Origin of the sequence: Marasmitruncus massiliensis (assembly GCF_900186535.1) — a bacterium.
In the GTDB taxonomy this organism is placed as follows: Bacteria; Bacillota; Clostridia; order Oscillospirales; family Ruminococcaceae; genus Anaerotruncus; species Anaerotruncus massiliensis_A.
In genome coordinates, this window is the sequence record NZ_FYDE01000005.1 from 57,672 (window position 1) to 115,342 (window position 57,671).

The following is a 57,671-nucleotide window of genomic DNA, read 5'->3' on the forward strand; positions in this document are numbered from 1 at the left end:
ATTAACGCGATTGGTCTTGTCCACGATTTCCTGTAGGGTCTGTGCGGTTTGCTCTGCAATACCCCTCCCATTCTTAACCGATTTCATTGATTTTTCAATCAGGGAGGCCGTCATCAGTGCGGCTTCCGTGCTTTTGGAAGCCAGATTTCCCACCTCCTCGGCAACCACGGCAAACCCTTTTCCGGCAGCGCCTGCCCGGGCAGCCTCCACAGCGGCATTCAGGGCAAGGATATTCGTCTGTGAGGAAATATCGTTGATGGCTTTGATAATTCTGATGATTTCGTTGGAGGAGGCATCGATTTCCTGCATGGAACGGAGCAATTCTCCCATCTGCGCATTTCCGCTTTCTACAAATTGAATGGTCTCACCCGACAGTTTTTCCATTTCAACTGCGTCAGCCGCATTTCTGCCCACATGTTCTGAAATGTTTTTCACCGTATTGGTAAGCTGTTCGATTGTTCCGGCCTGTTCGGCGGAGTTTTCCGCAAGGTTCTGCGCCCCCATTGCTACCTCCTCCGAGCCGGTATGTACCTGAAGTGCGGCGCGTGTAACAGAGGCAAAGGTTTCGCGGAGAGATTTTAAAATCATATCCAGTGCCTGCCGGATTGGAATGAAGTCCCCCTCATAGGTAATCGAACTGCTGACCGTCAGATCACTTTGGGACACCCGTTCCAGAACCGTTGATATATCGGCAATCAAATCCCGCAGCCAGACAATCGTATTGCTGAGCGCCAAAGTGAGGCGCGCAACTTCGTCTTTCCCTTTGACCGTGCTCACTTCGGCGGTAAGATTGCCAGCCGCGAGAAGCTCTAAACGCTGTGTGACAGATAAAATGGGCTCGGTCATTTTTTTGGCAAAAAGCATGCTGACGACAGACGCTGCGATCAGGATCAGAATACCTGTCCCCAGACAGATTTCAAGCGTTTGGTAGAGATTTTGCATCACCTGGCTGACCGGCGTGGTTACAGCCAAAGACCATTCTTCCGCGCCGTCAATGGGAGCATAGGCCACTAGGCGTCTCACACCTTTGTAGACACTGTAGCCCGTACCGGTCTCACCCGCGACCATATGCGTAAAGATATTTGCGATAGGCTCGTAACTTTTATCTTTTTTGACAAGCTCAAAATAGTCAACAGGGTTGATAATTGAATTTTTGTCAGGATGGATGACCGTTTTGGCATTTTTGTTCACCGCAAAAGCATAGCCGTTTTCACCCACCTTAATGCTGTTGAAAACTTTGCTGAATTCATCGTAAGAGATATTCCCCAACAGAACTTTCCCCCCAGACCCCAGAGGCGTACCGACCGTTAGCGTAAGGCTCTCATCTTCCTCATCGTAGACGGGACTTCCGATATAGGTGTCGCCGGCCTGCGCCCGCGAAAACACGTCCTCCCCCGATACGTCTTCGTGAAGCTGGGTAATCCCCTGTTCATTCGCAATGTCCAAAGATTCAAACCCGTATTTTTGCGCTGCCGTATCCAGCAGACGGCGTTCATCGGTTGAACCTGCGGCGCTTAAGTCTTTTGCCGCAAGCATTAAATTGCCGCGGATGGCGTTCAGGCTGCTGTCGACGGCAAGTTTATAAGCGCTTGACATGTTGCGTGCATTTTCTTCTGACTGTGCCGTGGAACTGCGGTAATAGAGAAACGATGAGAGACCGGTCAGCAGCACAATGGTCAGCAGAATTAAGGCGGCAATAAATACCTGTAATTTTGTCTTTAGAGATTTCACAATGATAACCCTTTCCTGATTTTGTTGGAGTATTCTTCCATTTTTTATTATACTATTTTAGTATACATATTTTTCGTAAAAAGTAAATATCAATATTTTAAAATTTGTGTCAGTTTTATTTTTTGCAGTCGGACCCGGCTCATCTTGCATTCAGGTTAACACACAATAGCAGAAATCTTCATCCCAGCTTCATAGACACCGAAAGATATATAGGGTATGATAGCAACATGAAATCAAGTTTCGGAAGGTGTGCAGCGGTATGTCATATACAATTCTCGTCGTTGAAGATGATAAAAATATCAACGAAGTCGTTACAGAGTATATGAAAGATGCAGGCTATGTGGTCATTTCTTCAGAAGATGGGGAAGCGGCGCAAAAAGCGATTCAAGCTAACCCAAACATCGATTTATTTGTCCTGGACATCATGCTCCCTGGAATCAGTGGATTAGAACTGCTCCACTGCATCAGAGAAACGGAAGAGCACAGAAACAAACCGGTTATTATTCTGACTGCGATCGGCGATGAGGCAACGCAGCTGTTCAGTTTCGACGAAATGGCTGACGACTATGTCACAAAGCCCTTTTCCCCCAGGATACTGGTGAAGCGGGTACAGTCGCTCATCCGCCGCAGTGTTCATGAGAGCCCCACGCTGCAATATGGGGACCTGCTCATGAATTTTGATAGTTATGAAGTATTTGATTTTGGTAAAAGGGTGAAATTGACACTCCGTGAATTCGAGCTTTTGAGTGTCCTGATGACGAACGCCGGAAAGGTGCTGAGCCGCCAACAGCTTCTGAATCATGCATGGGGGTACAACTATTTTGGCGACGAGCGGATCGTCGATGTACATGTCAAGAATCTGAGAAAAAAACTCAAAAGCAATGTGATAACCACCGTCAAAGGCGTTGGGTATAAATTGGAAGGGGGAATATAAGATGTTTCTCAAGAGGGGGATTGTGAGAAAAACATTCCTGTTTTCCGTTCTGTTAACGGTACTTGTGACGCTTGTGGCTTTCGCGATCCTTTATTGCACCATGCCGGGATATTACTATAAAGCAAAAAAGGAGAACCTGCGGGAAAGCCTGAACGCGCTTACGGCGCAGCTTTCATCCGCTCAGACACAAGAATCCTGCGCGGCCCTGATCTCAAAATTTTCTGATGAAAATAATGTCAATGTGCTCTCTTTTGATAAAGACGACGCATTGCTGCCCGCGCTCTCCACTCCGTTTACTTTCCTGCCGAAACTGAAACAAACGTCCGTGATATCTTCGTCAGAGGAAGCGGATGGCGGGATGAGTTATTCCATACTGATCCAGGACGATGAGCCGCTTAAAGCACCCGGCCGCGTTATGTATAAAACGTTCTTCACCAACACAAGCAATGCAATGGTTTTGCAGAGGAATGTCGGTACGGATTCGATTGATCATGTAGTGGTGAGCGGTACCTTGCAACCGATTGATGAAGCAAAGGAAGTTATTCTTTCTTTAATTCCTTATGTTCTGATCGTCGCCATATTGATTGGAATTATTTTATCAGGTATTTACGCGCAGCAGATTTCCAAGCCAATCCTGAGAATATCGGACGCGGCCTTAAAAATGCAGAAGATGGAGCCGGAGGCTGTTTCAAATATCCGCACAAAGGATGAATTGGGGCAGCTTTCAACCAATTTGGACGCGTTATATGCGAGTTTGCGCAAAAATATCGCGCATCTACAGGATGAAATGGAGAAAGTGAACCATCTGGAACGTTCCAAAACTGAAATGATGCAAGGCGCAAGCCATGAATTAAAAACCCCCATCGCGGCGCTGAACGGGATGATTGAGGGGATGATCGACAATGTAGGCTCCTATAAAAACAAGGAAAAATATTTGGGGGAATGTAAAAAGCAGGTTGATAAATTGTCCCTGCTGGTCAGTGAAATCTTAGGGGCGTCCAGGGCCGATGTTGCCGACGACAATCTGGTATATGAGGAGCTGTCCGTAAATGCACTGCTGGAACATCTGCTGGAGGAAAACGGCCACCAAATCAATCAGAAACACTTAAATCTGCTGAAAAAATTACCTCCCACGTCCATTAAAACCGACCCGGATATCTTCCGCCGCGCTCTTGGCAATCTGATCTCAAATGCCGTCCGGTATACCCCGGCCAACGGCAAAATCTCAATATCGGTTCATACGGATGGATGCGGCCGGTATCTTTCCATTGAAAATGAATGTGACCTCATACCGCAGGAAGAACTGGAAAAACTGTTCGAACCCTTTTATACCTGCAGTTACAGCCGCAGCAAAACGGAAAGCGGGACGGGGCTGGGGCTTTATATCGTGCGCCGCAGCCTGGAGCGGCTGAATATTCCCTATGAAGCCGGGACTACGGAAACCGGCTTAAAGATCACATTGCAGCTGTAGGTTTCTCATCAAAAGATGCTGAACGCCCCCCAGGGCGTTCAGCATCTTTTTTTGTGCGCTATTCTACATGCACATTACATATGGACTTCATAACAGCTTCATACTGGAACGGTAAACTGGCCTCAAAACAACGAAGACGGAGGCACGAAAATGAAACGATTATCTGCGATGATATTATCCCTCATTCTTACCATCTCCCTGACGGCGTGCGGCGGCACAGGCGAAGCGGGAATCCCATCAGGCGCCGAAGACAACAGCACGGATGAAACATCCGGCCAGTTATCCCTCAGTGGAGAAATCGGAGGCGAAATCACCATATCTGCTTATGACACCATGCAATACAAAGCATTTTTGGAGGATGCGGCAAAGCTTTTTGAGGAGAACTATCCCGGAACCAGGGTGAACGTGGAGACCTTCTCCGCCATGCCGGAAATCAAGACCTCCGGCCAGGGCGATAAAAAGATGGTCGTCGCTCAAATGCAGGACGATCCCCAGGGCCGTCAGGATTATATCAACAAGGTCAACACCGCCCTGATGAGCGGCGAAGGCGCGGACATCCTTGCCATGGACGTTCTGCCCATTCATAAGTATGCGGACAGCGGGCAGCTTGAAAATCTGGTGGCCTATATGGAAGCAGATCCGCAGTTCAGCCGCGCCGATTACCGGGAGAATATCCTGGACGCAATTGAATACAAAAACGGAACCTGGTTTTTGCCCATGGACTATACCTTCGATTACTACGCCTACGACAGCACCCTGCTCACCGGGGAGGCGGCTTCCGGCTTCGGAACGGGCAGCGCCTTCACCTCCGGAGAGCTTGTCGCCCTGGCGGAGCCCGCCTTCGACGGAAGCTCCAGGCTGTTTAATACCCCCCACTACCAAAAAGGGAGCGGCGGGGGAATGTGGGGCAATTTGCTTGCGGAAAATTACACATCCTTTGTTGATATCCAGAACAGGACTGCCAATTTTGACGACGGCAGCTTCGCTGCCCTGCTGGAAACCGTGAAGCAGTACAGCGAACAGGGCTATATTTCAAAAGGCTCGACAGGACAGAAGGATGCCGGGGAAATGATACGTCAGCCTAAAGAAGCCTCCGCCGACCGGTTTTTCTTCAAACCCAAAAACGCCTTCAACCTGATTTCACTCTTTACCCGTAATTTGGGCATGAGAATGAACGTCATGGCGGAGGGCGACACCATGGCGATCGGGGATGACGATGAGATTGCGGGGATCGCCGCCGCCGCGGACGGTTCCGTCCCCTTCACCTATGAGCAGGCATATGGCGTCAACGCCAATTCGCAGAACAAGGAGACCGCGTGGGCCTTCCTGAAATTCCTGCTCAGCGAGGAAATGCAGCTGAGCACCAGCCTGAGGCCTGCGGCTCTGCCGATTTTAAACTCCGCCAGGGATAAAATGATGGAAACCAGGCTGACCAGCATGATGGAGCAGCAGGGGCAATCCCTCAACGAAGCCCAGCTCGAGGCGATTGCGGGGTACAACGAGGCCGTGGAACAGCTTTCTGATCTGATTAACGCCTATATTCTCGAGGATACAGTAATCAACGACATGATCTCCGCTGAAGTGCAGTTCTTCTTTGACGGTTCCAAGACAGCCGAAGAGGTGGCCAACGCTCTTCAGAACAAGGTGAGTCTGTATCTCAACGAATAGGATGAGCAACATGGAGAAGCTACCGCCCCGAAAAAAGAATCCCCGTCCCCGCTTGAGAACCCACATGCGCGGCGCGAAAAGGCCGCCGCGCATCCCCCCCGGGGTACTGTTTCTTGCTCCCGGGCTGATTGGATTCCTCGTTTTTTACATCTGGCCGTTCTTCATTTCGCTCGGGTACGCATTTCTCAATAAGCCGGTGAACGGCTCCTTTGTCGGGCTGAAAAACTTTTTCGACCTCTTTCATAACGCGGCCTATCGGAAAGGTCTCGGAAACACACTGCGGTTTATCGGCATCTCGGTTCCTGTCAATATGGCGCTGTCCCTGGGCACCGCCATGCTGATCCATAAAACAAAGCGGCATAAAGAGCTGTTTTCCCTGATGCTGCTTGTCCCTCTGGTGATTCCGTCCGGCTCCATGGTTTCCTTCTGGAAAGCCCTGTTCGCCTATGACGGGGCACTGAACGGCTTTTTGAACACTCTGGGGATTGCCAAAATCAACTGGCTGAACTCTCAGCTTGCGTTTTTTGTCATGGTGGTCATCTTCGTCTGGAAAAATCTTGGCTACAACATGGTTCTGTACCTGTCGGGTCTGAACAATATTCCGAAAGATACCTATGAAGCGGCCTGGGTGGACGGAGCGAAGCCATGGCAGGCGTTCCGGCACATTACCCTGCCGGGCCTCGCCCCCACCTCGGTTCTGGTCCTGATCATGTCCATTATCAACACTTTCAAAATATTCAAGGAAATCTATCTGATCACAGGCGGGTATCCCCACGACAGCATTTATACGCTCCAGCACTTTATGAACAATATGTTTGCGTCCCTCAACTATCCGCGGCTCACAACCGCCACAACGGTTCTTGTGGTGATCGTCGCGCTGTTTACGCAAACGATGCTGCGGCTGGAAAGGAGGGCGGCTTCATGAGCAGGCATAAGGGGATTGCTACTGCGCTCCTGCTGTTCCTTCTTGGGTCGCTGTTTTTATTTCCGCTCATCGTCACCTTCACCAACTCTTTTATGACGGAAGCGGAGATTGCGCTGAACTATACTTCAACCCTGACCGCTTTTGATCTGGTGGACGGTATTGTGGAAAAATTCCAGCAGATCAGACTGATTCCGGAACAGGCCGGGTTCTGGCAGTACGCCGAAGTCCTGATCAAACAGCCGTCTTTCCTCGTCCTGCTGACAAATTCATTGAAAATCACCCTGCCGGTGACAGTGGGCGGCCTCGCGGTATCCCTGCTCACCGCATACGGCTTCACCATTTGGGACTGGAACTATAAGGAAGCTGTATTCGCTGTCTACATTGTGGTCATGCTCATGCCGCTTCAGGCCGTACTGGTACCCAACTACATCGTCGCCGATGCCCTTGGGATAAAGGACAGCTATCTGGCCATCATTCTGCCCGGCATTTTTTCGCCCTTTGGAGTATTCCTGATGCGGCAAAGCATGAAAGGAATCCCCGCGGCTTATCTGGAGGCTGCCCGGATAGACGGGGCGGGCAGCTGGTATATCTTCTGGTACATCATGGTTCCCCAGCTGAAGTCTTCTGTGGCGGCGCTGCTGATGCTGACCTTCATAGAGTACTGGAATCTGGTGGAGCAGGCAGTCATTTTCATCGGCGATTATACCAGGGAACCCCTCTCGGTTTATCTTTCCCGGATTGCAGAAGGACGGATGGGGCTGGTCTTTGCGGCATCCTGTGTATATATGTTTTTACCCTTCTGGTTTTTATTGATCGGGCAGAAGGATCTGGAAAAGGGAATCGAGCTTTCGGGAGTGAAATAAGATGAAACAACAGAACCAGGCCGGCATATCGGCTTCACGATACCGTATCGTCCAAAGGCGTGTTCCGGCTCCGTCAGGCCGGCCGGCAGCAACACAGGCTCTGTCTCCGGCAGTAAAAAGAGATTATAAAAAAATCGTTGGTGCCGTCTTTTTAGCAGTTCTCTTTCTTCTGATTTTTTTCTCCAAAACCATTTACAGCTACAATCTGCCTGCCGTAACAGCTGTAAATCCGGAGAACGGCAGGCTGAGCAAGCTGGAGATGAGTACCGGCATCGCAAACTTTGCGGAAGTCGAAACTATCTATGCGGCCGCAGGCGGCAAGGTGGAAGAGGTCTGCGTCAAAGAGGGGGACAAAGTCAGCAAGGGTCAGGCGCTCTACCGGCTCAGCTTCGACCGGGAGGAAGCGGACCGCAAGCTGCGGGAAATTCAAAACAGCCGCAGCAGGCTATACAACGATATACAGGGGATCAACTTAAAACTGGAGAAATTAAAACGGTACATGAACGATCTTTCCGGCGAAACCTATGAGGACGAAGCTTCAAGCTATGAACTGGATGCTTTGGCGATTGATATCCGTGAAGCCCGGGCGGAATTGGAGGCTGTGCGGGAACGTTACGATGAGGATGAGGCCACGGAGCTTGAAGTGGACAAAGCCCGGTACAACCTGCAAAGCCTGTATCTGAAACGTGACGAACTGGAGCGAAAAGCGAAAGAAACGATAGCGGAACAGGAAAAGGACCGGGAAACCAGACAAAAGGATTACGAATCGGATATCGCCGCTCTGGAGCTGGACCTGAAGGCGAAACAGATCGACCTGAACAACCTGGTTTTACAGGAGGAGCCTTATCAAAAAGCCCTGGCGGATTTTGAAACCTATGCCACGATTGCCGCTCCGGAGGACGGCACAGTCGTCTCTCTGCCCGTACAAAAGGGGGAAGCCATTCATGAGGAACAGCTTCTTGCTTCTGTCGGCGCGGGCGGCGCATTTGAAATTGAATGCGATCTGTCTCTGGATAACAACTTCGTCATTGCAGGCGACTCCGTTGAACTGTCTAATGCCTCCCATGCGCTGGAGGGGACTGTCGTCAAGGTGACCCCGGCCGCTCAGGGGAAAACGGTCACGATTGCGGTCAATTCTGATGGGATCACGGCAGGCGAGACATTCGATATTACCTTTCAAAAGGACAGTGACACCACCTATGTGCTGGTGCCGAACGGGGCGCTCAATCAGGATAACGACGGTTATTTCTTAAATCAGATCAAACGGCGGGACGGCATTTTAGGGGAGGAATACTATCTTGAACGGCTGGATGTTTACATCGGGGATTCAGACTCCGAAAACACCGCTATTCTCCAGGGAATTACCTTCTTTGAGCCCATTGCGTTGATCAGCGACCAGCCGATTGCGCCGGGTGACGTCATATCCGTATCGAATGTGGGTGATTTCTTTGAGAAGTAAGAGAAATATAATGGTTCTGATTGTAATTTCTTTTTTACTGGCTGCCCTGTTTGCCCTGTCTGAACTTTCAAAACGTGAGCAATACCGGGGCCTTCTGCTGGTGACACCGTCAGGTCCGGCAGAGCCGGGACTCACGCCCGAAAAGCTGGATCTTTTTTCAGAGGAAGAATTCCTGCTCACATATGAGCTTCGGCAGCCCGCTGAGGCGCAGGCTGTCCAGTCCAAACATCCGGTCACCATCGTGGGCACCAACAGCCGTTACGCGGATGTGCTGGGATACATCCCATTAGACGGCGGTTTCTTTACCCAAACCGCTCAAAACGAAAAAAGCAGGCATGCCGTATTAAACGAAGCCGCGGCCTGCCAGCTGTTTGGCAGCATTCGCATTTCCGGGAATACGATCAGGCTGAACGATCAAACCTGGCTGATCACAGGAGTGATCCGCGACCAGGAGCCAGAAAATGCCAACATCTATGTTCCGGCCAGTGTCTTGGGCGGGCAGGCGGATACGCTGATGGTCCTGATGGACGACGGCATTTTTACACAAGCATATGTGAAAAGTGCCTTAAAAAGCATCGGGATTCATGAGGGCGGTTACGACTTTATCAATCTCTCCAAATCGGCCTCTGCGTTTGGCGAGCGGTTTTCCGTGGCCTGGGAATTCACTCTGCTTTCAGTGATGCTCACAGTTGTCCTTGGTCTTTTCGGATGGCTGCGGCTAAACCTGTCCTGTTACCGCTTACGGATGCGGGAGCTCTATTTGCGCGAATTGTTCCTCGCCTATCGTGCGGATTTTCTGAAAACCGCAGGCGGATGCCTGCTGCTGGCGGCAGGCATTTGGGGCATGCTCATGCTTTCATTGCAGATTCTGGAAACCTGCCTTGGCTGGCAGGAACTTGCACCCATCACAGGAACACTGCTTGCGGAAGAGTTCGGACAAAAGCTCAAGTGGCTGCAATATTACCAGTGGGTTGACCTGGCTCTATTTTGGACATGCATAGGTTTGGTTGTTCTTTGCCTGATCGGCGTCCTGTTTTCGCGGAAACGGGAAAGACTGAAGGCAACAACTGTGCAAAGTGATCTATCCGTTTAATTTCCAGCCGAAATCATTGTGGTAAATCATCTGATGGGTCATACCGCCGTCGATGCAGATGTTTTCTCCGGTAATGAAACCGGCTTTTTCGGAACAGAGATACAGCACCATATTGGCAATATCAAGCGGAGTTCCGACGCGGCCGGCCGGCTGCTGCTCTGCATCAGGGCCACTATATTGCGTATACTGCGTATCAATCCAGCCGGGTGAGATTGAATTGACGCGCACCTTTCCGGTCAGGCTGACTGCCAGCGCATGGGTCAGGGCGGCAATGCCGCCCTTTGCGGCGGTATAGCTTTCCGTGAACGGCTGGCTCATGCGGTCGCGGCTGGAGGAAATGTTCACAATGCTGGCTCCTGCGGCAAAATGCTCCAGAAATAACCTGGTCAGCATATACGGCGCCGTCACCCCGACGCGCAGCGCATAATTGAATTCGTCATAGGTGCATGTGTCGATTCCTTTGAACAGCGGCATGGCATTGTTGATGAGATAATCCACACGGCCATACTCTGCAATCACCTGATCCGCGAAGTTCCTCAGCGTCTGTTCGTCGCCTAAATTCCCCTGAAAGTAAGCATTCTCCTTGAGGTCGATTACGCAGACATGTGCGCCGTTTTTCTCAAATTCTTCACAGATGCATCTCCCGATCCCGCCTGCGCCGCCGGTCACGACGGCAACCTTATTTTGAAACATCGCAATCCCCTTTCAACAATGATCCGGTTTTATACCCCATCTATTTGACTACGATCAACTCATAGTTTCGAGTACCCAAACCGATTTTCTCCGCGTGCTCCAAACAGGTGCGCCATTCGGACTCAGGCGCAGAGTTGACAAAGTGGTCATGATGGTCAACAAAACCGGCTTTTTTCATATTGTCAAACAGTTGGCTGCCCGGAAGCGGCTGAGCGTTCAGACAGGCGTCTGCACAGGCTTGATCGAGCGCCAGCGGATCAAAGGATGCAAACATACCCAAATCAGGCAGAATAGGCGCATCGTTTTCTCCGTGACAGTCACAGTTGGGGGACACGTCCACCACCAGGGAAATGTGGAAGCTGGGGCGGCCGTCCACTACCGCCTTGGTATATTCCGCCATGCGGCAGTTCAGCAGCTCGTTTACGGCGTTGTTGTCGAACGCGATCGCGTCAAAATTACACGCGCCCAGACAGCGTCCGCAGCCAACGCAGTTTTCCTGATTGACCGTCATCTTTTTGCGGGCGGTATCAAACATCAGGCCGTCGTTGGCACACTCCTTTTGGCATCTGCGGCAGCCCCGGCACCGGTCCCGGTCGATATGCGGCTTCCCGTTGCTGTGCTGTTCCTTCTTTCCGGCGCGGGAACCGCAGCCCATGCCGATGTTTTTGATGGTACCGCCAAAACCGGTCATTTCATGCCCTTTGAAATGGGTCAGGCTGATAAACACATCCGCATCCATGATGGCCCGGCCGATCTTGGCCTCCTTCACATATTCGCCCCCCTCTACGGGTACCGCGACATCGTCGGTGCCCTTCAGCCCGTCACCGATCAGGATAGGACAGCCCACTGTCAGCGGTGTAAAGCCGTTTTCCCATGCACATGCCAAATGTTCCAGAGCATTTTTCCGGCTGCCGGGATACATTGTGTTGCAGTCGGTCAAAAAAGGCTTGCCGCCCAGTCCCTTCACCACGTCAGCCACTGCCCTGGCATAATTGGGCCGGAGATAGCTGATATTTCCCAGCTCGCCAAAATGTAATTTAATGGCGACGAACTTGCCATCCATGTCGATCTGCCCAATTCCGGCTGCTTTTATCAGCTTTTTAAGTTTCGTTGGCAGCCCGTCTCCAAAAGCCACTGTACGGAAATCTGTAAAATAGACCTTTGCTTCTTCCATTTTTTGTTTGCTCCTTTTAAATTACTCCCTACCCAGATAGGGCGCGGTTCGGTGTGCCTGACTGAGCCGCACATTCGCAGGACTCGCCACACCTTCAATAGAATTATACACGTTGGTGTAAACTTCAAGTCAAGAGTAAAATAAAAAGCTTGTCCATTCATTTTTTATGTTTAGATTTAATACATTTTTTCACAGAAAAGCTTGACTTAGAGTGAACTCCAAATGCTATACTACACATATTCGGGAGGGGCAAAAAATGACAATTACAGAAGTAAGTAAACAATATGGCCTTTCGCAGGATACGCTCCGTTATTATGAACGAATCGGATTGATCCCCAGTGTGCATCGCAATTCAAGTGGAATCAGGGACTATGCTGAGGAAGATTGTAACTGGATCGACTTTATCAAATGCCTGAGGAGTGCAGGCCTTCCAATCGAAGCGTTAATTGAGTATGTTACGCTTTTCCAGCAGGGCGATACGACTGTTGAGGCCAGAAAGAGGCTCCTGATCGAGCAGCGAAAGCAGCTGATGGCAAAAATAGAAGATATGCAAAAAACGATGGATCGCCTGAATTACAAAATAGAAAGCTATGAACAGGTCATCATAAAAAAAGAGAAAAAACTGAAAGCGTTCCATGTGTAGATGCAGGCATATAAATAGATATAAAGGCGGTGGAAATTATGAAAAAGCTGGGAATGGGTTTGATGCGGTTACCAATTACGGAAGAGGGAAATCCAAAGAGTATCGATCAGGCACTTGTGAACAGGATGGTGGATTATTTTCTTGAGAAAGGGTTTACTTATTTTGACACGGCGTATCCGTATCATCAGGGAATGAGCGAGACAGCCGCTGCAAAGGCGCTTGTGGAAAGGCATCCAAGAAATTCCTTTACGCTTGCGGATAAGATGCCAACCTTTCTTGTAACAAGAAACGAAGATTACGAGAGATTCTTCAGCGAACAGCTAAAGCGTTGCGGAGTCACTTATTTTGACTATTATCTGCTCCACACCCTCGGTGAAAAGAATTATGCAAACACGCTGCAGCATGGCGGGTTTGCATTCATGAAGAAATTGAAAGCCGAGGGAAAAGCTAAGCAGATCGGATTTTCCTATCACGACAAGGCGGAACTTCTGGATCAGATATTGACAGACCATCCGGAGATGGAATTCATACAGCTGCAAATCAATTATCTTGACTGGGAAAACGATATGATCCAGGCGCGGAAATGCTACGAGGTGGCGGTGAAACATCAAAAACCGGTCATCGTTATGGAGCCTGTCAAGGGCGGGGCCCTCGCCAACGTGCCCGCAGCAGTGGAACAGCTTTTTAAAGGCCGCCATCCGGAATTGAGTACGGCCTCGTGGGGAATCCGCTTTGCGGCCTCTCTGGATCATGTTTTTATGGTCCTGAGCGGAATGAGCAATTTCGAGCAGATTATTGACAATGTAAGTTCTATGCAGAACTTTGCCCCTTTGGATGAGGAGGAAAAGCAAATCATTCAAAAAGCCACCGAAATGATCAACAGCGGCATCGCAATCCCCTGCACTGCCTGTCAGTATTGCGTGGATGGCTGTCCCAGGAACATCCCCATTCCGAAATACTTTTCACTCTATAATGATCAAAGGCAGTTTGGTCTTGTTCCCTCACACAGAGGGTACTATACGAATCTATCACAAACTTATGGGAAGGCCTCCGACTGCATAGGCTGTAGGCAGTGCGAGCAGCACTGTCCTCAGCATATTGAAATCGTTGAGCAATTAAAAGAGGTGTCCCGTATTTTTGATGCTGTTTAAGGAAAAGGAAACTGTAACACAGAATGATATTGACAACCGGATCAGATTCCGGCTTTATGACCCTGCCGGAAATTGTGTGTGAGCCGCTGCTCTTTTGGGAAAGCGAGGTGTTTTAGGTGAATATTCTGGTCATCGACGGCCAAGGAGGCGGGCTTGGCAAACAGCTGGTCACCGCAATGAAAGCGGCATATCCCGAAGTGGAAATTACCGCCGTGGGAACAAACAGCATGGCGACGAATGTCATGCTGAAAGCTGGCGCCGACAATGCCGCCACGGGTGAAAATGCCGTTGTGGTAGGCTGCCGTAAAGCGGACATCATTGTCGGTCCAATCGGTATGGTGATTGCGGATGCCCTGTTGGGCGAAATCACCCCGCGTATGGCAGCGGCAGTCGGGCAAAGCAATGCAAAACGCATCATGATCCCCATCAGCCACTGCAACAACCTGATCGCGGGAATTCCGGACCAGCCTGTCAGCCGTTTGGTGCAAAGTGCGGTTGAACAGCTTAAAAAAATTATAAATTGAACCGGATCTTCTTAAAGATCAGGCAATTCGGTATGATATCTTATTTGGCCGGCATGAAGTCGGGCAATGCGGCAGAAGCGGCAGGAAATACATCTGAGCATATTTATTTTATTATCATGGATGCCAGGAAGGCGTCTGCTTTCAGAAGGAAGCAGACGCCTTTTTGTGCAAATAAATAAGGAGTCGTTATCATGAAAATCAAAAAAATGGTTTTTTCTGCATTCTTTCTCGCGCTTGCTCTGGCTTTGCCGTTCCTGACGGGACATATTCCGCAGATTGGCAATATGCTCAGTCCCATGCATATTCCGGTGCTGCTGTGCGGCTTTCTATGCGGCTGGCCCTATGGCCTTGCCGTAGGGTTTATTGCGCCGCTGCTTCGTTTTATGCTCTTCGGCATGCCTCCGATTTTTCCTACCGGCGTCGCTATGGCATTTGAACTTGCAGCCTACGGTGCCGTTTCGGGCCTGATTTTTGGCAGAGTGAAACACAGCCTACCCATGGTCTATACAACACTCATTTCCGCAATGGTTGCCGGGCGCCTTGTCTGGGGTACTGTGCGCTTTATTCTGGCAAAGCTCTTTGGAATGGATTTTTCCTTGTCAATGTTCTTATCTGGCGCTTTCATCACTGCGGTACCCGGTATTCTTTGCCAGCTGATTCTGATCCCGATGATCATCGCGGCGGTTCAACGCCAGGAAGTGACGCTGATGAACCAGCCAAAGAAAGAAGCGTTAACAGAATGACAAGAAATCCGGAACTGGAAACAGCATCAAAAGAGTATCTGATCGAGCAGACCAATATGCATCCCTCCATGCGTCCGCTGGACATGATAAAGCTCTGCTATCAGGCCGCATTGGGGTCAGAGCATCTGCTGCGGGAGCTGGCGGCGGCCAAAAGGCTCTTTATGGAGGAATTTTCGGCTGTAACGAACGGCTCATCGCGCCTTTATGAGAAGATTTCTCCCGACCGCTGCCGGGTAAATCTTTTTGCATGGAAAGAACGCGGGCTCCCTCCGGAGTGGCTTTTTCGAATGTTTGCCGGTTCCGCATCCATGCCGTCCGGCACGGATGCGGAATTCCGGCGTCTTCTTAAGGAGGCCGGTTTACTTTGTGCAGCGGGCGCAATGCCGTTTTCCTGCCATGACTGGGAAAATGAGCTGAACACCTATTGGGGTGCCGGAGGCGGCGCTGTTCACCACAGCGAACAATACAGGATATCGGAACACCCTGCCTACCGGCTGGTTTGCACGCGTTTTATCCGCCTTTTTCCGCTTTTGGAAAGAATGGCAAAGCTGGACCAAAATAATGATGTGTGTGTGATTGCGCTGGATGGGCGTGCGGCATCCGGGAAAACCACCATGGCCGATCAGCTGTCGCTGATTCTGGGTGCGGGGATCGTACATATGGACGACTTTTTCCTCCCGGCACCGCTGCGTACGGCAGGCCGTCTGGAAGAGCCCGGCGGGAATGTGCACTATGAACGCTTTGCGCAGAAAGTTTTGCCTAAGGTTGCTCAAACGAAGGCATTTTCCTATCGTCGGTTTGACTGTTCCAAGCTGGACTTTGGCGATACACAGGAAGTTCGCGCATCCAAATGGCGGATTGTGGAAGGCGCTTACAGCTGTCACCCTTTCTTCGGTGATTACACGGATCTGCGGGTGTTCTGTGATGTTGAGCCGGAAGAGCAGCTGCACCGCATTGAACTGCGCAACGGTACAGAAAAAGCGAAAGTATTCGCTGCGCGATGGATTCCGTCAGAAGAACGCTACTTCAGCAGATATCAGATACGGGAAAAAGCAGACGTTATTTTATAGCCCTTATTTGATTACCCGGTACCGGAAAGGTACTTTTATGTATTTTTTATAGTATGTGCGACCGCTTTTATAAACTCTTCTGCAGTAGGTATTTTCTCTTTACGAGGAATGCTTTTCTGCATCATCTTTTCACTTTCTGATTTATCACTCTTTTGATAAGCATAATCAATCGCAGCCTGCATATCTTTTCTGACTTCAGTGACAGATACGCCATGTTTCTTAGCCACTTTACGATAGATACTTCTCATGCTCATGTCAGTATACCACCTTTCACGCCAACAAATCTTGTATCTGTTTCAATTTTACAATATTTAAAATTGTACGTCAATCAAAATAAGACTTTATACCTTGTGAATATTGCTTATATGAAATGTACAATATTGTACATGAGGTGGCGATAACACATGTATGAGAAATTCTTATCTGAACGAATAGCAAAATTAAGGGCTATAAAAAAGGTTTCTGCTCGTGATATGAGTTTATCCATTGGGCAAAACGAAAATTATATTAACCATATTGAAAATGGGAAATCATTTCCTTCTATGCAAGTGTTCTTCTATATCTGCGAGTACCTCAAGATTTCTCCTAAGGAATTCTTTGATGATGGAGCCGAGAATCCCGCTTTGATCAAAGAAGTAGTCGAGGACTTAAACACACTGGATGAAAAACAGATAACCAACATCCACGAGATCATTAAGGGGCTAAAAAAATGAAGCAGGTGAGCAACCTGCTTCATTTTTTCTATTCATACACAATTGGCTTAAGACAACTTCCGAAAATGCGTAAATCTTAGGATTATATAAAGTCTATGCGGGTTTTCGGATACTGTTTATTCCTTTGCATCATTTCGGCATAGTTTTACCACGCACTCCACATGATTGGTATGCGGGAACATATCGACCGGCTGAATTCTGACGACCCGGTAGCCGGATTTTCTCAGGAACTGCAAGTCCCGCTCCTGTGTTTCAGGATTGCAGGAAATATAGACGACCTTTCTGGGGGACAGCACCAGCAGCGAAGACAAAAATTTCTCGTCGCTTCCCGCGCGCGGCGGGTCCAAAAAAACGACATCCGCGGTCTGCCCCTCATGAGCCATCTGTTCCATAAACGCACCCGCGTCCGCTTTATGGAAGTAAACATTTTCAATCCGGTTGCGTTTCGCGTTGACAATCGCATCGCGGACGGCATCCCCGTTCAGTTCCACGCCAATCACATGTCCGGCATGCTTTGCGGCAATCAGGCTGATGGTACCAATCCCGCAGTAAGCGTCAATAACGGTTTCCTTTCCGGTCAAGCCGGCAAACTCAATCGCTTTGGAATAAAGGCGTTCGGTCTGCACCGGGTTAATCTGATAAAAAGATTTCGCCGAAATGCGGAAAACACACCCGCAAAGGGTATCTTCAATATATCCCGGACCAAACAGTACCTTTTCCGCATCCCCCAGAACCAGGCTTGTGCGGTAAGGATTCACGTTCATTAATACAGTGGTAATCTCCGGATGCGCTTTCCGCAGCGCCTCCACAAATCGGTTTTTTGCCGGAAAGATCGGCGTTGAGGTGACCAGCACGACCATAATCTGCCCGCTTGCAAAGCCGCGCTTCACCAGCACATGACGCAGGAAACCAATGCCGCGGTCCTCCTGATAAGGCTGCAGCTTAAAGCTTTTCAGCAGGCTGCGCACCGTCACAATGATTTCGTCGGCCTTTCGGTCCTCGATCATGCAGCTGTCCACCGGCACAATCCGGTGTGTGCTCGACTGATAAACGCCCGAAATAATTTTTTGATCACGCGTCAGCCCGAACGCAGCCTGCACTTTATTGCGATAGTGGCGTGGATTTTCCATTCCGATGATCGGTTCCACATGGCAGAACTTTCCCAAAAGCCGCTGCACCAGAGACTGTTTCCACCTTAGCTGCTCCGGATAGGACAGATTCTGCATCTGGCAGCCTCCGCATTTTTTATAAAGCGGGCACTGCCCTGCCGGCCGCTCCTTCACCTGTTTTTTGGGCTGCCGATCGATTTCCTGCGCCATGTTTTTTCCTGCCTTTTCCCGGCATATCAACTGCCGATTCCCTATTCTTGATCATTGACGATAACCTGTTCAAATAAACTGGAAAACCGCTTAAACACACTGTTTAAGCGGTTTTTTGGCGGGAATATGTGGGAGTCGGACCCACCCGGGCAGCGCTGAGCTACCCACAACGGTTTTGAAGACCGCAGGGCACACCGGCACCCATCTATCCCCACATCAGAAAGCGTTATAACAGCGTACGAAAGTCGCCGTTCTTGACAGTAAACCCGCAGTCATCCATATGCTCCAAAAGCGCGGCGGCATACTTGCGGGAAAGCCCCATCTCATCGCGCAGCTGCGCCAGCGTGACACTGCCCGCGGACTGAATCAGCCGCACCGCAGTTTCCTTTGCCTGATCGTAAGCAGCACGGGAAACAAGCAGGGCCGGGGTCAGCTGTTCGAGCTCTCCCTGCTCCAGCAGCAGGGCAATGATCTGCATTGCATCCTGTTCCGGCACACCGGCCAAAGTGGGGATCGAAGAAACGTCCTGCGGCATACAGCCCCACTTCGCATACAGGTTCCTGATTTTTTTCCCGGCTGTTTGAAAAGTACCTGTTTCAAGCGGAGAAAATTCGGGGGCCGCCGCCCAGCCCTTGCCGCATCTGATGACGCCCTTGGTTTTCAGCGCACCTATCAGCCCGTTTTGAACCTGTTTCGCCAGTTCCGGCAAAGGCATCCCCCACGCCAGCGGGTGCGCGACATGATAATCCGCAAGTACAGACAGCACCTTTTCCGCGGACGCCCGTAACGACTGCGGCGTAAAGAGCAGTTCTCCCGATTTAAGCAGCTTCCCATCCGAAAGCAGGCTTGTCACAGTCTGCCGGAGCCTGTCCGGTTCCACGTGAGGAAATAATTCCAGAAGCAAAATTTCGGTCAGCGCGGCTTGCGAAGCCTCATAAACGACCTGATCGGATAAGGAACCTGTATCGTACCATTTTAACCGTTCCACTGCCGCTCTGTCAAGCCGCTTTTGGCGCTTTGGCCTTGCGTCAAGAACTATGCCTCCCCCGATCGTCTCCAGCGGGGAATAAAATCTCACGACGAACCGGTCGCCTGTGAAAGCACAGACCGATGTTTCCAGCCGCAGCTGCGCATAAGCGGTCTCTCCCGCTGAAAGCGACTCCGGTTCAGCCAGTGATACCCGGCAAAGCACACAGGCAGTGCCCAGATGCAGGTGCAGCCGCGTACCGGATTTCACCGTTCTGGCGGATTCCTTCAACAGCGTCAGCTTTACGCAGAGCAACGTTACCGCCTTTTGGGTCCCCGGCGCCGCCAAAAAATCCCCCCGCGAAAGTTCGTCCTGTTTCACGCGTGCCAGATTCAGCGCGGCACGCTGCCCCGCAAAGACCGTCTGCGCCTGTCTGCCATAGCTTTGCAGGGTACGTATCCGCGCGGTTTTCCCGCCCGGATACAGCGCCACCTCTTCGCCCTCGTAAACCGTACCATCCATGACCGTGCCGGTGGCAACCGTTCCGAAGCCGTCCAGAGTAAACACCCGGTCGACCGCCATGCGGAAAGGCCGTTTGCAGTTATGTTCCGGTATTGTCCGTGACAGATCGCAGATTGCCTCCCGCAGGGCAGGGATTCCGGCTCCCGTTTTGCAGGAAACCGGAAAGACAGGCGCGGATTCCAGAAATGTCCCAGCGAACGCCTCTCGCACATCCCCGGAGGCAAGTTCCATCATTTCCTCATCCGCCAAGTCGCATTTGGTCAGTACCACCAGTCCGCGAAGGGTGCCAAGCAGTTCAAGAATCGCGAGATGTTCCTTTGTCTGCGGCATGACGCCCTCGTCCGCCGCCACTACCATCAGGACGAGGTCCAGCGCGCCCGCTCCGGCAAGCATGTTTTTGATGAATTTTTCATGCCCCGGCACATCAATGATTCCCGCTCTCCCCTCCGGAATGTCCATATGCGCAAAGCCGAGGTCGATTGTGATTCCCCTGCGTTTTTCTTCTTCCAGCCGGTCGGTGTCCATCCCGGTCAGCGCTTTGATCAAAGCTGTTTTCCCGTGGTCAATGTGTCCCGCAGTGCCGAACAGTAAATATTTCATGACCGTTTTCCATCCAGAATTTGAGTGGTTTGCTGAACAACAAGCCCGAAATCCGGTTCCTCCAGTGTGGAAACGTCCAGCAGCAGACGCCCGTCCGAAATCCGCGCAATGATTGGGACAGCCGCGTGCCGGAGCCTGTTTTCCAGCTCGGCGACAGACATGCCCACCGGGACAACGCCGACGGCATAGCTGTCCAGTTCCTGCCCCGGTGCGGAGCCGCCCCCGACCGGCCGCTTCTGCGGCAGAAGGGAAAAGGCCGCCGAAACGCATTCATTTTGCAGCAGCGCAAGAAGGCGCCCGCCCTTTTCCCGCAGTTCCCCACCTGTCGCGTTCAGCATCCGCAGGGCCGGAATGCAGTTCCTGGCATTTGCGGGGTCTCGGTAGAGCAGCAGCGTCGCCTCCAGCGCCGCAAGGGACAGTTTATCAATCCGCAGGGCGCGGGCGAGGGGGCTTTTGCACATCCACGAAATCAGCCTCCGGTCCCCCAGCAGGATACCCGCCTGCGGCCCCCCAAGCAGTTTGTCCGCGCTGAAACAGACCAGATTCGCGCCGTCCCGCAGGGTCTGTGGAACGGTCGGCTCTCCCGTGAACGGGTATTTCGTTTCTTCCAGCAGAGCGCCGCTTCCCAAATCCACCAGCAGGGGGACTCCGTAAGTTCTGGCAAGCCCCGCCAGTTCCGGAATGCCCACGCTTTCCGTAAATCCGGTAATCCGGTAATTGCTAGTATGAACTTTGAGCAGTATCCCGGCGTCGCCGGATTGCAGCACCTCTTCATAATCCCGCAGCCGGGTTTTGTTGGTGGTTCCCACTTCGGATAAAATGCCGCCGCTCTGCGCCATAATATCCGGCAGACGGAAGCTGTCGCCGATTTCCACCAGTTCCCCGCGCGAAACCGGAATTTTCTTGCCCGGCGACAGAACGGAAAGCGCCAGCAGCAGGGCCGCGGCGTTATTGTTGACCGCCATCGCGGCTTCGCAGCCGCAGAGCTCGCACAGCAGCGGCTCCAAAAGGCTGTTCCGGCTCCCGCGGGTACCCCGCTCTAAATCATATTCCAGATTGCAGTACCCCTCGGCCGCGGCCGCCACGGCCTTTACGGCCGCTTCCGCCAGCGGGGCGCGCCCGAGGTTAGTATGCAGCGCGACGCCTGTGGCATTCAGCACCCGCCGCAGAGAGGGCTTTTCCTCCCGCTCCAAACGGGAGCATACCGTTTCACACAGTTCCTCCGCCGCGGGTACGGTGCTTGTGCTTCCTTCCAGAAGCGCGGCGCGGAGGGAATTCAGTTGTGCACGTGCGGCATGCAGTACCCTTTCCCTTCCATATCTGGCAGCGGCATGCTCCATTGAGGGCTCGCGCATCAGCAGGTCTACCTGCGGAATGAGCCGCAGGACGTTTTGATCCAATTCCAAAGCAGTTACACCTCCTGAGACAAGATGGCCTCGATACAGTCGGCGGCGTAGTCGATCTCTTCCATTGTGTTGGAATATCCAAAGGAAAAGCGCACGGTCCCCTGCGGGAAGGTTCCCAGCGTTTTATGCGCATTGGGCGCGCAGTGCAAACCGCAGCGGGTCATGATGCCGTAACGGCTGTCCAGTTCAAAGGCGATTTCCGCGTTGTCCCGTCCCGGGAAGTCCAGCGAAACTACCGCAGTCTGTTTTGCCGCGTCGCCGGTTCCCGCTACGCGGATATTGCTGCATTCACGCATACGCACAAGGAAACGGGCGGTTAAAACGGTTTCTTTCTGCCGTATGGCCTCGATGCCTGTCTCCTCCAGATAACGTAAAGCGGCGTTCAGTCCATAAATGCCCGGCAGATTGGGGGTTCCCGCCTCGAACCGATCGGGCAGAAGCTCCGGAACTGTTTCAAGATGAGAAAAACTGCCTGTCCCGCCCGCTATCAGCGGGATCATTTGAGCCGCCAGCGCGTCCGTCACCAGAAAGCCGCCGATTCCCTGCGGGCCCAGCAGGCCTTTGTGGCCGGTGAATGCCAGCGCGTCAATCCCCATCTCCTGCATATCAATCGGTTCGGTGCCGCCGGTCTGAGCACAGTCCACAATGAACAACAGCCCGTGTTTCTTACAGAACGTGCCAACCCTGACAATCGGCAGAACCGTGCCGCAGACATTTGACGCGTGCGTCATGACGACTGCTTTTGTATTTGGACGCAGCAGGGGAAGAATCGCGTCAAAGTCCAGTTCCCCCGTGCCGCCGCATGGTATCCTGTCGAAGGATACCCCGCATGCTTCCAGCTGCACCAGCGGCCGCATGACTGCGTTGTGCTCCATGGAACTGGTGAGCACATGATCCCCTGAACGCAGAGCCCCTTTTAAAATCATATTCAGCGAAGCGGTCACCGACGATGTAAAGATCACGTTTTGCGGCTTAGGAAAATGAAACAGGGAGCAAATCCGTTCTCTGGTATCCAAAACCAGTTCAGCGGCGCTGTAGGCGCCCGCATAGCCGCCGCGGTTGACATTGCAGCCCACCTGCTCCACATAATACAGCATCTGCTTTCCAACTTCCGGCGGCTTCGGGAAAGAGGTTGCCGCATGATCCATGTAAACACTTCTCAAAATTCCACCCGCTTTATCAGAGATGCTTTTATTTTACTATGAGCGGTAAAAATAAGCTATCGTTATCAGAATTTTCTATCAATGCAGTGTTGTTATTCAAAATTGCCCCGGGCCGTATGCAACGAAAGACTGCGCGGGCGGCGCATGCCCGCCCGCGCAGTCCCTTCACACAATCATCCGGTCAAACACTTACCCGGCATGCTCCGCCTTTTTAAAGATTGTAAGCTCCACTGTATTACCATCCACCTGAATATCGGCATGGTCGATCATATGCCCGATCAGCGAAAGCTCGGAATCCTGCCCAAGGCTGCTTACACCGGCGAGCTGCCAGAAAAACTCTTCCATTCCTTCGTTACGTTCAGTGATATTCAGAAATTTATAAAGATCGTGCACCTGTTTCCGCGCATCAGCATCCGGAGAATAATTGCTTTTCAGATAAAGTGTATATCCTTCGCTCTGCTTTTTTAAATTCATTTCGATCCCGTCGGAACCGATACTGAAAAAGAAACAGACAAGCTCGTCTATAATCTTTGACATTTTTTTAGCAATCGTGTTCATATCATCCAACTACCTCTCTGCCGGTGATTATTCCGGCGCTTCCCTTTTCAGAGCCTCAATCAATGGGATTACCACAATACAGATCAGCCCGGCCGCAAACCCATTGTTATATAGGTTCAGCCCCGCGTGCAGGATACCGACGTTTAAAACGACGGAAGCGTGGATTGCTCCGGTAAGAATCCCCCACTTCCATCCAAACTGTCCGGCAACCGGGGCCAGTCCGGTCGCAAACAGCGCCGCCAGCAATACATTCGGGTCACTCAGATTCCAGACCATCGGGAAGGAACTGAGCACTACGCCCAGCACTACCGGCACACAGTTGCGCAGATGCTTGCCGAATGCGCCGAACCCACAGATGGCAAGAATCCCCCCAACCGTAGGGCCGTTGAGTGCGCCTCCTACAACAAGCACATACAGAGTCGATGCGGCCCCCATGATTCCCATATTGATCATGGTAACCGGGTAACCGTCCAACAATACGAAATCCGCCACCGAGCGGCCGGAATGCCGAAAAATCCTGATCGTTCCGCGGAAGCTGAAACCATTATAACAAAAGCCTGTGAAAATGAAACCCCCAAACAGCAAAAAAAGAAAAACAGAGAGCAGAAGGTTATTTCCCGTGCTCCATTCAAATCTGGAGGAAAATGTATATCCAAAGGATTTCGCCACAGAAGCAAGCACCATGCCGATCAGTCCGGCGGTGAACCCAACATTATACAAATTGTAGCCCTGATGGACGCGAAGGGTATAAGACGCAATCGGCGGCAGGATAAACCCGATCAGGATGCCAACCCCTACGACCAGCGCAAGCCGGACTGCCGGATGCTCTTCCCCCGCAATCGCGGTCATTTCCGTTACCATGGGCGCGAGCGCTGTACCAAACAGCGACATATGAACATATTTCGAAAATTTTTCTTTTTTATACACCGAGTATAAGAATCCGCCCATAATGATGGGAAAAATATTACCGATATCCTTTCCGAACAGGGCAAATCCCGCCATTAAAAAAACACACGCTACCGAAATACCGGTGAAGGAAAGCTTCACCAGCCTCAGCAGCGCGATAGAGATCAGCGTTACAAGCCCTGCGTTTACAAACGCACCGCTCATGCCGCCTACCATAATAGAATCCGTGATCAGCCCCGCGGGTGTTCGGACAATGCGAATGATCCCCGAAACAATCTCTCCGGGCGACCCGGTTAAAAAACCAAATCCAATCAGCAACAGTGAAAACGCAATCATCGTGGTGACAATAAAATCGCCGGGTTTTTGCTCGTCATAGCGCAGATAAGATTTTATTTTCATACAATACCCCTTGCTTAGTTTTGCAGATCGCAGACTGCACTTGCACACGCCGGAAGCTATAGGGATGACCGAGATGTCCCCATAAAAGGGACAAAGCAGCGTGGCAGATTAAATCAGACGGAATCAGGTTTTTTTAACAAACTGTTGGTGGCACTTGGGGCAGGTGATCATAATTTTCCCCCTGCCTTTCGGGACACGCAGCCCCTGTCCGCAGTTTTTACATTTAAAATGCCGGTGTGTCAGGCTGTCCTGATACCGGTCATGGAGACCGGACAGTTTCCGGCGGATAGGGTCCCACCACTGCAAAAAGCGCTGATTTTCGGCCCATCGGCGGCTGGTATCGCGCGAAAAGATTCTCAGATAGCACAAAACCAAGACAGCAAAAGCCAGCACGGAAAAAAGATCCCAGCGGGTTGCCCGCGCCAGCAGCATCAGCAAAAGTGACACGCCCATCATGCCGAATGAAAGTGCGTCCGTTCCATAGCGTCCCACCATAATCCGTCTGAACCAGTTCATCACAAACTCCTCTTTCCAAGTGTCCTGCTTTTTCACATCAATCATACCATAATCCTATGCGAAAGGCATGAACCATTTGTGAATTCTCGCTAAATCCCGCTGCGTTTATAAGTAATGTGGTTGACAACGGCAAGAACCAGCATTGCCGCAAGCGCAATACTGATCGCGCCCATCCCGGCTTCAATGGTGCTTCTCTGCGCAATGGCGCCCACAAGCATCGGCATGACGATACCGCCCAGCGTCGCAAGGGAAATACAGGTGCCCACCGCGGCGGTAGACGAAGTATACCGGGGATCCATGCAGGAGAAGGTCGTGGAATAAATACCAGCCATCGAAATGCCAAGCCCCATTAGGCAGGGAAAGATGACCCGGATATCCCTGGTAGATATCATTGCCACATAAAAAACAGTCACGGCAATCGACATGCAAATAATCAGGCTGCTTTTTCGCACCCTGCCCGAAAAATACGCGCACAGCAGCCGCCCTGCCAAAATCATGATCCACAGGATGGCTGAGGTGCTTTGTGCAAGCGCAGTTCCCATAATCCCGCTGTCTTTGAAATAGCTTACCAGCCAGCCTACAATAGTAGCTTCCGCACACAGGTAGAAAAACAGAATTGCCGTTACATTCCAAAACCGGAAAGAACGCAGGAAACCGGCAGCGCCGCCCGCCGCTTCCTTCGAACCCGGCATATTGGAAAGAGAGGAACGTCCAAACATGACCAATGAGATCAGTGAAAACAGCGCGACAATCCAAGCGGCAAACCGCCATGAGCCGTGCAGCGCAGTGGTAATAAACATCGCGATAAACGGCGCCATGAACGCGCCTACCGCGAAGGTTGCGTGCAGTACGTTGAGTGATTTTGTTTTATCTGTCGTGATCTCCGATACAACCGCATTCGCGATGTTGCTCATCGTTCCGCGTCCAACGCCGGTCGCCGCAAAGGCAACCAGAAGCATCACAGGATTTCCGGTGAGTGTCATCAGCACCATCCCGACCAGAATGCCGGCACCCAGGGAAATGGTTGATTTTTTCCGTCCGATGGCATACGGCAAAAACCCCGAAACAAAGCAGGCAAGCAGATTCCCGGCCTGGTGCGCGGAAATGGCCATCCCTCCTACCGTATAGCTCAGCTGATATTCTGCCGTCATAAGCGGCAGAATCGAGCCGATCATGGTACTCATCATCCCGTTGGCAAAAAAAGCGAAGAAAACAATTGCTAAAAGCTGAGGGTCTTTGGACAGTTTCTGAAGTCCCTGCACAATTTTTGTCATGTCAGTCCTCTTTCCGATTTGTTTCACAGAAGAAACGGGATGCCCGCGGGCACCCCGTTTCTCCACCCGCATAAGCGGGAACTAAAAATTACTATATCATACTGCCCGCAGAACGTCAACCGCCCCGTTCAGGCAGGCATAATCAGCTGGGGAATGAAGAGCGAGAGCTGTGGAACGAACGTGACCAGCAGCAGCACAATAATCATGCCCGCATACATCGGAAGCAGCGCCTTGGTCACCTTTTCCATAGGCAGCTTTCCGATTGCGCAGCCCACAAAAAGCGCGGAACCGACAGGCGGGGTGCATAACCCGATTGCCAGATTCAGGATCAGCATGCAGCCGAACTGTACCGGATCCATACCAAAAGTCTGCACTACAGGCAGCAAAATCGGAGTACAGATCAGGATGAGCGGAGCCATGTCCATAATGCACCCTAAAGCCAGCAGCATCAGGTTGATCAGCAGGAACACAACCACCTTACTGGTGCTGACCGAAATCAGCGCATTGGTCACCAAAGTCGGGACTTTCAGATAGGCAAGCAGCCAGCCAAACGCGCCCGCCGCGGCAATCAGGCTGAAAACCATTGCCAGTGTTTTTACCGTATTCATCAGAATACGGGACATCATCTTGATTTTTAATTCTTTGTAGACAAACACCGAAATCAGGAACGCATAAATCGCTGCAATAGCCGCGGATTCCGTTGCCGTAAAAATACCGGCCGAAACGCCGAACATGATGATTACGGCGGTGAAAAGCGCCAGAATTGCGTCTTTTGTAATTCGGAGCGCCTCCTTGAGCGATATTTTCTCTCCTTTTGGATACTGCCTCTTTACAGAAATAATGCCGCAGACCAACATCAGAGAGACACCCAGCAATACACCCGGCACGAAGCCTCCCAGAAACAGGCGGCCTACCGACACGCCGCCCGCAGCCAGTGAATACATAATCATATTATGAGACGGCGGAATCAGCACACCCTGACAAGCACTTGTCACGGTTACGCCGATGGAGAAGTCCCTGTCATAGCCGGCATCCACCATCATCGGGATTTCAATGGTTCCCAAGGAAGAAACATCTGCCACTGCGGAACCGGAAATCCCGCCGAAAAACATGGATGCCAAGATATTGACATGCGCAAGGCCGCCCCGCAGCCGTCCCACACAGACATTGGCAAACTGTAACATGCGGTCGGATATGCCGCCTGCCCCCATAATTTCACCCGCGAGAATGAAAAAAGGGATCGCCATCAGCGAAAAGCTGTTGATGGCTTTGGCCATCTGCTGCACCATCGCCATCAGCGGGATGCCGAGGTACAACATCGTCAGCGATGTGGATGCCGCAAGCGCAAAAGTGATCGGCATTTTGCAGATGACGAAAATAAAAAAACTGCCAAGTAAAATTGCAATCGCCAGATTCATATCAGCCATTACTCGTCTCCTCCTTCAATCTTCCGGTGACGGAATTGATCGAGTTTAAAGAAATCCAAGATCGTAAAATAACAGATAAAAAGGCCGCCGACAGGCATCATCAGGTAAAGCGTGCTGGCGGGCCACTTCGTCGCCGGCAGCGTGGAAGTCGATGTGCTGTTGATCAGCTTAATGCCATAATTGATTAAAACGACTCCGAAAGCGAAGATTACCCCAAAGTTAATCTTCTCTAAAATCCATCTGAGTGTTTTGGGAAACATATCATAAAACATTGTTATGGCAATGTGAAGCTTTTTTTCCACACCGATTGCCATAGAGATAAATGCCATCCAGACCATCAGCAACAGCGCGACCTCTTCCGACCAACGGATAGACGTGCCCAAAAATTTTCTTGAGATGACCTGTGCACTTACAATAAACACGATAACCAACAGCACAAGTTTAGAGTATTCGAGCAAAATGCGATAGATCATATCAAAAGCCGTCGTTACGGCATTGATCAGTTTCTTCAAATCCGTTCCCCTCCTTTGTTTTTATCTGCCCGGTAAAGGCGCACTTTTTGTCCGCGCGGCCGTTTGATCCGGGCCAAAGAAAATGCCATCCATTCCCCGGGGCAGAAAGCAAGCCGCCCGCCAGGGGCGGCTTGCACCGTTTCAGCATCTCTGAAAATTTATTTTGTTTCGATAATCTTATTTACGATATCCATATAATCCGCTGCAAATTTCTCATAAAGAGGTTTGCAGGCATCCTGGAATTTCTGCTTTTCTTCGGGAGACAGTTCAGTAATAATACTGCCGCCGGCTTTCACCTTTTCTTCAGAAGTCTTTTCACGCTCTGCCCACAGTTCACGCTCAACCTTGGCGGATTCCTCTGCGCATTCACGGATGATCTGCTGGTCTTCGGGCGAGAGCTTATCCATGGTCATTTTGGAAATGATCTGAAGCTCAGGAACACGGGTATGCTCGTCAATGCTGAAGTATTTGGCAACCTCGTAATGAGAAGTGGACTCATAGGAAGGCCAGTTATTTTCCGCGCCGTCGATGGTACCGGTCTGCAGTGCGGAATACACTTCACCATAGGCCATCGGGGTGGGGTTCGCGCCAAGGGCGGAAATCATGTCCATCATCATTTCATTTTCCTGAACACGGATGTTTAAGCCCTTCATGTCTTCAAAGGTTTTGACTTCCCTCTTGGAATTGTAGAAATTGCGTGCGCCCGCATCATACCAGGAAAGGCCAATCAGTCCGGATTCCCCCAGGCCGTCTTTGAATTCATCGCCGATCGGGCCTTCCAGAACCTTCCACATATGCGCTCCGTCACGATAAAGGAACGGAAGCTGAAGCACGTTGAGCTGTGGGGCGAATTCCGCCAGAGGAGACAGGCTTACACGCGCAAAATCGATCGCGCCGAACTGCATTTGCTCCATAACAGATTTCTCATCACCCAGCTGAGCGCCATAATAGATCTCAATTTTAATTCTTCCATTGGTCTTTTGCTCGACAAGTTCCGCAAATTTATAGGCGCCCTGCGTGGTCGGGTAGTCCTGAGGCTGGTTCTCGGCATATCTGAATACAAACTCAGGCTCTGCTGCCGCAGCCTGCGACGAGGACGCGGCTTCCGAGGAAGCGGCCTGGGACGAAGGGGCCTCGCTGGAAGCTGGCTGAGAGGACGCAGCGCCGGAACCTCCGCAGGCGGCCATAGATGCAGCCATCATTGCTGCCACAAAACCGGTAAGAAGCTTTTTCATTCTTTTTCTCCTCCATACAATTGATTTTACTTGGCTTTCTTTGCCTTTTAAAAACATTATACCGTACACCTTTCATTCATGAAATCGTAAATTATTGCGAATCCTAGCATTTTTTTAACTAGTTTATGAAGAAAGTTTGAACATTTTCTATTCTCTTATGCGGTATGATTACAACAATCAACATGCAATTAGCACAAATTTCATCTCTTGTTTTCCGTTTTTTTATATTTAATTTCTATTTTGACTAGATTTTTAATTGCTATTTATCAGATTTGTATAATTCACAATGACAAAAAATTCCCCGGACAAAACCTGTCCGGGGAAACAGTCAGCTGATCGTATCCGGCAGCGCACTCGCACGGTATTCCGAAGGGTTTTTTCCGGTTGCGCGCCGAAAGACTTTTGTAAAATAATTGGAATCCTGATATCCGACCTGTGCTCCGATTTCCTTGATATTTACAGTCGGGTTGCGCAGCAATCCCTTTGCCGCCTCCACCCTGGTCTCGGTCAGGTAGGTGATGAAATTCTTATGAAAGCACTGTTTGAACAATTTACTGAAATAAGCGTCCGAGTAATTCATTTCCCGCGCTACCTGCTGCAAAAAGATATCTCTCTGATAATTCCTGCCGATGTAATCTGCAATTTCCTGCATGATTTGTGTCATACGGGAACCCCTTGTCCCATTTACTTCCGCGGTAAGTTCCCGAAGGACCGCACTGGCCGCTGTTCCCAACTCCTCAATCCTTTCCAGGCAGGAAAATCGTTCATGCAGATTCATCAGATTCCTGTAATCGACTCCCGTTTCTTCCTGAATTCGGTTCAGCACGCCGCCAAGCCTTTTTTCCACTTTTTCGAGGATAGACTGATATTCCAGCTGCTGTGCGCAGAGGCCCTCCACCGCCATGCTCATCATTTTCGCGGCTTCTTCGGTGTTTCCTTCCATCACACAGCGTGAAACGGCGCTTTCAAAATCAGTCCGTTCATGCTGTTCTTCCAGAATGTCCTGGGTATCGCAGACACGGTGATTCGGTGTACAGTGTGCCAGAGCGGCCTGCGCCTGATAGTAAGAATTCTGCGCGTCCTCCAACCGGTCAAAACAGCCGCCGATCGCACAGAACAGGCTTTTCCTCCCAACTTTCGCAGCCCAGTCGGACAGGCTTTCCATACTGCTTTTCAGAAGCCTCGCACAGTCCCCGCCATTGGAACTGATCGCAAATAAATACAGCCTGTCATCATATTCATAAGGGATCAGGCTGATTCCCTCCGGCCAACGGGACCCCTTCACTTCTTCGCGGATACGTTCCGTACTCACTCCATCCGGGCTGCGTATAATCGCAAACGCGCCGCTGCAAAACCGGATGCTGAGTTCCTCCAGCTGGCTTTGCACCCGTTCCGGCCGCAGGTAGCCCCCCATAACGGTCAGCACCAGCTGTTCCTCAAGCCACTGCGTCAGATTTTCAATTTTCCGGCTGGAAAGCCGGTTCACCTGTTCTTTTTCCCGCTGTGCATCAATTTGGGTAATCACCCGGCTGACCACACCCTGCAGGTCCCTGTCGGAACAGGGCTTCAGCAGATAATTCACCGCCCCGAGCTCGACGGCCTGACGGGCATAACCGAACTCGCTGTAGGCGGACAGAAACACAATCCGGCAGTCCGGAAGCTCGGCACGGATATGGCGCGCCGCCTCAATTCCGCCCATACCAGGCATCTCAATATCCAGTATGGCAAGGTCCGCATGAATCCGCCGGGCGGCGGTAAGGGCTTCCCGCCCGTTGGACGCCTGTATAATGCGGGCATCGTCCAGGAATTCGCTCAGCACCTTCTGCAGCGCCTCACATTCCAGCTGTTCGTCGTCCGCCACCACAATTCGATACATTTGCGCTCCTCCTCTTACTGTTCTTCCCGGCTGATCGGAAGTGTAATACGGACTGCCGTTCCAAGCCCTACCCGGCTGAAGATGCGAAACCTGCTGTTCGGATAAAGCAGCTCCATGCGTGTTTTCACATTTCCAAGTCCAATTCCCGACAAGTGCCCCTTGTGCTGCGCCGTATCATCCAGCAGATCCCGCAGACGGCCGGGGAGCATGCCGCCGCCGCTGTCCGTAACCGAAAGCGTTACTTCGCCGCAGCGTTTTTTGATCCGGATGCGTATCTGGCCGCCGCCTTCCTTGGGGGCCACGCCGTGAATTACCGCATTTTCCACCAGCGGCTGCAGCGTAAAGGTCGGGACCATGATTTCGTCCGAATTGACGCGGCAGTCGAGTTCAAAAACGATATGCGCCCCGAACCGCATATGCTGAATGTAAATATAGTCCCGGATAATGTTGAGTTCCCGGGTCAGCGGCACCCGCTCGCTTGCCGTCTGCAGGTTGTAGCGGAACAGGTTGGCCAGCCGCAGAATGAGTTCCCCGGTATCGCGTGCGGATTCGATCTTCGCCGTGCGCGAAATGATATTCAGTGTGTTAAACAGAAAATGCGGGTTAATCTGGCTTTGCAGCAGGGACATCTGCATGGTCTTGAGCATCTTTTCCGTGTTGATGCGCGCCAGTTCTTCCTGATGAAAGCGGTTTTCCATCTCGCTTTTTTCCTGCAAAGTGGCGATCGAATGGGCGGTCGCATGTTTCATGATATTGAAAACAGTAACCAGCTCCCCGATTTCATCGCGGTTGGATACCTGAACATCCGGGCCTGACAGCTTGTTGGCGGCAATTTCCCGCGAAGCATCCGCAAGCTTGAGCACCGGATTGATAATATGGTGGACAGTGATGCTGCACAGTACGATCGCAAACAGAATGATAACCGCAGCCATGACAATGGCCAGAAAAGGCAGGATACGGAACACCCGCACCTTATTATAGTAGTCTTCATTGCCTTCCGCCAGAGTCGCCTGCATCAGCTGTTTGATATAACTGTCAATATAGCTTCCTGTCTTTAACGTAGTGTAATATTCTTTGATGAACGTATCGCTTTCCTGCGGCAGCCGCAGCGACTTGTCGCAGCGGCTCATATAGGCCTCATGAGAAATACGGATGGCCTGGGTCAACAGGTAACGGCTGATGCCGGTATCCCGATAACTGAAACGCAGACGGGATACATCCTCCTTCGCTGCCTTCCGGGCCGCCTCATAGCCGGCGTACAAGTCATCGCTTCTGTCATTTGCGTATACCCTGTATGCCTCCTGCTCTTTTTCAAAGCTGATCAGCGCAGCATTGACGGAATAGCTGTCCCCCAGAACAATATTGAAATCCCGCAGATAAATATTGAGCATGCCGATACAGGAAAATGTGATAAACAGCACCATAAAAATGACAAGCGCAATAAAAAAAAGCATCTTTCTGCGAATGGAAACGGATAGCCACCAATCTCTGAAAAAGTGCCTGTTCAGTCGCAGTAGTTTCATCGGCAGAACGCTCCTTTATTCTCCGGAAATTTCTATTTTTTTGGGTATATTTTAATTATATCACATTTTTCGTCCCTTCCACAATTTCTACATAAGATTTCCACAAACAAAGAGCGCCCGTCTGTGACACAGACGGGCGCCGCATATGATTTGTCTTAACGTTTGGGCGCTACATGAACCGCCCGGCCGCCGAGGTCTTCCGCCGCTTCCCAAATTGCTTCGCTGAAGGTCGGATGCGGATAGATTGCCGATACAAGCTGTTCGGCGGTCATCCGGTTGACAATCGCGGCCGAAATGCCCGCAATCATGTCGGTGGCGCGGCTGCACATCAGCTGTGCGCCTAAAAGCACGCCTGTCTGGGCATGGCAAACAAGTTTGACAAATCCCCTGTCCGCAAGTTCGATCATCGATTTTCCATTTGCGGACATCAGGAATTTTCCGGTTTTAACAGGAATGCCCGCCGCTTTTGCTTCCTCCGCAGTGATTCCGGCGCAGGCAATTTCCGGGTCGGTATAGATACAGGCGGGCACAATGGAAAGATCGGCGGACGGCGCCTGACCGCACATGTGCGCAACAGCGGAAAGCCCCTGCGCGGTTGCGGCATGAGCCAGCCGGACGCCGCCCTTGATCACATCCCCTACGGCATAAATCCCTTTCACACAGGTTTCAAAATTGGCGTCCACGGGGATTTCGCCCCGGTCAAGGTGCAGGTCAACTCCGTCGAGCAGGTGTTCCGTATTGGCGACGCGACCGATACTGACCAGCACCCTGTCCGCTTCAACTGTCTGCTGAGCCTCTTTCACCGTATAGGTGCAGCAGAGGGAATCTTCTTTGGTGACCTCCTGTACATGCGCGCCGGTCATGATTTTGACTCCACGCTTTTTCAGAATCATCGTGAGGTTCTGGGAAATCTCCCGGTCCATGCCAGGCAAAATCCGTTCCATCGCCTCAAGAATCGTGACCTCACAGCCAAGCGCCTGATAGATTGTAGCAAACTCGACGCCGATAACGCCGCCTCCGATGATGGTCAGCCGACCGACAGGGGTCCCTGCCTCCGCAAGGAGCTCATCGCTGGTCACAACCCCCGGAAGGTCCAGACCCGGTATCGGCAGCCGGGCCGGTTTGGAACCGGCCGCAATCAGCAGATGGTCCGCGGTCAGCCTTCTGCCTTCTACGGAAACCGTTCCCTGACCGGAAATCAGGGCCGTGCCGTGAATCAGCTCAATCTTGTTCGCTTTCAATAACGCTTCGATTCCCCCGCGAAGCTGCGTGACCACTTCATCCTTACGGGCATAAATCCGCTCTATGTCCACGGATACTCCGTCGACGCGGATACCAAACGTGCCGCACCGGTTCAGTTCCCGCAGCAGATTTGCCGTATGCAAGAAAGTCTTGGTGGGAATACAGCCGCGGTTCAGGCAGGTCCCTCCCAGCTCCCGGTTTTCGACCAGCGCAACCCGCATGCCGAGCTGTGCTGCCCTGATTGCCGCTGTGTAACCGCCCGGCCCCGCGCCGATGATAATCAGTTGGTAATCAGCCATTGTTCCCCCTCCTTAAATTTCATGCAGCAGCGACGCGATGTCCTCCGCCATTTGTTCGCTTAGCGTACCCGGCATTCCCAGGCGCAGAACAACCTCCCGCATGGCTTTTGATGAAAACTCCGTGCCCTCCAGCACCGCGGGCAAAGCGGAGATAAACTGCTCCTCCATTGCGTCCGAGAAAGCGGCGGCCTGAATCACTTTGCCGCTTTCTACCTGAAGGCGCAGGACAAGGTCCCCCCAGCCGAACCTTCCGGAAAACTCGGCGGTAAACGGAATCGGCCGGCCGAAAATCCATTCCTGCGAGGAAAATTTCTTTTCCCATTCCAGCAGGCGGTCTTCGGGAATCCTTTCCGGCGGCAGTTCTGAGGGCTCGAGCCCATAAACCTCCCCGAAAGCCCGTATCAGGGCTTTTTGCATCCTGTCGGGTGTTATCTCCGGGCAGAATTCCGTCAGGTTGGCGACGCGGGACTGCACCGACGCGACCCCCTTGGACTGGAGCTTTGCGGCGGAAACGTTCAGATATTTGGACAGTTCTTCCCTGTTGACCTGAATCAGCAGGGTACCGTGATGGTAGCAGTGGCCCCCTGAACGGTAAAAGGCGTTTCCGGAAAACTTGCGGCCCTGCGCAGTCAGGTCGTTGCGGCCGGATTTTTCCGCGGGAATCCCGAAGCTCTGTACAGCTTTCAGGATTACTTCAAGCTGCCTGCCGACATCGTAATCCTCCTGCCGCACCAGAAACGTGAAGTTCAGGTTCCCCAGATCGTGGAATACCGCGCCGCCGCCGGACAGCCTGCGTACCACAAAGCCCCCATCGGCCTGAAGCGCTTCCACCCGGCATTCCTGCCAGCAGTTCTGGTTCCTCCCGACCACCACCGTGCGGCGGTTTTGCCAGAGATAAAGGATACATTCCCCCGGCCCCGCCTGTTCCAGCAGGCAGGCTTCCAGCGCAAGGTTCCGATAGGGGTATGTGCCGGGGGCGGTTACGGTCCGGATATGGTCGATCATGAAAGTCCTCCTGTAATCGGCATGCCGCCCCGCCGAGGCAGGGCGGCATACTTGTTAAAATTGATAGCGCAGGCGCGGATTACGCGCGGCCGCCACCTCGTCCGGACGGCGCACAGGCGCGGTCGTCGGGGCGTCATGCAGCGACTGCGGGTCGCGCAGCGCCTGCTCATAAACACTGCGGAAGATTTCCGCCGCCGCGTCCAGCGTTTCCCTGGATTCGGTTTCGGTGGGCTCCACCATCAGCGCTTCGTGTACGATCAGCGGGAAATACATCGTCGGCGGATGGATTCCGTGGTCAAGCAGCGTCTTGGCAACATCCAGCGCGGAAACATCCTGCTCCTTTTTGAGCTTTTCGAGCGTCAGCACAAACTCGTGCATACAGATACCGTCGAAGGCAACCTCATACGTGTCTTTCAGCTTCTCCCTGAGGTAATTGGCGTTCAGGACGGCGTTCTGCGCCGCCTCGCGCACGCCGTCGCCCCCCAGCGTAAACAGATAGGCCAGCGCGCGCACCACCACAAGGAAGTTGCCGTAAAAGGCTTTCACACTGCCCACAGACTGCGCGGGCTGTACGAACGCGTAGCCGTCTCCGGCTTTTTTCGCGTAATAGAGGGGCAGGAAGTCCGCCAGCAACTGTTTGCAGCCGACCGGGCCGGAACCGGGGCCGCCGCCGCCATGCGGCGTGGAGAAGGTCTTGTGCAGATTGAGATGGATCACGTCAAACCCCATGTCGCCCGGCCGGACCACCCCCATAACCGCGTTCAGGTTCGCGCCGTCATAGTAGTTGAGCCCTCCGGCGTCATGAACGATTTTTGTAATTTCTAGAATAGCTTCATCAAAGATCCCGACGGTGTTGGGATTGGTAAGCATCAGGCCCGCGGTATCCGGGCCGACAGCCGCGCGGAGCTTCTCCAGATCCACACAGCCCTTGTCATTGGACGGAACGTTGACCACTGTGAAGCCGGCCATTGCCGCCGAAGCGGGGTTGGTACCGTGCGCCGCGTCCGGTACGATGATTTTCGTTCGTCCGGTATCGCCGCGTGACTGATGATAAGCCTTAATCAGCAGCAGACCGGTAAGTTCCCCGTGCGCGCCCGCCGCCGGCTGAAATGTCATAGCGTCCATGCCAGTGATTTCACAAAGGTACTGTTCGGCGGTGGCAAGCACCTCCAGGCATCCCTGCACGGTATGTGCGGGCTGGAGCGGATGGATTCCCGCAAAGCCCGGAAGGGCTGCCATTTCATCGTTGATTTTGGGATTGTACTTCATCGTGCAGGAGCCAAGCGGATAAAACCCGTTGTTGACCCCGTGCGCGCGCCGTTCAAGCGCGGAATAGTGGCGGCTGATGTCCACCTCCGCCAGCTGCGGCAGGCGCAGTTCCTTTCTGCGCAGCTCGGTTTCCGGCAGGGACGTCACAGGGACGTCGCAGGGGGGAAGAATGGAACAGCCGTGCCCTTCCCGGCTGGTTTCAAAAAGCAGATTCATTTACCGCTCACCTCCTTGAGAAGTTCCGCAAGCCGGTCGATCTGCGCCCTGGTGTTCTTTTCGGTGACGCACCAGAGAATACCGCCCTCTATCGGCAGCCCGCCCAGAATCCCGTATGCCTCCAGCTTTTTAAGCACCGTTTCGGCGTCCACGGGGGAATCGGTTACAAATTCATGAAAAAAATCACCCTGATAGCGAAGCGGGAAACCCGCCCGTTTCAGCGCGGCCGCGGCGTAATGCGCCTTGGAACAGCATTGGGAAGCGGCTTCGCGCAGACCCCGCGCGCCCATCGCCGCCAGATAAACCGAGGCCGTCATCGCGCAGAGCGCCTGATTGGAACAGATATTGGAGGAGGCCTTTTCTCTGCGGATATGCTGCTCGCGCGCCTGCAAGGTCAGGACAAACGCGCGTTCCCCGTCCGTATCTGCGGTTTCCCCCACAATGCGGCCCGGGAGCCTGCGCATCATCGCCTGCGTGCAGGCCATAAAGCCCAGATACGGGCCGCCGAACGAGAGCGGCATCCCAAGCGGCTGGCCCTCGCCGACTGCCACGTCCGCGCCGCATTCCGCGGGCGTTTTCAGCAGAGCGGCGGCAATCGGGTTGATTCCCATCATGTACTTTGCGCCTTTTTGATGAACCAGTTCACCGAGCGCGGCGGCATCTTCAATCAGACCGTAATAGTTGGGCTGCTGCAGATAAAAGCAGGCGCACGAATCGTCCAGCAGAGACACCAGGGCCTCGCTGTCGGTCTTTCCGTCTTTTACCGGCACAAGCACAACTTCGGTTCCTGAAGCTTCGCAGTAGGTCTGCACCGTCCGGATGACCATGGGGTGCGCGGCGGCGGAGACGAGCGTCTTCGTGCGGCGGCGTTCACGGCACATGGCGGCGGCCTCCGCCGCCGCTGACGCGCCGTCATAGACGGATGCGTTGGCCGCGTCCATGCCGGTCAGCTCGCAGATCATCGTCTGAAACTCGAAAATGGACTGCAGGATGCCCTGCGAGATCTCCGCCTGATACGGCGTGTAGGCGGTCAGAAACGTTTCCTTGGAAACAACCGACTTCACGATCGACGGAATGTAGTGGTCATACGCTCCCGCGCCGCGGAAAATAGTCGGAAAGACGCGGTTTTTGCCCGCGATTTCCTCCATCATCCCGCGTACTTCCAACTCGGATTTCCCGTCCGGAAGGTTCACATGGTCAATCTTCATCGAGGCGGGAACAGCGGCGTATAAATCGTCCATCGATGCAAGCCCGATAAAATCGAGCATCTGCCGCCGTTCCTCCTTCGTAGTGGGAACATAGCTTCCCATCGTTCAGTCCTCCTTCTCGCAGTGTACCGCATAGTCGTCCGCGCTCAGAAGTTCCTCCCGGTCGGTGATGTTCTCAACTTCCACAAGCCACGCGCCGTAAGGGTCCTTGTTGATGGTTTCGGGCGCGTCCAGCAGTACCTCATTGATCGCTTTCACCGTCCCGGTTACAGGACTGTACACGTCGGATACCGCCTTGACCGATTCGACATCGGCAAAGGATTCCCCCTGCGTAACCTCGTCGCCCTCCTGCGGCAGATTGACAAAAACGAGATCACCCAGGGAGTGCTGCGCGTAATCGGTCAGGCCGACCTGCGCGGTGGTTTCAGTAAGAAATCTGACCCATTCATGGCTTCTGGTATAAAGCAGTTCACTTGGATTATTCATCATCATAACCTCCTATTTACTTGCCTGCGGATTTTTATAAAACGGAAGCTTCACAACCTCGGCGGCGATCCTTCTTCCGCGTACCTCGACCTCAACCGATGTGCCCGGTTCTGTAAAATCAGTCTCCAGAATTGCCATGGCTGCGGCATAGCCAAGGAAAGGGCAGTGGGTGCCGGAGGTAGTAAATCCGATCTCCCTGCCCTGCGCAAACACGGTTTCGTGCTCACGGATAATTCCGCGGCCGGTTACCTTCAGCCCGACCCGCTTGCGTTTCAGCGGGCCTTTTGCTAAGATGCCCTGTTTTCCGATGAAATCTTCTTTTGCCAGTTTCACGGCAAAGCCGAGGCCGGTTTCCAGCGGGTCAATCGTCTCATCCATCTCATGCCCGTAAAGCGGCATGGCGGCCTCCAGCCGAAGCGTGTCGCGCGCGCCAAGACCGCAGGGGATCAGCCCGAGATCGTTTCCGGTCTTTAAGAGCAGGTCCCATAGCTTCGGGGCGTCCTCATTGGAACAGTAAAGCTCATAGCCCGCCTCCCCGGTATAACCGGTGCGGGAAAGGATGCAGGAAATTCCCCCGATCGCGGCTTTGGGAACAAAGCTGTAGTAGTTTTGAGGGATCCGGGATTCTTCCGTTACCCGCAGCAGAATTTCTTTGGAAAGCGGCCCCTGCAGGGCGATCTGTGCCACGCTGTCCGAAGTATCCTCAAAAGCAACGTTCCCGACGAGGTGCTCACGCATCCACGCCACGTCTTTGTGGCGGTTTGCGGCGTTCACCACAACCATATATTTTTCGTCATGATACTTGTAGACAATCAGGTCGTCCACAACCCCGCCGTCCTCATAGCACATCGGGCTGTACCGCACCTGACCGTCATACATGCCTGTAAAGTCATTGGTCAGCAGCCGGTTCAGGTTTGCCAGCGCGTCCGGCCCCGTATAGACGACCTCGCCCATATGGGAAACATCAAACAGGCCCGCTTTTGTCCGGACCGCCATATGCTCCGCGATGACTCCCGTTTCGTACTGGACTGGCAGCAGATAGCCCGCAAAGGGGACCATCTTTCCACCCGCCGCCGCATGGCAGTCATAGAGTGGTGTTTTCAGTTCCATCCTCCATACCTCTTTCCTTAAAATAAACCGGTTCCGCCGCGCCTTTGAGCCGGAACCTGCAACAGAATCATTTTGCCCCGGAAAAATAAAAAACGGAGGCGCGCTGATAAACAGCGCACCTCCGTCATGATACCTGAAAGATTCTCCCTTGCGGGATTGCTTCTTCGGCGCCAATTAAATGGCTTTCCAGAGTTCCGTCCAAATCCGGTCCTTTTGCCTGAGAGTTTGTCGCAAATTCACCTTCGGCTCCGTGCTTGCACGGCCTCTCCCGGATTTTTCATTCGAATGATTCAGTTGTCGGTTAAATTTGTCATCAGTATAGGGGATGGCGCACACAAAGTCAATCCTTTTTTGATGCGACCTCTCTAAAAAACAGCGATTTGGAAATCTATCCAAAAAAACCGACATTTTCTCCTGCCGGTTTTAAACAGATTGCCGCAAGCCCGCAAAGCTGCTCAGTCATCAGATATCTTCTTCGTCCGGCGGCATACAGGCCAGATGTTTATCCAGCCAGTCAAGCAGCTCCAGGTAAACCTGAGCGCGGTTGTTCTCATTCAGCATTTCATGGCGTCCGCCTTCGTAAAGCACCAGTTCCACGTCGGACACTCCCGCTTTGATATACCGCTCATAAACCTGCTCGGGTCCTTTCCCGAATTCCCCCGCCGGGTCCATAGAGCCGGAGATCAACAGGATCGGAAGCGTCAGAAGCGTATTTGCATAGCATTTTCTGGCGTTCGCTTTGCGAATCAGGATAAACAGATCGCGGAAAGCCGAAGCGGTAAACAGAAAGCCGCATCGGGCGTCATCGGTATACAGCCTGACCAGCTCCCGGTCTCGGGAAAGCCAGTCAAATTTTGTTTTCGCGGGCTGGAACTGGTCGTTGTAGTTGCCGAACGCCAATTTATCCAGCCCCGCGTCGGGGTAGGCCGGCCCGTTCTTTTTCACCGACCGGTTGGCAAGCTGAATTGCCGTTTCCACACGGATTCCCGCCCTTGTGGTTCCGGAAATAATCAGCGCACTCAACGACTGAGGATATTTCGCGGCAAAAAGGCGGGCAATCAGGGACCCCATGCTATGACCAAGCAAAACGACATTGCAGCCCGGAATTTCGCTCCGGATAATTTTATTGAATTTATACTGGTCATCGATCAAGATGCGCCAGCCGTCCTGCTCTGCGAAAAATCCAAGCGGGGCACCGGCTGCCGAACGTCCATGTCCGAGCTGGTCAATTCCGCAGGCAACATAGCCATGCTGGGCGAGTTCGCGCATGAATTCATGATAGCGCCCCATATGTTCCGCCATCCCATGTATGATCTGAATAACGCCCCGGTTCCCTTCCGCAGGAATATAGATCCAGCCAAAAAGGCCGGATACGCCGTCTGTGCTTTTAAATTCGATCTGTTTGACCGTTATATTCATAAATTGACATCGATCCTTTTTCAGGCAAAGTCCTCCGGAAAGACCGTTAAAGACCTGCTCCGGCAGGCTCCCTGCGATACTTGCGGTCGAGCACCTCGTGCAGTTCCCCGCGCTCGGTTACCGTAAAGAAAGAAATATTCTGTAACGTTTCCCACATCCGGACGAGAATGGATTGCTCACTCACCGGAATACCTGTTACAGTATTGATGACATGGTTGCTGTGAATTAAATGAACAATGGTGCTTTGGGGATTATCCGAAAATTCAACTGTCATGCGGGCGCTGTATTCCTTTGCGACGCTGAACAGGTGTTCCAGCGCGGCGGGGTTGGTCTGTGCACCCGTCCTCATAACGCTGAGAACAATCAATTCCGTCTTGGAAAGGTCTGCTATCAGGCGCGCCGACTTAATAATGCGTTCACATGCGAACTGGTCGGTTACCAGAGCCAGCGTAGTATAAACAGACTGAAATTTATTCATGTCGAACTCCTTTGACTGTGATTCTTTATCAGCAGATTTATCACAGTTTATTATACAATACATTTGTAAATAAATTGTGAGCAATTCTATGATTTCGAAAAAACTTGATCAGAACTCTCCTGCTGTTTTCAGAACCCGGAGTATCCCGCTGCTTTGAGTTGATTGTCCTGCTTTCAAATGAACGCCTTTTCCACGCGGATCACCGCAAAATACTTTTCATCAATCGACTGCACACTGTTGCGGATACAATTCGCCACCTGCGCGTCGGTAAGCCAGAATTTGTGTGGCACCGTGACGTCAAATATCAGATTGGTATGCGTTTTGCCCTGTACCATGCGAAAATCATGAATGGTAATGGCAGGGTCAATCTTTTGGGTCAGCTGTATCACTTTTTCCTTCAGCACCGCCGCCACTTTATCATCTGTCACAATCGGGTCCATGTGGATGGTTGCTTCACAGTTGAACCTGCTGCGCAGTTCCAGCTCAATCAAATCGATGGCGTCGTGCATCACCAGAACATCCATGCTGCTGGGGACCTCCGCATGCAGGGAAATCATGCAGCGCCCGGGGCCATAGTCATGCACAATCAGGTCATGCAGCCCGATCACCTCTTTATGGCTCAGAACCGTTTCTTCAATCTGCTTCACAAATTCCGCGTCCGGAGCCTGCCCAAGCAGCGGGGATAGGCTGTCTCTGGCGGTCGTAAAGCCGGAATAAAGAATAAAAAGCGCTACCAGCATGCCGATCCAGCCATCCGCCTGCAGATGGAAAAAATGACTGAACAGCGCCCCGACCGCTACCGCGGACGTCGCGGCAACATCGGTCAGGGAGTCCATCGCGGTAGCCTTCATGGCGGTGGATTCGATCCGATTGCCCAGTGTCCGATTGAAATAGCTCATCCAGAGCTTTGTAAAGATCGACACAATTAAAATCGTGAACGGAAGTATCTGAAAAATCACCGTCTGCGGGTGCAGAATTTTTTCGAAGGAGCTTCTTACCAATTCGATTCCCACCAGCATGATCGCCATTGAGACAAGTAAGCCGGAAAGATATTCGATCCGTCCATGCCCGAACGGGTGTTCGTGGTCGGCCGGCCTTCCCGCCATCTGAAAGCCCAGGAGTGTCACCAGTGACGAACCCGCGTCCGACAGATTATTGAACGCGTCCGCGGTTATGGAAATGGAGGAGGTGAGCAGACCTGCAAAAAATTTAGCGGCAAACAGGCATAAATTCAGAAAAATGCCAACCGAACCGGCTAAAATTCCATACCGCCCGCGCACCCGCAGATCATGAATCCGCGCGCTGTCTTTAATGAATAGTTTAACCAGCAGGTCAACCATATCATTCACCCCGTTGTCTAATAGTCTATGTCATATTATTCTGATCATTCTAACGCAATTCAGGAAAGACGTCAAATCAAACGCATTACAGGAATTTCTATAAATAAACGTCACAAGGTGTCATATACTATACATGAGCACAGGCACAGGAAGGAGAAAAGAGTATGTTTTTTAAAAAAAAGCGAGAGCAAAAAGAATCAAAAAAGCAATCTAATTTCACTTCTCAAAAAACCGAATCCATGAGCCAGGCAGGAAAATCTTTCGATGAAGTCCTCCCTTACCTCTTATCCGGAGAAGCGGACGACCTGTCCAACGATTTTACAATGAAACTTCAATAACGTAAAAGCCGATTACAATTGTCCTCCTGATTTTCTGTTTTATTCAAAAAACAAAATGCCCTCCTGATGAATCTTCCATCCATCAGGAGGGCTGCTTTTATTCTTCGTCTTCCTCTTCAGGCATATCCCAGTTGTGATAGACGTTCTGCACATCGTCGTTGTCATCAAACATGTCCAGGAGCTTCTGCATTTTTTCAACCAGTTCCGGGTCGGTAATCTGAACCTTGGTCATCGGGATATATTCCACTTCCGCTGAATCATAGACATAGCCCATCTCCGCCAGCTTTCCGGCCACTTTGGAAACATCGTTGGGCTCGGTGACAACCGTAATCATCTCATCCTCATAATTATAATCGGATGCGCCCGCTTCAAAGCAGTCGTCCATGGCTTTTTCCTCGCCGATTTTGTTGTCCTCGTTCTCGATGTAAATCATTCCCTTGGCTTCAAACAGAAACGAAACGCTGCCGCTCTGCCCAAGGTTTCCCCCGCATTTGTCGAAATAGTGGCGCAGGTCGCCGGCTGTGCGGTTGCGGTTGTCTGTCAGAGTCTCAACGATTACGGCTACGCCGGAAGGTCCATACCCCTCGTATGTAATCTCCTCGTAGTCTTCTTTACTGTCGCCCGCTTTTTTCAGCAGGCGTTCGATATTATCGTTCGGCACGTTGTTTGCCTTGGCTTTCGCAATCAGGTCGCGGAGCTTGCTGTTGTTGTTCGGGTCGGCACCGCCTTCGCGGGCAGCGACGGTAAGTTCACGCCCTATTTTCGTAAATACCTTCGCCTTGGCACCGTCCGTTTTTTCCTTTTTCCGTTTGATATTGGCCCATTTGGAATGTCCAGACATCTCTCTCAACCTCACATTTATGATTTGATTTTATGATGAGCTTATTTGTTTTCCCGTCTCAGCATGGCTCCCCGCGGAAAAGGCTTCGCGCAGGGGATTCGGTACTGGCGCATGGGATGGCAGGCGCTCTCCACTTCTCCCGTCTGGGGATCATGGATTGCAGCAATGGTAAACTTCTCCGGGGGGTGCCCGGGCTGCATAATTTCCGTTTCATCGCCGCGGGAAAATTTGTTGCGGCCGGTAACCATCAGTTCGCCGTCCTCCCAGCCCTCCACGACAGCGATAACGTCCCAGTTCCGGATATATCCCGCATTCTGATAGCACTGGTCCGGACGTCCGAAATAAAATCCGGTGGAATATTCCCGGTGGCTGACGCGCAGAACTTCATCCAGAACCCATTGCGGAGGGTGATAATGAAGCGGGTCCCGCAGATAGGCGTCCACAGCCGCGCGGTAGGCTCCGGTCACGACCGCTACATAATACGCAGATTTGGCACGCCCTTCGATTTTCAGGGAGGTTACCCCTGCTTCTGTCAGCCGGTCAATATATTCGATCATGCAAAGATCCTTTGCATTCAGAATGTAGCTGCCCTTTTCATCCTCAAAAATCGGATAATACTGTCCGGGACGCTTTTCTTCCATGAGGTGGTAGCCCCATCGGCACGGCTGCGCGCATTCTCCCCGGTTCGCGTCACGCCCGACGATATAGTTGCTCAACAGGCAGCGCCCGGAAAAAGACATGCACATCGCGCCGTGGACAAACACCTCAATTTCCAAGTCCGCCGGCGTATGCTCGCGGATACAGCGAATCTCCTCCAGGGAAAGCTCCCGCGCCAGCACCACGCGCTTCGCGCCGAGCCGGTGCAGTTCGATGGCAGTCAGATAATTGACAACGCCGGCCTGCGTGGAAATATGCAGCTCCAGTTCCGGAACAAGCCTCTTGGCCAGCATCAAAATGCCGATATCCGCGACAATGAGCGCGTCTACACCGGCATCGCGGGCCATCCGCAAAAAGTCCGGCAGCTGCTCCAGTTCCTCGTTGGATGGCAGTGTATTGCAGGTCAAGTAGACGCGGACGTTCCTTTCGTGCGCGTACTCAACCGCGGACCGGAGCCCCTCCCGGTCGAAATTTGCGCAGGCGGCGCGCATGCCAAACGCGGTACCGCCCAGGTAAACCGCATCCGCGCCATAAAGAACGGCATTTTCCAGCCGTTCCATGTCGCCCGCGGGCGATAAAATTTCGGGTTTTTGCAAATGAATTTCTCCTTTGGAAGGGTTAGGACCCGGAGTTCTGCTCCTCCTCATTAACGCCCGTTCCGTGCGCGCCGATGCCCGCATTCTGGATATTGACATCGTGCTCTTCCCTCGTTTTGGCAAAATAGAATTTGCCGTCTTTGTCAGACAGGAAGTAATAGTAGTCAGACTGCTCGGGTGAAATAGCCGCCTCTATGGCGTCCATACCGGGATTGCAGATCGGGCCCGCAGGCAGGCCGTTGCACTTGTACGTGTTATAGGCATCATACATCGGCTGGTTTGTCACTGTCATAAACGGTTTGATGTCGTTCTCAACATAATGAATGGAGGGGTCGGACTCAAGCCTCGGCAGCTGCATCTGCGGATTCTCCATACGGTTGTGGAAGACAGAAGAAACCATCTTCATATCTGGGACCTGCGCCGCCTCTTTCTGAATCAGGGACGCCAGTGCAATAATATCGTCAATGGACATTCCCGACGCTTCAATTTCTTCCGAAAGGTCGCCGGCAATTTTATTATTAAAGTTGGAGAAGAACTTGCGGGATACCGCCTCCGGACTCATCCCTTTATAAAAGATATACGTGTCCGGGAAGAAATAGCCCTCATAACGGCGGAACCGGTATTCTTTTTCAGGGACATCCGCCAGCGCCTCATATTCCCACGGGAATTCGCCTGCATCCAGATAGGCGTACAGGTCGTCCGCTTTGCAGACATCGTTCTCTTCCAGTTTATCGGCGATCTCCATCAGCGTGACGCCCTCGGGGAACATCAGCGTGACTTCTTCCTGCTTACCGCTGTTCGGTGTGCGGAACTTTACCATGATCTGGTCATAGCTCATGTTGGAGTTGAGCGCATAATCTCCCGGCAGAAAGTCCTTCGCATCATTTTTCAGCCCTGCGTAAATTTGGAAGGTAAACGGCTGGTCAATAATTCCCTTTTCTTTCAGCATCGCCGCAATCTGCGACATCGACTGCTCGGGCGGAAGCGTAAACTCTATTTCCATGTCTTTTTTATTCAGCCCGAACAGATCCTGCGCACTTGCAAGCGCAAAAAGAGCCAGAAAAACGGAAACGCCCAAAACCACCGCAAGCACGATCAGCGCCCGCATCCAGCGGCTGAAACCGCCGGGTTCGTGCCTGTAGTCTTCCTCGCCGTCATCCCCATGGCCGCCGCCACCTCCGCCGCCATGATGATTGATTGGCGGAGCCGGTGTGGAAGGCTCATAAAATTCATTGTCATCAATATTAACCTGAAATGAACGCCGTTTAGGCCTGTCCGGTTCCTTTGCAGCCTGCGCGGACGGCTGTACCGCTGATGAAGCACCGACAGCTGTCCGCTGCCTCTGCGGCTCAGGAGCATCAAAATCAAATGCACGGCGCCTCCTCTGCGGCGCCGCAGACTGCTGCGCATCCACGTCGTCCAGCTTGAAGCTTTTGATCAGGCCTTCAAACTCATCGTTGTTACTCATGTGTCCTCCTTGTCCTCCTATGCGGCAGGCTGAAAACTGCGCGAAAACACCGCTGCCGAGGCCAGACGCGTTTCGCAAAATACTGATCAGCGCATTTTCTGATTTTACACAGCAAAAGCCAATATACAATATATAATACCTCAATTTGTCAGAATAATCAAATAGTTCCCGCTATTTTATCGCAAATTTATCGCAAAATCTTTTCACATTGTTTTTATTGCATCCCTGTTGTAACCCATTTCACCGCAAAAACATAGAATAAAACAAATCTATAACTGTGAGGTGTCAATTGATATGAACAATTGCTGCAACGACTGCGTTTCTCCCGTAAGCAACAGTTGCGGTTGCGGATGCGGATGCGGATGCGGAAACAGCGGAGTGAATTCCTGGCTTTGGATTCTAATTCTCATTATCATTGTGTGTGGATTTGGATTCTGGGGCGGCTCAAATACCTGGTACTAAGCTTGCCAATACATGCACATGAGCCGCAAATGGCGGTCCCGAATTGATAACGGGGCCGCCATTTGCCTATCTTCTTTTCTGTGCGGACACCGGACTGTACAGTCGTTTCTCGGTAATAATCAAATTCACGGGAACATCATAGCGGCCGCTCCAAAGCCGCTTCCGCAGGTTCTGCTCATAAACAATGCCAATTTTAACCCCGGGATAACCGGACAGAAACCGGTCGTAGTATCCCGCACCGTATCCGAGGCGATAGCCGGCCCTGTCATATGCAAGCGCCGGCACGATGCAGATGCTGTCTTGAAAATCCCGCACCAGTTCGCACCGCTCTTTTATCGGCTCCAGTACGCCGAAAGTACGCGGAACCAGTTGGCCAAGGGATTCGATCAAATAAAATTCCATCAGGCGGCTGTCGTCTATGCAGCGCGGAACCGCCACCCGCTTCCCATCGGCCAGCGCCCGTACAATCAGACGTAATGTGTCAACTTCTATCGGCAGGGAAACATAGGTCAGCACCAGTTTGCAGGCCTGATATTCCCGCACTGACAGCAGTTTCTCCAAGATTTTTTCGTCATGGGCGTCCTTCATTTCTGCACTCATGGAACGCCGCCAATCCTTGATTTCATTTCTCATTCGCTGCTTGAGCGGCCGGATGTCTATCCCCTGCATTGCAGCGAATCCTTTAAAATCTCCGCACGCCGGGAATTGGTCAGCACCTCAACCAGCTTCAGACCAAATTCAATTGATACGCCCGGCCCCTTCGCGGTAATGATGCGCCCGTCTACACATACGGGCTCCGCCGACAGCACAGCGCCTGCCAGCTGTTCCTCATAGCCGGGGAAACAGACCGCCTGTCTGCCGTTCAGCAGCCCCTTATGCCCTAAAATAGACGGGGCGGCACAGATCGCCCCAATCCACTTATCGTTCTGCACACAATAATCAATAACGGTCTGAACCGCCTCTGATTTTTCCAGTGACAACGTTCCGGGCATCCCCCCGGGAAGGACAACCATGTCGAGTCCTTCCGGCTTGATGTCATCATCCACCAGATCGCAGCGCACTGTAATTCCGTGTGAACCGGTAATGTCCCGTTTTCCAATGCCCACCGTCTGAACCGACAGTTCGGCCCGCCGCAGCAGATCCACCTGTGTCAATGCTTCAATCTCCTCGAACCCCTGACCTAAGAACACATAAATCATCACCGAAACCTCCTTCTCGTTCAATCCAGTACAAGGCTGATATAGGGCGCGGCGCCTCCCGCACGATAAACACGCTCCCTCGCATCCGCGTCATACCAGCACGCGGCTCCGGACGCCGCCTTTTTGAGCGGATAAGGCGAATGCATATCCATAGGAAGCCGCAGATGGTATTCGTCCGCGCTGAATTTCTGCTGCAAGACCGCCAGCGCCGTTTCCACAGACATCCCGTCCACAGCAAGCTCCTTGAGAAGGACAGACCCGCCGCGGTTATAGCAGACAGCTACGGCGTGCGAAGCGTCTCCGGTAGCCAATGTCAGCGTCTCGCCGCCGTTGAAGGCGGTTTCCGCCATCCGGTAGGCCAGAGAATCGCCGTCCCACCGCACGAACATGGTGCGCCCGGCAAAGGCCCGCTCCCTGATTTCCATAAATTCCTGTACGGTAGTGTCGGTAATGACAAAGCTTCCTTCAAATTTTGGTATGCGGCCGCGCTCCACAATTGCCTGTCCCGAATAAAATTCAGCGGAAAACCCGCGTTTGCCGTAAAAATTATATAACTGCGCGGAAGCCGGAACCAATACAGAAAGTTTTACCCCCTGCTCCTTAAGATATTTATGCACACACTCAATCAGTTTGGTGCTCAGCCCCCGCCCCCGGTAGCTTTGCTTTGTCGCCACCGCGTAAATATATCTGGCCGGCATAATTCCCGCCGGCGTCACCACCGTCATCGGCAGAAGCGACAGCATGGAAACCGGATGCTCGCCGTCCATAAATACCAGCATATGGCGCGAAATATCATATCCGCCGAAATACAGGTCAATATATTGGTTACTGTCCCCGAAACACTCTTTCCAGAGTTCACGGAGTTCTCCCCGCATGGACTCTTCTGCAAATTGTATCACTTCTGAGCCTCCTCCGGTTGCATTGAATCTTTTATTTTTCTGTCAGCGAGAATTTTTCCAGGAGGATCGCCGGCTTATAGGATAGCTTTGCCTTTCGGAGCCCTTCATCGCCGACGTCATCCTCCCGGTTGACATACTGGAAATCTTCGCAGTTATGGGATACAAACTGCTGGTTAATCATCGGGTATGCACCGGCTATCTCATGGAATGCTTTTTCAATGTGCACAATAAACGTATCGGAATTGAGCGGGCGTCCCATCGTAAAGGCGATCACCTCGCCGTCCAGCTTCAGCAGGCCGCCGGACAGCCCCAGTGCCTGAAAATTGTTAAAGCAGTTGCGCACCGCACAGGCTTCCTCCGCCAGATCCGGGTCATCCCCGCAGCCGTACTCTTCGCACCAGCGCACATTCATCTTCCAGCATTCATCAATATTATCGCCCGTAATCGCCTCATAACTCCAGGCGCCCTCATGCTCCGTCTGGAAGCGGTTAATAAAGTTGCGCTTGGAATGCAGCTTTTTCCCGGCAAGCGTGATCAAAGCCTTGCTCTCATAGATATAATCAAAGGAATCCCTGACCTCCGTAAATTCAAAAGTATCGGGGTAAAGCATTTCAAGAAGCGCACGGTTTTCTTTTGTGATCGCGTGCATCCGAAACAGCTCTCCCCTCCGGTCTGCGTCACGGCGCAGTTCCTCAATGATCGGCTTAATGTCGCCGCTCCCAGAGGGAAACAGATAGCTGGGTCTATGGGTTTCATCCTGCCTTGAGGAATGGACCACATAATACTGATCTACCCGGGCAATCTCGATGCCGTACAGCTTCCGGTAGATGAAATTGTTGGAAAAGGTATATTCACTGCCCCGCTGATCCCCCATTGCAAGAAGCGGCTCAATCCATGTTTTGTCACTCAGTTCTATTCTTTTAAAATCCAGCATAAAAAGTCCTCTCGAATTTTTGTCAAATTTGTCCTGCTGCCCGATAGACCTGATCGGCTATCAAGCTGACATCAAACGCCGCGTTTTCATCTGAACAGTGCACCACCCGCCAATCAAACTTCTGCGCGGCGTAAAGCGCGCAGGTGCGGCAGCGCGCCATATAGCTCAGATTGGCCTCGTGGATATCTTTTTTGCTCTCATCGCCATGGTAGCGCAACGAGAGCAGTTTTTTGGAAACATCGGGATGCATGTCCAGATAGATTACTAAATCGGGGCGCGGCAGCCCCAGCTTCTGATATTCAAAATCTTCCAGCCACGCCGCAAATCCGTCCCACTCCTCCATCGGCAGCTTTGACATCTGATGCACCAAGTTGGATGTCGTGTAACGGTCAGCTAACATAGTATATCCGGAAAGGTACTCTTTTTTCCAGAATTGAGTATAGCTGGCATAGCGGTCAACAGCATAAAAGCTGGATGCCGCATAAGCGGAAACCTCGTCCGCCTGCCCGAAATCGCCGCCAAGGTATTGTTTCACAAGCGCAGAAGAAGGCTGGCTGTAATCCGGAAAACTGATCGCACGCACCTGTTTTCCTTCCCGCAGGAGCCGTTCCTTCAGCAGGCCGGCCTGTGTCTGCTTTCCGGAACCGTCCAACCCGTCAATAACAATCAGTTTGCCGCTCATTCGGCCGCCCCCTGTTTCAGGCGCTCGATCAGTTCCCGCGTTTCCTGCGGCTTTCCGCAGGACATCTTTCCTTCCGTACAGGCTCCGCGCACACAGGGAGGCCCGGCTTTGGAAAACAAAGCGGGGGCAACAGCACTGACCAGCGCGAGCATTTGATCGGCGACATCACGGATCTCCCACTGGGCCCGGTTGCAACAGCGATGCCGGAAAAAATTCAGCAGGCTGCGTGCGTTCATGGTGACCACCATCTTGGTATCGCAGGCGTTAGGGAGCACAAAACGCGCGTCCTCAATCGCCTGCTTCTCCGCAAGGCGCGCGGCTGTCTTTTCCTCTTTTCCCTGCGCTGTCAGAGTTCTGGTGTGCTTGTCCCTCAGAATCTCAGCAATTCTGTCATAGCTCTCCTGAGCCGCCCGCATCGCCTTTTCGAATTCTTCTCTGGCCTGCGGAACAGAGACAATCTCGGGCGGCGTTACATAGGTAAACTGTCTTTCACGGACATAGCGCTGGCTCTGCACGCTATAGGATGCGATTCGGTGGCGGGTAATCTGTGCCAACAGCGAACGGGAAACGCCTTCGATCCCGAAGGTAAAGCTTGCGTGTTCAATCGGGCTTTCATGCCCGATTTCCGCGAGCATTTCCACAAATCCTGCGGTCTTTTCTTCGGTAAGGTTGTCCAATAAGTCGTCAATCGAAGCAGGCGAGTAACAAAGCTTCGCCGCCGCCGCAACCGTCCGCTCCGGGTTGGGCGTATACGTAATCAGGGTAACATTTGCCATTTTTTTGTCCTCCATGAATAGCCGGTTTTGGACGTGGGCGCATTTACGCCCACGTCTTCCGGCAGGCTGGTTTAGATGAGATCGCTTTCATTCAGCTTTGGGGGGAAGAACTGACTCACCGGGAACTTGATTTTCTTGAACACTTCGCGTGGGTCATCCGTCGTGTTGCAGCTTTCCTTGTCGGGCACTGCGTAATCATATGCAGGAATCATCATCTGCACGCAACGCTCCAACTGGACAATGGTGAACAATCCAATCGTAATCAGTACGACCTTCTGGGGCTTAACGGGGGCAAAATCGCCGTCAAACTTGCCGCAGACCGCGTTCGGCAGGTTAATTCCGCAGTCGAACACCCGGTTTGGAGTACATTCAACAAGTTTGGCGTCAAGGCACATCGGGTCGACGACATGTACACTCGCTTTGGGCATGTTCGTATTGTCATGCTCGCAGCAGTTCCTTGGGTCGGTGGAACAATAGACCTTCACGTTTCCGTCACTGCCAAACAGGATGACTTTCTTTGAAAATGCGGCGACTCCAACCACATTTGCAGGCGGAGCGGAAGCGGATGTATGAACACCCAGCGTCACCTTAAAGAAGAATGTGATATCAACCGAATAGAATCCTTTGTTAAAAGGAACCGGCTCCACATCCAAATAAACGGTGATAATTTCCACGTCTTTGCATTTAACGCTCATCGCGCTGTCAATGACCGGCTGAGCTCGGTCAGTAAAGAATACCTGCAGATCCGTGAGGCAATCTTTGTCGGTGCAGGAATCAAAAATCCTGCCGGCATCTATGCACACTGCTTCTTTAAAGCAGTTCGCTCCGGTTGCAGTAACAGGAGCTGATTTTTGTTCTGCCATATGAATCCTCCTAGTTATGTTTTGAGCTGTACTCAATATCATTTTATGAGGGATTCTTGTTTTTGTGCATCTGCGCGGAAATTTTCTGCCTGTTCCCTATTTTATTCTGTATTCGGCGTTCAGTCAACCATTTTACTCATGAAATAGTTACCCCCCGGCAAAGCCGGGGGTTCTCCATATGCGGGCAAAGCCCTGTTTTACTAGCTGCGCCTCAAGGCGCTGGTACGGTCTGCCAATTGCAAAAGTTTGTTACTTGCTACCCGTAAACGGGTTTACGTACTCCTTGAGTGTCATCTGGTCTTCAACCTGATCTTCTTCCAGTTGATTTTTGATATATTGGGCTATTGCTTTATCATTCTTCCCTGCCGTATCCACAAAATAGCCCCTGCACCAGAATGTCCGGTTTCCATACTTGTATTTCAAATTCGCATGCCGCTCAAATATCAGCAAGGTACTCTTTCCTTTGAGAAATCCTACGAATCCGGAAACGCTCATCTTTGGTGGTATTTTCACCAACATGTGTATATGGTCCGGACACACCTCCGCTTCTATGATCTCCACCTGTTTCCAGTTACATAACTCCCTCAGTATTTTTCCTATCTCAGCCCGCATATTTCCGTATGTTACTTTTCTTCGATACTTTGGGGCAAACACTATATGGTATTTGCAATTTCAGCTCGTATGATTTAAACTATCTATATCATTCGTCTTCATGTCGAATGTTCCTCCTTTTGATATGTCTCGTTGCAGTTGGCAGACCGCAGCTTCATTATATCAAAAGGAGGTTTTTTGCTATACTCATCGCTAAAGCTTTTTTGAACTCCCGGCACAGCCGGGAGTTTTCGTACGACAAGAAGAAAACAGCGGATTCCAACACGTTCGTGTGAAACCGCTGTTTCCGATATGTAATCACTTCGACGGCATCTGCATCCAAAGCTTTTCCATCTGCCGGGCACGCCATCCAAACTCCCGATTTCTCTCGTCCAGCCTGACCAGCTTGGGAGAACTATACGGTACATGCTGTCGAATCAGGAGTTCCATCCTTTTACGGTTGCATTGGATTCTCTTCCATAGATATTCGATTTTAAACGCCAAAACCCACTTTTTCATCTGCAGCATTAACACTCCACCTTGTTTTTAGACATCTTTTTTTTACTAACAGTTTTATTATATGCAGATGAAGATAAAAATTTGTCGAAGCAAGGAACTTTCAACAATTTTAATTGTTAATTCTGGTCGAAAACTACTTATTCTTACGCAATCTAGCGAATTTTTCCATTACTTTCTTTGTACCGACACCGTCAAACGCTACTTCTATCAGATGGTCATTACCCATAGGCGTTACCGACAGCACCAGGCCTGTTCCAAACACTTTATGCGTTACCATATCCCCCGCCCTGATCGTAAACTCACCCGCGTCGGATGCCGGCATTGAACCGACACCCAGCATCTTATCGGTTTCGGATATGCGGGGCTTGCGCGGCTCTGTCTGTACCTGCTGGCGGCGGACCAGGGTTGAATCGTCCACCTCACAGAGTTCCGGGGGAACCTCTCCCAAAAAGCGGGAGATACGATTGCGCATGGTCTGGCCGAACAGCATCCTCTGGGCAGCTGTTGTGATAAAAAGGCGTTTTTTTGCGCGCGTGATTGAAACATATGCCAGCCGGCGTTCCTCTTCCACCTGCACAGGATCGTACATCGCCTGCATCCCGGGGAAAATCCCTTCTTCCATGCCTGCAATAAATACATTGTCAAATTCCAGGCCCTTGGCGGAGTGCATGGTCATCATGACAACCGCATCCGTATCAGGATCGTATTTATCCAGATCGGTGTATAGGGAGATTTCTTCCAGAAATCCTGATAAAGACGGCTCCTCGTTTTCCTCCTCGTAACGGTGCATGGAGGTTTTGAGCTCCTCAATATTTTCCATGCGGGTCTGCCCTTCAAACCCCTCGGCGCGAAGCATCTGCAGATAGCCGGTTTCCTCCAGCAGCCTGTCCAGAAGTTCATCAAGCGGGCAGGTGCCCACCGCGTCGATCAGGCGGCGCATCATCGAGGCGAACTCCATCAGGTCACCCGCCTTGCGGCCCAGCGATGCATATTCATCCGCATGTTCCAGAACCTCAAAAAGGGTCACGCCAACCCCTTGCGCGATTTCTGCCGCGGCATTGACTGTGCTGTCGCCGAGTTTCCGTTTCGGCTCGTTGATAATCCTGCGCAGACGCAGCGTATCCGCCTGATTGTTGAGAACGGACAGATAAGAAACAATATCCTTGATTTCCTTGCGTTCATAAAACCGCAGCCCGCCGATAATGCGGTATGGGATGCCGAACTTTACCAGGCCGCGTTCAATCATGTTCGACTGTGCGTTCATCCGGTATAAAATCACATGATCGGAAAATTTCGCACCGTTTTTGACATTTTCGGAAATGGTATCTCCGATAAAACGTGCCTCTTCTCCCTCGTCCACAGCCCGGTGCACCTTGATTTTGACGCCGGTATCATTCTTTGTCCAAAGGGTTTTCCCCTTGCGTTCGGTATTATGTTCAATCACCGCGTTGGCCGCGTCGAGAATCGTGGTGGTACACCGATAATTTTGCTCAAGCCTGATCACCTTTGCCCCATGGAAGGTATCCTCAAACTGAAGGATATTCTCAATCGTAGCTCCACGGAATTTGTAGATGCTCTGGTCGTCATCGCCCACAACGCAAAGATTGCCGCTGGAAGAAGAAAGCAGCTTCACCAGTTCAAACTGTGCCCGGTTCGTATCCTGATACTCGTCAACCATCACATAGCGGAAGCGGTTGCGGTAATATTCCAGTGCCTCCGGGAATTTCTGAAAAATCTGAACCGTCAGCATAATGATATCGTCAAAGTCGACTGCATTCGCCGTCTTCAGCTGCCTTTGATAGATTTCATAGGTTTTCGCAATGACCTGTAAGCGGTAATCATCCCCCACCGTCAAGGCAAATTCGGCAGGGGTTCTCAATTCATCCTTTGCACGCCCAATTGCGGACAGAATTCCCTTCGGCTGAAATTTCTTGTCGTCAATATTCAGGTCTTTCAGCGCAGCTTTAACCAGGCGAACCGAATCGTCGGTGTCATAGATGGTAAACGAGCTTTCATAGCCCAGCCGGCTGATTTCCCTGCGCAATATCCGCACGCAAGCGGAATGAAAAGTAGACGCGTTTATATCTTCCGCAACCGTCCCGAGCATCGCCCGCAGCCGATCCCGAAGCTCCCCCGCGGCTTTATTGGTAAAGGTAATGGCCAGAATATTCCACGGCAGCACCGTTTTGTTCCGGATAAGCGCAAAAGCCCGGTCCATATCCCAGTTTCCGCCGTCGGCATAGTCCTCTAAAAACTCTACATCTTCTTCCGTCAGCCGGTCAGGCACGTGTTCGCTTGTATACGCATCGCCAAACTGAACCATATTGGCGATGCGGTTGATAATCACCGTAGTTTTTCCGCTGCCCGCGCCCGCAAGAATCAACACCGGCCCCTCGATAGTAAAAACCGCCTGTTTCTGCATAGGATTCATCCGTGCAAAGAAATCGTCTATAACCCTGCGCTTCGCCCTATGAAACCTGTCCTTCAGAGATTCATCCATTCCTATTTACCACACATTCTATCAGTATTACAAAGTTCCTCTACACACTTTATCCGGCAGACTCCCACAATCCGGAAAAAATGCTCCCGCCGCATGGTTGCAGCAGTTTTTCTTCTGCTCGACCAATTCAGGCATTTTTCCTTACCGGCTCTATTATAACATAAAATGGAGTTTTAGAGAATAGAAAAAGGCAGGTCTTTCGACCTGCCTTTGGAAGATATAACGATTATTTTAAAATGGAAAGCAGAACACCCGCGGCAACCGCAGAGCCGATAACACCGGCAACGTTCGGCCCCATGGCATGCATGAGCAGGAAGTTGGTCGGATTTTCGGACTGGCCGACTTTCTGGGAAACACGCGCAGCCATCGGAACTGCGGAAACACCCGCGGAACCGATCAGCGGATTGATCTTGCCCTTGGAAAGCACATACATCAGGTCGCCAAGGAGCACGCCGCCGGCGGTGCCGAAAGCGAATGCACACAGGCCCATGACGCAAATTCCCAGCGTTTTAGCGGTAAGGAAGCTTTCCGCATTTGCAGTCGCGCCAACTGTGACACCCAAGAAAATGGTAACAATGTTCATCAGCTCATTCTGAGCAGTCTTATTCAAACGGTCGACAACACCGGATTCACGGAACAGGTTGCCCAGCATCAGCATACCGATCAGAGGAGCAGTATCCGGTACGAGGAAGGAAACAACAAGCGCCACCATAATCGGGAATACCACCTTTTCCAGCTTGGAAACAGGGCGGAGTTGTTCCATTCTGACTGCACGCTGTTTTTTAGTGGTGAGCAGCTTCATAATCGGCGGCTGGATGATCGGCACCAGCGCCATGTAGGAATAGGCCGCGATTGCAATCGAGCCAAGCAGATGAGGTGCCAGCTGTGTCGTGGTAAAGATCGCGGTCGGGCCATCGGCTCCGCCGATGATACCAATGGAACCAGCTTCCGCAGGGGTAAATCCAAGCACAAGCGCTCCAAAGAACGCAAGGAAAATACCAAGCTGCGCGGCAGCACCCAGAATAAAGCTCTTCGGGTTTGCAATCAGCGGACCAAAATCCGTCATACAGCCTACGCCGAGGAAGATCAGCGGAGGATAGATGCCCAGTTTTACGCCCAGATAGAGGTAGTCAAGCAAACCGCCGGTAGAGGCCAGCATCTCCCAGTCAATATGACCGGTTTGGTTAATGAAGATCAGTGTATGGTAAAGACCCGC

General features: G+C 51.9%; 53 protein-coding genes, 1 tRNA gene, 1 pseudogene and 2 riboswitches (2 of these 57 cut by a window edge). Of the genes and pseudogenes, 14 read left to right on the plus strand and 41 right to left on the minus strand.

Annotated features, from left to right (window positions below):
* A protein-coding gene (locus C1A10_RS08335; protein WP_101909845.1) for a methyl-accepting chemotaxis protein crosses the window boundary here: on the minus strand, positions 1 to 1,731 show its 5' portion. Its footprint begins 195 nt before the window's first position; 1,731 of the gene's 1,926 nt are visible here — the first part of the coding sequence; the start codon lies at positions 1,729 to 1,731; the stop codon falls past the left edge of the window.
* Between the two features lie 259 nt (positions 1,732 to 1,990).
* Here C1A10_RS08335 and C1A10_RS08340 point away from each other — a divergent pair, with 259 nt between their 5' ends.
* The 7 genes from C1A10_RS08340 to C1A10_RS08370 all read left to right on the plus strand — a co-directional run bounded on the left by C1A10_RS08340 (position 1,991) and on the right by C1A10_RS08370 (position 10,144).
* A complete protein-coding gene (locus C1A10_RS08340; RefSeq protein WP_101909846.1) occupies positions 1,991 to 2,665 on the plus strand; it encodes a response regulator transcription factor in 675 nt (224 codons plus the stop codon).
* Between the two features lie 22 nt (positions 2,666 to 2,687).
* Positions 2,688 to 4,136, plus strand: coding sequence for a sensor histidine kinase (locus C1A10_RS08345; RefSeq protein WP_180951061.1), 1,449 nt, complete (start codon positions 2,688 to 2,690; stop codon positions 4,134 to 4,136).
* Positions 4,137 to 4,286: 150 nt separating this feature from the next.
* Complete coding sequence (locus C1A10_RS08350) at positions 4,287 to 5,804, plus strand: ABC transporter substrate-binding protein (protein ID WP_101909848.1); 1,518 nt, start codon at positions 4,287 to 4,289, stop codon at positions 5,802 to 5,804.
* Between the two features lie 10 nt (positions 5,805 to 5,814).
* Positions 5,815 to 6,729 (plus strand): carbohydrate ABC transporter permease, encoded by a 915-nt coding sequence (locus C1A10_RS08355; protein WP_242968887.1) that lies wholly within the window; start codon positions 5,815 to 5,817, stop codon positions 6,727 to 6,729.
* Positions 6,726 to 7,592, plus strand: a complete 867-nt coding sequence (locus C1A10_RS08360; RefSeq protein WP_101909850.1) for a carbohydrate ABC transporter permease — start codon at positions 6,726 to 6,728, stop codon at positions 7,590 to 7,592. Before C1A10_RS08355 ends, C1A10_RS08360 begins: the two co-directional genes overlap by 4 nt.
* A gap of 1 nt (position 7,593) precedes the next feature.
* Positions 7,594 to 9,051 carry an HlyD family secretion protein gene (locus tag C1A10_RS08365; RefSeq protein WP_101909851.1) on the plus strand — a complete coding sequence of 486 codons (1,458 nt, stop codon included), beginning with the start codon at positions 7,594 to 7,596 and terminating at the stop codon, positions 9,049 to 9,051.
* Between the two features lie 10 nt (positions 9,052 to 9,061).
* On the plus strand, positions 9,062 to 10,144 hold the full coding sequence (locus C1A10_RS08370) for an ABC transporter permease (protein ID WP_180951062.1): 1,083 nt from the start codon (positions 9,062 to 9,064) through the stop codon (positions 10,142 to 10,144).
* Here C1A10_RS08370 and C1A10_RS08375 read toward each other — a convergent pair.
* Positions 10,133 to 10,837, minus strand: a complete 705-nt coding sequence (locus tag C1A10_RS08375) for an SDR family oxidoreductase (protein ID WP_101909853.1) — start codon at positions 10,835 to 10,837, stop codon at positions 10,133 to 10,135. The genes C1A10_RS08370 and C1A10_RS08375 overlap by 12 nt on opposite strands.
* Positions 10,838 to 10,877: 40 nt before the next feature.
* The gene (locus C1A10_RS08380) at positions 10,878 to 12,011 is read right to left on the minus strand and encodes a DUF362 domain-containing protein (protein ID WP_101909854.1); all 1,134 of its coding nucleotides are present in this window, start codon (positions 12,009 to 12,011) and stop codon (positions 10,878 to 10,880) included.
* Positions 12,012 to 12,267: 256 nt separating this feature from the next.
* Here C1A10_RS08380 and C1A10_RS08385 point away from each other — a divergent pair, with 256 nt between their 5' ends.
* The 5 genes from C1A10_RS08385 to C1A10_RS08405 all read left to right on the plus strand — a co-directional run bounded on the left by C1A10_RS08385 (position 12,268) and on the right by C1A10_RS08405 (position 16,142).
* Positions 12,268 to 12,654, plus strand: coding sequence for a MerR family transcriptional regulator (locus C1A10_RS08385; protein ID WP_101909855.1), 387 nt, complete (start codon positions 12,268 to 12,270; stop codon positions 12,652 to 12,654).
* Positions 12,655 to 12,692: 38 nt separating this feature from the next.
* On the plus strand, positions 12,693 to 13,805 hold the full coding sequence (locus tag C1A10_RS08390) for an aldo/keto reductase (protein WP_101909856.1): 1,113 nt from the start codon (positions 12,693 to 12,695) through the stop codon (positions 13,803 to 13,805).
* A gap of 116 nt (positions 13,806 to 13,921) precedes the next feature.
* A complete protein-coding gene (locus C1A10_RS08395) occupies positions 13,922 to 14,329 on the plus strand; it encodes a DUF3842 family protein (RefSeq protein WP_101909857.1) in 408 nt (135 codons plus the stop codon).
* Between the two features lie 191 nt (positions 14,330 to 14,520).
* Positions 14,521 to 15,072 (plus strand): ECF transporter S component, encoded by a 552-nt coding sequence (locus tag C1A10_RS08400; protein WP_101909858.1) that lies wholly within the window; start codon positions 14,521 to 14,523, stop codon positions 15,070 to 15,072.
* Positions 15,069 to 16,142: a uridine kinase family protein gene (locus tag C1A10_RS08405; RefSeq protein WP_101909859.1), complete on the plus strand. Its 1,074-nt coding sequence runs from the start codon at positions 15,069 to 15,071 to the stop codon at positions 16,140 to 16,142. Before C1A10_RS08400 ends, C1A10_RS08405 begins: the two co-directional genes overlap by 4 nt.
* Before the next feature lie 35 nt (positions 16,143 to 16,177).
* Here C1A10_RS08405 and C1A10_RS08410 read toward each other — a convergent pair whose 3' ends face one another.
* Positions 16,178 to 16,396, minus strand: coding sequence for a sporulation initiation factor Spo0A C-terminal domain-containing protein (locus C1A10_RS08410; RefSeq protein WP_101909860.1), 219 nt, complete (start codon positions 16,394 to 16,396; stop codon positions 16,178 to 16,180).
* A gap of 150 nt (positions 16,397 to 16,546) precedes the next feature.
* Here C1A10_RS08410 and C1A10_RS08415 point away from each other — a divergent pair, with 150 nt between their 5' ends.
* On the plus strand, positions 16,547 to 16,855 hold the full coding sequence (locus tag C1A10_RS08415; protein WP_101909861.1) for a helix-turn-helix domain-containing protein: 309 nt from the start codon (positions 16,547 to 16,549) through the stop codon (positions 16,853 to 16,855).
* Positions 16,856 to 16,971: 116 nt separating this feature from the next.
* Here C1A10_RS08415 and rlmD read toward each other — a convergent pair whose 3' ends face one another.
* The 23 genes from rlmD to C1A10_RS08525 form a co-directional block, all read right to left on the minus strand.
* Positions 16,972 to 18,174, minus strand: coding sequence for a 23S rRNA (uracil(1939)-C(5))-methyltransferase RlmD (rlmD, locus tag C1A10_RS08420; protein ID WP_101909862.1), 1,203 nt, complete (start codon positions 18,172 to 18,174; stop codon positions 16,972 to 16,974).
* A 116-nt stretch (positions 18,175 to 18,290) separates the two neighbouring features.
* A tRNA-Sec gene (locus tag C1A10_RS18460) sits at positions 18,291 to 18,387 on the minus strand.
* A gap of 13 nt (positions 18,388 to 18,400) precedes the next feature.
* The gene (gene selB, locus C1A10_RS08425) at positions 18,401 to 20,263 is read right to left on the minus strand and encodes a selenocysteine-specific translation elongation factor (protein WP_101909863.1); all 1,863 of its coding nucleotides are present in this window, start codon (positions 20,261 to 20,263) and stop codon (positions 18,401 to 18,403) included.
* Positions 20,260 to 21,669 carry an L-seryl-tRNA(Sec) selenium transferase gene (selA, locus tag C1A10_RS08430; RefSeq protein WP_101909864.1) on the minus strand — a complete coding sequence of 470 codons (1,410 nt, stop codon included), beginning with the start codon at positions 21,667 to 21,669 and terminating at the stop codon, positions 20,260 to 20,262. Before selA ends, selB begins: the two co-directional genes overlap by 4 nt.
* 5 nt (positions 21,670 to 21,674) lie before the next feature.
* On the minus strand, positions 21,675 to 22,832 hold the full coding sequence (locus tag C1A10_RS08435) for an aminotransferase class V-fold PLP-dependent enzyme (protein WP_101909865.1): 1,158 nt from the start codon (positions 22,830 to 22,832) through the stop codon (positions 21,675 to 21,677).
* A gap of 189 nt (positions 22,833 to 23,021) precedes the next feature.
* The gene (locus C1A10_RS08440) at positions 23,022 to 23,390 is read right to left on the minus strand and encodes a hypothetical protein (RefSeq protein WP_101909866.1); all 369 of its coding nucleotides are present in this window, start codon (positions 23,388 to 23,390) and stop codon (positions 23,022 to 23,024) included.
* A gap of 27 nt (positions 23,391 to 23,417) precedes the next feature.
* On the minus strand, positions 23,418 to 24,695 hold the full coding sequence (locus C1A10_RS08445; protein WP_101909867.1) for a DUF1576 domain-containing protein: 1,278 nt from the start codon (positions 24,693 to 24,695) through the stop codon (positions 23,418 to 23,420).
* A 123-nt stretch (positions 24,696 to 24,818) separates the two neighbouring features.
* On the minus strand, positions 24,819 to 25,256 hold the full coding sequence (locus tag C1A10_RS08450; protein ID WP_101909868.1) for a TFIIB-type zinc ribbon-containing protein: 438 nt from the start codon (positions 25,254 to 25,256) through the stop codon (positions 24,819 to 24,821).
* Positions 25,257 to 25,300: 44 nt separating this feature from the next.
* Positions 25,301 to 26,485, minus strand: a complete 1,185-nt coding sequence (locus tag C1A10_RS08455; RefSeq protein ID WP_101909869.1) for an MFS transporter — start codon at positions 26,483 to 26,485, stop codon at positions 25,301 to 25,303.
* A gap of 128 nt (positions 26,486 to 26,613) precedes the next feature.
* Positions 26,614 to 27,912 carry a TRAP transporter large permease gene (locus C1A10_RS08460; protein WP_101909870.1) on the minus strand — a complete coding sequence of 433 codons (1,299 nt, stop codon included), beginning with the start codon at positions 27,910 to 27,912 and terminating at the stop codon, positions 26,614 to 26,616.
* The gene (locus tag C1A10_RS08465) at positions 27,912 to 28,424 is read right to left on the minus strand and encodes a TRAP transporter small permease (RefSeq protein ID WP_207654721.1); all 513 of its coding nucleotides are present in this window, start codon (positions 28,422 to 28,424) and stop codon (positions 27,912 to 27,914) included. Before C1A10_RS08465 ends, C1A10_RS08460 begins: the two co-directional genes overlap by 1 nt.
* 158 nt (positions 28,425 to 28,582) lie before the next feature.
* A complete protein-coding gene (locus C1A10_RS08470; RefSeq protein WP_242968889.1) occupies positions 28,583 to 29,659 on the minus strand; it encodes a TRAP transporter substrate-binding protein in 1,077 nt (358 codons plus the stop codon).
* A gap of 328 nt (positions 29,660 to 29,987) precedes the next feature.
* Entirely contained in the window at positions 29,988 to 31,535 is a 1,548-nt protein-coding gene (locus C1A10_RS08475; RefSeq protein ID WP_101909871.1) for a response regulator transcription factor, read from the minus strand.
* A 14-nt stretch (positions 31,536 to 31,549) separates the two neighbouring features.
* Entirely contained in the window at positions 31,550 to 33,058 is a 1,509-nt protein-coding gene (locus tag C1A10_RS08480; protein WP_101909872.1) for a sensor histidine kinase, read from the minus strand.
* A 155-nt stretch (positions 33,059 to 33,213) separates the two neighbouring features.
* Entirely contained in the window at positions 33,214 to 34,599 is a 1,386-nt protein-coding gene (gene lpdA, locus C1A10_RS08485) for a dihydrolipoyl dehydrogenase (protein WP_101909873.1), read from the minus strand.
* Positions 34,600 to 34,611: 12 nt separating this feature from the next.
* Positions 34,612 to 35,604 (minus strand): lipoate--protein ligase, encoded by a 993-nt coding sequence (lplA, locus tag C1A10_RS08490; RefSeq protein ID WP_101909874.1) that lies wholly within the window; start codon positions 35,602 to 35,604, stop codon positions 34,612 to 34,614.
* Positions 35,605 to 35,658: 54 nt separating this feature from the next.
* Entirely contained in the window at positions 35,659 to 37,089 is a 1,431-nt protein-coding gene (gcvPB, locus tag C1A10_RS08495; RefSeq protein WP_101909875.1) for an aminomethyl-transferring glycine dehydrogenase subunit GcvPB, read from the minus strand.
* Positions 37,086 to 38,399, minus strand: coding sequence for an aminomethyl-transferring glycine dehydrogenase subunit GcvPA (gene gcvPA / locus C1A10_RS08500; protein ID WP_101909876.1), 1,314 nt, complete (start codon positions 38,397 to 38,399; stop codon positions 37,086 to 37,088). The genes gcvPB and gcvPA overlap by 4 nt, the downstream gene beginning before the upstream one ends.
* A 3-nt stretch (positions 38,400 to 38,402) precedes the next feature.
* Positions 38,403 to 38,783, minus strand: coding sequence for a glycine cleavage system protein GcvH (gene gcvH, locus C1A10_RS08505; protein WP_101909877.1), 381 nt, complete (start codon positions 38,781 to 38,783; stop codon positions 38,403 to 38,405).
* Positions 38,784 to 38,795: 12 nt separating this feature from the next.
* Positions 38,796 to 39,893 carry a glycine cleavage system aminomethyltransferase GcvT gene (gene gcvT / locus C1A10_RS08510; RefSeq protein WP_101911608.1) on the minus strand — a complete coding sequence of 366 codons (1,098 nt, stop codon included), beginning with the start codon at positions 39,891 to 39,893 and terminating at the stop codon, positions 38,796 to 38,798.
* 117 nt (positions 39,894 to 40,010) lie between these two features.
* Positions 40,011 to 40,087: riboswitch (glycine riboswitch) on the minus strand.
* 1 nt (position 40,088) lies between these two features.
* Positions 40,089 to 40,174: riboswitch (glycine riboswitch) on the minus strand.
* Between the two features lie 181 nt (positions 40,175 to 40,355).
* Complete coding sequence (locus tag C1A10_RS08515; protein WP_101909878.1) at positions 40,356 to 41,312, minus strand: alpha/beta fold hydrolase; 957 nt, start codon at positions 41,310 to 41,312, stop codon at positions 40,356 to 40,358.
* A gap of 46 nt (positions 41,313 to 41,358) precedes the next feature.
* Positions 41,359 to 41,790: a hypothetical protein gene (locus C1A10_RS08520; protein WP_101909879.1), complete on the minus strand. Its 432-nt coding sequence runs from the start codon at positions 41,788 to 41,790 to the stop codon at positions 41,359 to 41,361.
* Positions 41,791 to 41,963: 173 nt separating this feature from the next.
* Positions 41,964 to 43,130: a cation diffusion facilitator family transporter gene (locus tag C1A10_RS08525; protein ID WP_101909880.1), complete on the minus strand. Its 1,167-nt coding sequence runs from the start codon at positions 43,128 to 43,130 to the stop codon at positions 41,964 to 41,966.
* Positions 43,131 to 43,294: 164 nt separating this feature from the next.
* On the opposite strand from C1A10_RS08525, the gene C1A10_RS18465 reads away from it, so the two are divergent.
* Complete coding sequence (locus tag C1A10_RS18465) at positions 43,295 to 43,468, plus strand: hypothetical protein (protein WP_180951063.1); 174 nt, start codon at positions 43,295 to 43,297, stop codon at positions 43,466 to 43,468.
* 97 nt (positions 43,469 to 43,565) lie between these two features.
* Here C1A10_RS18465 and C1A10_RS08530 read toward each other — a convergent pair whose 3' ends face one another.
* From C1A10_RS08530 to C1A10_RS08600, 14 genes and pseudogenes are all read right to left on the minus strand, one after another.
* Positions 43,566 to 44,309: a YebC/PmpR family DNA-binding transcriptional regulator gene (locus C1A10_RS08530; protein ID WP_101909881.1), complete on the minus strand. Its 744-nt coding sequence runs from the start codon at positions 44,307 to 44,309 to the stop codon at positions 43,566 to 43,568.
* Between the two features lie 41 nt (positions 44,310 to 44,350).
* Positions 44,351 to 45,562, minus strand: coding sequence for a peptidase U32 family protein (locus C1A10_RS08535; RefSeq protein WP_423241417.1), 1,212 nt, complete (start codon positions 45,560 to 45,562; stop codon positions 44,351 to 44,353).
* Positions 45,563 to 45,584: 22 nt separating this feature from the next.
* Complete coding sequence (mltG, locus tag C1A10_RS08540; protein WP_145997715.1) at positions 45,585 to 47,030, minus strand: endolytic transglycosylase MltG; 1,446 nt, start codon at positions 47,028 to 47,030, stop codon at positions 45,585 to 45,587.
* Positions 47,031 to 47,558: 528 nt separating this feature from the next.
* The gene (locus C1A10_RS08550) at positions 47,559 to 48,161 is read right to left on the minus strand and encodes a 5-formyltetrahydrofolate cyclo-ligase (protein WP_101909885.1); all 603 of its coding nucleotides are present in this window, start codon (positions 48,159 to 48,161) and stop codon (positions 47,559 to 47,561) included.
* Positions 48,149 to 48,691 (minus strand): DJ-1 family glyoxalase III, encoded by a 543-nt coding sequence (locus C1A10_RS08555; RefSeq protein ID WP_101909886.1) that lies wholly within the window; start codon positions 48,689 to 48,691, stop codon positions 48,149 to 48,151. Before C1A10_RS08555 ends, C1A10_RS08550 begins: the two co-directional genes overlap by 13 nt.
* A gap of 20 nt (positions 48,692 to 48,711) precedes the next feature.
* Positions 48,712 to 49,590: a GNAT family N-acetyltransferase gene (locus C1A10_RS08560; protein ID WP_101909887.1), complete on the minus strand. Its 879-nt coding sequence runs from the start codon at positions 49,588 to 49,590 to the stop codon at positions 48,712 to 48,714.
* Between the two features lie 31 nt (positions 49,591 to 49,621).
* Entirely contained in the window at positions 49,622 to 50,524 is a 903-nt protein-coding gene (locus C1A10_RS08565; RefSeq protein WP_101909888.1) for a DUF2156 domain-containing protein, read from the minus strand.
* 22 nt (positions 50,525 to 50,546) lie between these two features.
* Entirely contained in the window at positions 50,547 to 51,206 is a 660-nt protein-coding gene (locus tag C1A10_RS08570; RefSeq protein WP_101909889.1) for a dTMP kinase, read from the minus strand.
* On the minus strand, positions 51,203 to 51,982 hold the full coding sequence (gene thyX, locus C1A10_RS08575) for an FAD-dependent thymidylate synthase (RefSeq protein WP_101909890.1): 780 nt from the start codon (positions 51,980 to 51,982) through the stop codon (positions 51,203 to 51,205). The genes C1A10_RS08570 and thyX overlap by 4 nt, the downstream gene beginning before the upstream one ends.
* Positions 51,983 to 52,053: 71 nt before the next feature.
* A complete protein-coding gene (locus C1A10_RS08580) occupies positions 52,054 to 52,845 on the minus strand; it encodes a hypothetical protein (protein WP_101909891.1) in 792 nt (263 codons plus the stop codon).
* Positions 52,846 to 53,094: 249 nt separating this feature from the next.
* Positions 53,095 to 53,559 (minus strand): annotated as a pseudogene (tnpA, locus tag C1A10_RS08585) (IS200/IS605 family transposase).
* A gap of 195 nt (positions 53,560 to 53,754) precedes the next feature.
* Complete coding sequence (locus C1A10_RS08590; RefSeq protein WP_101909892.1) at positions 53,755 to 53,964, minus strand: hypothetical protein; 210 nt, start codon at positions 53,962 to 53,964, stop codon at positions 53,755 to 53,757.
* A 124-nt stretch (positions 53,965 to 54,088) separates the two neighbouring features.
* Entirely contained in the window at positions 54,089 to 56,455 is a 2,367-nt protein-coding gene (locus tag C1A10_RS08595) for an ATP-dependent helicase (RefSeq protein ID WP_101909893.1), read from the minus strand.
* A gap of 226 nt (positions 56,456 to 56,681) precedes the next feature.
* Positions 56,682 to 57,671 carry the 3' portion of a sodium ion-translocating decarboxylase subunit beta gene (locus tag C1A10_RS08600; RefSeq protein WP_101909894.1) on the minus strand. 189 nt of this gene lie beyond the right edge of the window, so 990 of the gene's 1,179 nt are visible here — the last part of the coding sequence; its start codon lies beyond the right edge, outside the window; it ends in the stop codon at positions 56,682 to 56,684.

What these genes read in the sequence shown, in the direction of transcription:
- C1A10_RS08520 (WP_101909879.1), bottom strand. Translation starts at nt 41,790, where the DNA reads ATGAATAAATTTCAGTCTGTTTATACTACGCTGGCTCTGGTAACCGAC.
- selB (WP_101909863.1), bottom strand. Translation starts at nt 20,263, where the DNA reads ATGAAATATTTACTGTTCGGCACTGCGGGACACATTGACCACGGGAAA.
- C1A10_RS08570 (WP_101909889.1), bottom strand. Translation starts at nt 51,206, where the DNA reads ATGAGCGGCAAACTGATTGTTATTGACGGGTTGGACGGTTCCGGAAAG.
- C1A10_RS08515 (WP_101909878.1), bottom strand. Translation starts at nt 41,312, where the DNA reads ATGAATATAACGGTCAAACAGATCGAATTTAAAAGCACAGACGGCGTA.
- C1A10_RS08595 (WP_101909893.1), bottom strand. Translation starts at nt 56,455, where the DNA reads ATGGATGAATCTCTGAAGGACAGGTTTCATAGGGCGAAGCGCAGGGTT.
- gcvPA (WP_101909876.1), bottom strand. Translation starts at nt 38,399, where the DNA reads ATGGGAAGCTATGTTCCCACTACGAAGGAGGAACGGCGGCAGATGCTC.
- C1A10_RS08340 (WP_101909846.1), top strand. Translation starts at nt 1,991, where the DNA reads ATGTCATATACAATTCTCGTCGTTGAAGATGATAAAAATATCAACGAA.
- C1A10_RS08415 (WP_101909861.1), top strand. Translation starts at nt 16,547, where the DNA reads ATGTATGAGAAATTCTTATCTGAACGAATAGCAAAATTAAGGGCTATA.
- C1A10_RS08355 (WP_242968887.1), top strand. Translation starts at nt 5,815, where the DNA reads ATGGAGAAGCTACCGCCCCGAAAAAAGAATCCCCGTCCCCGCTTGAGA.
- C1A10_RS08550 (WP_101909885.1), bottom strand. Translation starts at nt 48,161, where the DNA reads ATGCAGGGGATAGACATCCGGCCGCTCAAGCAGCGAATGAGAAATGAA.
- gcvPB (WP_101909875.1), bottom strand. Translation starts at nt 37,089, where the DNA reads ATGAATCTGCTTTTTGAAACCAGCCGGGAAGGGCACGGCTGTTCCATT.
- C1A10_RS08380 (WP_101909854.1), bottom strand. Translation starts at nt 12,011, where the DNA reads ATGGAAGAAGCAAAGGTCTATTTTACAGATTTCCGTACAGTGGCTTTT.
- gcvT (WP_101911608.1), bottom strand. Translation starts at nt 39,893, where the DNA reads ATGGAACTGAAAACACCACTCTATGACTGCCATGCGGCGGCGGGTGGA.
- C1A10_RS08400 (WP_101909858.1), top strand. Translation starts at nt 14,521, where the DNA reads ATGAAAATCAAAAAAATGGTTTTTTCTGCATTCTTTCTCGCGCTTGCT.
- C1A10_RS08445 (WP_101909867.1), bottom strand. Translation starts at nt 24,695, where the DNA reads ATGAAAATAAAATCTTATCTGCGCTATGACGAGCAAAAACCCGGCGAT.
- C1A10_RS08455 (WP_101909869.1), bottom strand. Translation starts at nt 26,485, where the DNA reads ATGACAAAAATTGTGCAGGGACTTCAGAAACTGTCCAAAGACCCTCAG.
- thyX (WP_101909890.1), bottom strand. Translation starts at nt 51,982, where the DNA reads ATGGCAAATGTTACCCTGATTACGTATACGCCCAACCCGGAGCGGACG.
- C1A10_RS18465 (WP_180951063.1), top strand. Translation starts at nt 43,295, where the DNA reads ATGTTTTTTAAAAAAAAGCGAGAGCAAAAAGAATCAAAAAAGCAATCT.
- C1A10_RS08530 (WP_101909881.1), bottom strand. Translation starts at nt 44,309, where the DNA reads ATGTCTGGACATTCCAAATGGGCCAATATCAAACGGAAAAAGGAAAAA.
- C1A10_RS08475 (WP_101909871.1), bottom strand. Translation starts at nt 31,535, where the DNA reads ATGTATCGAATTGTGGTGGCGGACGACGAACAGCTGGAATGTGAGGCG.
- C1A10_RS08450 (WP_101909868.1), bottom strand. Translation starts at nt 25,256, where the DNA reads ATGATTGATGTGAAAAAGCAGGACACTTGGAAAGAGGAGTTTGTGATG.
- C1A10_RS08375 (WP_101909853.1), bottom strand. Translation starts at nt 10,837, where the DNA reads ATGTTTCAAAATAAGGTTGCCGTCGTGACCGGCGGCGCAGGCGGGATC.
- C1A10_RS08590 (WP_101909892.1), bottom strand. Translation starts at nt 53,964, where the DNA reads ATGCTGCAGATGAAAAAGTGGGTTTTGGCGTTTAAAATCGAATATCTA.
- C1A10_RS08580 (WP_101909891.1), bottom strand. Translation starts at nt 52,845, where the DNA reads ATGGCAGAACAAAAATCAGCTCCTGTTACTGCAACCGGAGCGAACTGC.
- C1A10_RS08385 (WP_101909855.1), top strand. Translation starts at nt 12,268, where the DNA reads ATGACAATTACAGAAGTAAGTAAACAATATGGCCTTTCGCAGGATACG.
- C1A10_RS08470 (WP_242968889.1), bottom strand. Translation starts at nt 29,659, where the DNA reads ATGAAAAAGCTTCTTACCGGTTTTGTGGCAGCAATGATGGCTGCATCT.
- C1A10_RS08365 (WP_101909851.1), top strand. Translation starts at nt 7,594, where the DNA reads ATGAAACAACAGAACCAGGCCGGCATATCGGCTTCACGATACCGTATC.
- C1A10_RS08460 (WP_101909870.1), bottom strand. Translation starts at nt 27,912, where the DNA reads ATGGCTGATATGAATCTGGCGATTGCAATTTTACTTGGCAGTTTTTTT.
- gcvH (WP_101909877.1), bottom strand. Translation starts at nt 38,783, where the DNA reads ATGAATAATCCAAGTGAACTGCTTTATACCAGAAGCCATGAATGGGTC.
- C1A10_RS08370 (WP_180951062.1), top strand. Translation starts at nt 9,062, where the DNA reads ATGGTTCTGATTGTAATTTCTTTTTTACTGGCTGCCCTGTTTGCCCTG.
- C1A10_RS08390 (WP_101909856.1), top strand. Translation starts at nt 12,693, where the DNA reads ATGAAAAAGCTGGGAATGGGTTTGATGCGGTTACCAATTACGGAAGAG.
- C1A10_RS08525 (WP_101909880.1), bottom strand. Translation starts at nt 43,130, where the DNA reads ATGGTTGACCTGCTGGTTAAACTATTCATTAAAGACAGCGCGCGGATT.
- C1A10_RS08565 (WP_101909888.1), bottom strand. Translation starts at nt 50,524, where the DNA reads ATGCTGGATTTTAAAAGAATAGAACTGAGTGACAAAACATGGATTGAG.
- C1A10_RS08555 (WP_101909886.1), bottom strand. Translation starts at nt 48,691, where the DNA reads ATGATTTATGTGTTCTTAGGTCAGGGGTTCGAGGAGATTGAAGCATTG.
- C1A10_RS08360 (WP_101909850.1), top strand. Translation starts at nt 6,726, where the DNA reads ATGAGCAGGCATAAGGGGATTGCTACTGCGCTCCTGCTGTTCCTTCTT.
- C1A10_RS08350 (WP_101909848.1), top strand. Translation starts at nt 4,287, where the DNA reads ATGAAACGATTATCTGCGATGATATTATCCCTCATTCTTACCATCTCC.
- C1A10_RS08480 (WP_101909872.1), bottom strand. Translation starts at nt 33,058, where the DNA reads ATGAAACTACTGCGACTGAACAGGCACTTTTTCAGAGATTGGTGGCTA.
- rlmD (WP_101909862.1), bottom strand. Translation starts at nt 18,174, where the DNA reads ATGGCGCAGGAAATCGATCGGCAGCCCAAAAAACAGGTGAAGGAGCGG.
- C1A10_RS08405 (WP_101909859.1), top strand. Translation starts at nt 15,069, where the DNA reads ATGACAAGAAATCCGGAACTGGAAACAGCATCAAAAGAGTATCTGATC.
- C1A10_RS08440 (WP_101909866.1), bottom strand. Translation starts at nt 23,390, where the DNA reads ATGAACACGATTGCTAAAAAAATGTCAAAGATTATAGACGAGCTTGTC.
- C1A10_RS08410 (WP_101909860.1), bottom strand. Translation starts at nt 16,396, where the DNA reads ATGAGCATGAGAAGTATCTATCGTAAAGTGGCTAAGAAACATGGCGTA.
- mltG (WP_145997715.1), bottom strand. Translation starts at nt 47,030, where the DNA reads ATGAGTAACAACGATGAGTTTGAAGGCCTGATCAAAAGCTTCAAGCTG.
- lpdA (WP_101909873.1), bottom strand. Translation starts at nt 34,599, where the DNA reads ATGGCTGATTACCAACTGATTATCATCGGCGCGGGGCCGGGCGGTTAC.
- lplA (WP_101909874.1), bottom strand. Translation starts at nt 35,604, where the DNA reads ATGATCGACCATATCCGGACCGTAACCGCCCCCGGCACATACCCCTAT.